Raw genomic sequence first — 57,671 nt, forward strand, 5'->3', positions numbered from 1 at the left:
GGTCAGGAAACACATCTAAAAAGCGGCGGTAAAATGGTGTTGGAAGCAGCGTCGGAAATTACTTTAAAAGTCGGCGGTCATTTTATACGGATAACCCCCGGCGGTATTCTAACTTCCCCGAATTTATCAGTCGGGCAAGGTTCTGCCGGTACTGGCCGTGGTTTGTCTCTACAACTGCCGGAAGGAGTCGCGCCTCTGCCGGGGGTTAAATTCCCTGCCAAACCGTTTTGTGCTGTGCTGGCTCAACAGGAAGCAAATTGGATTATTGATAATCCGGAGGATAAATGAACAAGTCAATAAATTGGCAACAGTGGCTGAGTATCCCTAACAAACCATCGGTTTTCTTTATGCTCAATTCACTCGCGGAACCTAACCCGGCGGCGCTCTTTTATAGCAACGACTGGGTAGAGCAGGCTTTCCCGCTATACAGCAATACACCGTTGGATCACATGCTGGCGCAAAGTCCCTGGCTGGTTCAACCCAAGTCAGGCTGTCTGTCAACGATAGCTCATCTGCTTGATAGTCATACTCTGAGTGATAACAGTTGGGGTTGGGCTTACCGCAGTGATCAATCATGGATACAGCAGCTTAATCATTGGCGTTCGCGCCAGCAGGTGATTTTACAAGAAAAACCGGTGATTTTTCGCAGTATGGACCCGCGTATCCTCAGTCAGTTATTACCGGCAATGATCGTCAGCGATTGGTCAGCATTTTTGACACCGGTGAGTGAGCTGATGATCGATATGCCCGAACCACAGATTTATTATCGGCCTGAAAATTGTGGTCAAGGAGGCAGTGAATTGCCCTTTACCTTGGGCAGTCATTTATTAGATGCCTGGCATCATTCCGATTACGCCCTTCAAGGGATGGCGTCCGCGATCAGTTATAATTGCTGGGAAAACCACGGTAAATTGGCTGAGAAACTGGATAAGCCAGAGGGACAATTAGTGGAACAAATTATCAATTGGTTAAAATACCGTTTAGCAAACGGGGATAATATTAGCAAACTTACCTGTGTCGATTATTTACAAACACTGGCTGACGACGCCCCGTCCCAAAGGTTTATTGAAAGCTGAGAGTTGATATCCTCCCCGCCCTAAAGCTGTCTTTCTTACACAAATCCCTTAGTCTATTCAAGGGATTTTTTTGGACTTTTGCTTGTATTGCTGATCTCAACAAAAAACAGTGATTGAGGTAACTTAAGACGTTTTCAGCCAACACCGAGCAATGGACAAAAGAGCTCTTTAAACATACTGAATTAAGCGATACGCGCCGTTCGAAACATCCGATTCAGATTGCCAATTCGCTGACTAACCACATAGGACTGTCTCTCGTGCAATCTTTGAAATCCCCTACCGATATTGAAGCAACTTCAAAAAACTGACTAAAGAGCAGCAAGCCATCCTATTATCAGCCAGTAAATTACCCGCTGTTATACCGAAGAGATGTGATATTGGCGCGCTGTTTCAACGGTCAGCTTAATGAGCATGCGGGAAAACTGATTAAGATCAGCTTCAGTTTTGAACCCCTTAGCCAATTCGGCGACGAGGGCTTTAAGCTTCTTTTCGTCCATAATTTACCTGTCTGCGTTGTTGTAAGAAATATACCAAGAACAGGCAATTACACAATTTAAATTAAAGCCTCATAATAATTACTGATTCCTATCTTTACTTTTTATACCGTTATTATTTATTTTAGTTTAATTTTGACGCCATTCTCTTTGTTCATTTTTCACTCAAGCCTAGGGTGCCTAATTTATATAATGATGTAATTTATTTTATTATTAATTCTTCATTATATTTATGTACCTATTATTGATTATTTTATTTTTCATCAACCAATTAAATTCCTTTTTAATCATGATGTTATATTTTTTCTAGAGTGGTTTTAATTTTACTCCAAATAAATCAAACACCCCTCATCAAAAAGATATTTAATTTTTATTTAGTTAAATTAATAGCTTATATAACTTATTATTTGCTAAAATTTGGATTTTTTATTGAATTTTATTGATTATTCTTTGATTTAATTCTGCGCCAGTGTAACTGTGAAATTTTATTGACGTTATTAATATGAATAGGTATTATCAATGCATATGATTATTGGTTGATTGCTCTTTTGTTAAGTGTTCTTCTTTCTATAACAAAGAGTACAGGAGTTTATGAACTTCATTGGAATACATAATCTTAAAAATAAAACATTTCTAATGATGGGAATTATATATTTCTTCATGACTTATAGTATTTTTTTATTTTAAAATACCCTAAGGTATCATTTTAACATTAACTACAAATTGGTGAAATATGATGAATAAATCAGAGATTTTTTTATTATTAAAAACATTTTGACGAAAGAATTAAATGTCAGTTCTCTTAATGACATAAGTTAATCAACATCATTACGTGATGAGCTTGGGCTAGATTCAATGACTACACTGACATTTTTAATGTCGCTAGAGGATAATGTTCCAAATTTTATGATTGATGCAAATACATTGGAAGCCAGCCATGTACAAAGTATTGGTTCTGTCTGTGATTATGTTTTAGAACGCCTAAATGGTGTATCATGACATGATTTACGTAAATCAAGTTTTCTGCGAAATAATGAATAAGAGATCTCTCAGAAAAGCTCCAAGAAACCGTTATTCCATATACCAGAAAGACTTGCATCGTATTTCTCAAGATGAATTAACTGATTCAACCTTATTAGAAGGTGATCAATACTCTTATACTGAATTAGGCGATTCTGTTCTTAAGAAAATGGAAAATTCTATTTTTTTAAGTGATGTTGATTTATCTATATTTGCCTATTGGACACCTGAGTTTGATCCGGATCATTCAGCTTTTGGTCCATATTTTATGGACCACTATAACCTTAAAGGATACTCATTCGACATTTGTGACAATGGAAGTTTGGTATCAACCACAGCTTTAGGTATTGCTGGAAATTATTTATCTAGTGGTAGTGCGAATAAAATATTATTGTTAGGAATGGAGCAAAATACTATTCCTCGTAATATTTCTAACGGATTTCCAATACCAGAGCGATCTTGTGCTATTGCAGCCTTACTCACAACGGAAAAAAGCCATGAGAACAAATGGATATTATTAAAAACAGGGCAGGTAAGTGAATGGGAATCAGCTGATGGTTTGGATGCCTTTGGCATGGTAAAAAATATACTGCATCAATTGCGGTTAGATGAAGAAAATACTGTATTATTAACAGAACGTACAGGTTATTTCTTTAAAAAAATACGTTTTCAAATGGAAGCGAAAGATAGGAAAAGCTCAATCAAATTTGCTTTCTTAAAACCTGAAGTTACAGGCATGAATACATTGTTACTTCTAGCGGATAAGACACTAACACCACTAAACAGAAGGAACATATTATTAGTAGAGCATGATATGGAAAGTTTAAGAATAGCATGGTCTGTCTTACAAAAAATTTAGGAATCTAATCATGTTTAATATCAGCTATCCATTCGAATCAAAGAAAGAACAACGTTTTCACTGGTTAATGGAACAATTAGCCCAAACAGTTTTCTCTACATCAAACCAGATTGTTGTGAGAAACGGGTTTGCTGTAGTTTCAGAAGAACAATGGAAAAATTCGGAATTGCGCTTTTTAGACGAAAAACAATATAGTTGGAAAGAAATAAATACTGTCACTATCCTTCCTGTCTGTAATAGTATGAAGCGATAGAGATTATTATTATGCAAATTGGAAGCAAAAGACGGTGATATTGCTTCACAAGAGATCGCGAAAAAATATGTCAACTATCAATGTGAAATGATACGAATGCAGCTTATTTGCATTGAACAATGGACATCAATTTTACTTGATCATACAGCCCAGCGTAAGGTTGGCAGTGTTTCTCTATTATCAATTTCTTCTATTCGTCTCCGTTTAGCGCAAGTTATACAGCGTCAATTATTATTATTTCAGTGTGTAGGAGATATAAAAGAAGAAATACCTTCACAGTTTACTGAACATGCGGCTGAAGAAATTGAAGAAATGGTTAATATCCTGACTAAAACAACGGGAGGAAGGGCCCTTCTACAGCAAGGATTGGTCGAAATGCAGCACATTTTTTCTGTTCTGAATCAAGTTTATCTGAGGGAATTCCATGATTAATTTTGACTATTTCATTGCCTGTACGCATTATGGAAAAAAATGGTTAGATTTAGCTCAACTATTTCGTTCTTTGTCTTTTAAGGTGCTAGATGATAACGATACTGTATTATCACATCTTGACGCACCGCTTTTCGACCAACTTTATATGGATCGCAGTAGTAGCTGTCTGGAAAGGACAAAAATGTATGAGGTGCTTACTTACGGAGACCCAAATGTCCTGCTGTCATGTCCAGGCCCATCTCTTTCCGGTATCATTGTACGAGAATTAGGCTCAACTGAACAACAAGACTATTTTTTTGAATATGTAGCTCAGCATAGAGCTCGTACCTGTATGGCAGTCACAGAGCCCAACAAAGGCTCTGATGCAGGAAATCCGTCTTCATTATTGAGTGATGATTTTGAACTTAACGCTGAAAAATGGCTAGTAGGTAATGGACACGATGCTACGATCGGAACAATGGTTGTCAGAACTGGAACGGGGCCATACAGTATCGGTGTAATTTTGTTGACACCTGAAACCCTCTCTCATCCTAATGTTTTTCGTCAGTTGCTACCTGTTGCTGGATTGCAAGGTGCTGGCTTAAGTCACTTATATTTTGACAAAGTTCCTATCTCTGAAGAGCATATTTTGGGTTTGCACCGTAGACCATTAGAGAGAGGGATGCACGCAGTGATAAAAACTTTTTATCGTATGAGGCCTTGTGTATGTGCTATGGCGTTAGGTAGTGCTCAAGCACTACTTGATTTTGCCATATCGCATATAAGAAATGTAAAAGCTAGAGAGCTCCACTCCTCCTTGCAAATTGAAATTGAAGCCATAAGAAATCTGAATTACCGTGCCGCCTCAAGAATAGATAATGATATATTGGATGGTGCTGCTGTTTCACTAGCCAAAGCTTGTTCTACCGAGTTTGTGGAAAAAGTTGTTCGTATCATGCCAAAGCTTGTGGGAACAGAGCTCTTTCTAACAGATATCTGGTTACAGAAGACAATTACTGACATTCAAGGATATGAATGGATGGAAGGAAGTCTGGATATGCAACGTCTAAATATTTTAGCTGGATCTATATAATTTATTAAACATAATAAATAAATTGGTAATTGATATGACAATGCAATCCATATTTCAGCCGAGACATTTTCAGCAATATCAGTGGTTGAAATTACTCAGTGATCTTTGGAATACCGGCATTACACTTTGGGGCACTATGGCAGTTTCTGCAGTTGCTGTGTTAATCAACATTAGCATCATTAGTCATAATTCACCTAATATGTTATATGTAATTGGATTATTCTTACCACTGAATTATATGATGATGTCCATCCATGAAGGATTGCGTGTACCTGCATTGCGGTATAGTTCACATTTAGGAAATACTAATTTTTCTCTACTAGGACAACGATTGTTATTGTTGTTTTTAGCTATGTTAGCATTGATGGCAATACTCATATTCAATGTATGGTATTTTCGAAGTGGCATTTTTTATTTGTTTCATATTGAATCTTCACAGCAAGATGAAGTAATGAATTTTATCATTCCTATGCTTTTCATTGGGATAATGATTGGTTTTGCCACATTAATTTTATCCACTTTATTTGGTCTTGGATTTAATCGTTGTGGAAGTTTGCTAGGAATATCAAGTACAATACTTAATATAGGTGCAACTTACTTAACTGAGATATATTTTCATCAGGGCTTACAAAGCCTGATTTGGGGAGCAATTTTTGGTAGCAGCTTTCTTATTTTAGCAGGAAGTATTTTACTCTATCGTCAAGGCGTGGTTATATCTTGTTTAGGAATACGTGTTCAAGTTTTTCAAGTAATAAAAGATATATTTACTATGGCTTTACCCGTAATGGGTAGTTTCTCCCTTGTTTTTATTTTTTTATTTTTCTTTAATTATCTGGTGTCTTTTTATAATGTTCATGAAATAGCAGGGTTTAGCATAGCTTTTCGTATACAGTCATTTGTTATTTTGCCTGCTATTGCCTTAGGAACAGCTATGGCAATTCACTATAATAATTCTTTATCTAAACAGAATTTTGTCAGATCTAACCAAGTATTTTTGATTGGTCTTAGTCTCACTGGTGTTATATATATATTTATTAGTGCTGCTGTATTCTTTTTGAAAGTTTGGTTAGTTAAGATTTTTACTTTAGATGAATTAATTACTGAGGCTGCTTTACGATATTTAAATTGTTTATCTCCATCTTATTTTAGCTTAGGCATAGTATTGGGATTAACGACAGCTTTAGAGCAAATTGGTCAAGGATTACGTGTACTACTTATCAATATTACTTTGTATTCTCTGGAGATTGGAATAGCTGCACTACTAGGATTAAAGCAAGAAGATGCTACGCGGTTGTATCTTACCATTGCTATTTTTAATTGGATTTCCGTGCTTTACACTTTTAGCATTTTTAATAAAAAAAGTGATTGCAATATTAAATACTCTTACGGTGATATACACTCTTAATTAATTTAATTGTCAGGATGATTACATGAATTATAATTTGGTTGAGATTATTAGAGACGCTGAAATGGCATATCCCCAAAAAACAGCTTTAATTTTCAACAATCAGAATTATACTTATAAAGATATATGGAGACGAATATGCGCTATTGCAGCAGGTATGAGGCTGGATGGATTACAGCAAGGAGACAAGGTAGTAATTTGTTTAGGAAATCATATAAACTCTATTGCTATATTTTTTGCTGCGCAAAAAATAGGGGCCTGCCCATCTATCATCGCATTTGATACACCAGAAGAAAAAATTAAATTTATTTTAGACAACAGTGGAGCGAGTTTTTTATTCACTTCTTCAAAGATTGCGGCGACATTACTAAAATATGATCATTTTTATTTCTCAAATATTAATTTGATTGTTGATAAAGTTGAGCATATATGTGCTGAAAATAACTTAATTAATCTTGATGATTTTATTTCCGATCCGATTTCTGAAGCTAATATCCCACTTCAGGCAATTAGTGTCGATTTAGCTTCTATTATTTATACTTCAGGTTCTACTGGTGAACCAAAAGGAGTTATGTTAAGTCACCAAAATATGATGGCGGCTACACGGTCTCTAGTAAATTATTTAGAGTACCGCCACAATGATACTATAATGGCAGTATTGCCAATTGCCTTTGATTACGGATTATATCAGATAATTTTAGCATTTTTTGTTGGGGGAACAGTGGTACTTGAGTCAAATAATACGCCGCCACCAGTAGTATTAAGGCATATTCAACAGTACCGTTGCACAATTATGCCTGGGCTATCATCACTGTATAGTTTACTTGATATTTATGCTAGTAAAGGTTCTTTTGATTTGAGTTCCATACGTCTTGTATCCAATACAGGTATGGCTTTGCGTAAGCAGCATGTGTCAATGATTAAAAGACTATTCCCTACAGCCAAAATATTTTCTATGTATGGACTAACAGAATGTAAACGTTGTACATATCTTCCTCCAGATGATCTAGACCGCAAACCAGATAGCGTGGGGATTGCTATCCCAAATACTCAAATTATGGTAGTAAATGATAATAATCAACCCTGTGCAGTAGGCGAAATTGGACAGTTATTAATTCGCGGAGAAACCGTAATGCAAGGATACTGGCGTAACTCTAAAGCAACAGAAAAAAGAATTGGCATACATCCTATCTATGGGGATCGTTGTCTATATTCTGGTGACTACGGTTGGTTAGATGAAGAGGGATATTTCTATTTCGCTGGTCGTATGGACGAAGTTGCAAAAGTCCGTGGTCGCAAGGTGATTTTCAGTGAAATTGAAAAAGTTTTATTTGGTCATGATTCTATTATAGAAGCCGCGGTTATTGTACATTCTGATGAAAAAAGTCCTGAAGATAATATTATTGCTTTTGTGGCAGCTCAGACACAAGAAAAACTATTAGAATCTGATTTGAAAAAATTTTGTTCTAACTTACTAGAATCATACCAAATACCTAATGTTTTTATACAACTGTCTCAATTACCCAAAAATGCAAATGGAAAGTTTGATAAACATCAACTGCGTCAAAGATATCAATCTATAGTTCAGGAGCAGTTCGCATGAAACATCATCATGTGATATTGGTATCTTGTGCTATTGTGGCAGTTATTTTTGCAGGAATTTCTATCAATTTGTTTGCTGTTCAGAGTTTTAATCATACTGAGAAAAAAGATATCAAAACACCTGTTGCACAAAAAGGGCCACAACCCGTTTTGGTTGAAACAGCACAGGTCACTTCAACGAATTGGCAAGATAGAAAGAGTGTTATTGCTACAGTTAAGTCAATACGCTATCTCCCTGTTCGAGCTGAAATATCTGGGACCATTTTGCAAATTGCACCTGCCGGAAAGCAGGTGCCAATCAATGGGGTATTGTATCATTTTGACGACCACGTTGAGCGTTTTCAGCTTAAGGAAAAAGAAGCTCATTTAGATATGGCCAAAAAAAATACCAAGCGTGCCGATTTGCTGGTGAATAAGGCAATTTCACAAGCTGCTCAACAAGCTGAACACGTTAACTTAGCTCATGCTGTCAGTGAAGTAGAAAAATTTAAAAATACATTGCGTAAAATGATGGTTACAGCCCCATTTGCTGGAGTTGTTAGTTTACATGATTTGACACCAGGACAGTTGATTCAAGAAGGCCAAACGTTATTTTCATTTTATGATCCAAATGATTTATATGTTGAATTTAGTGTCCCTGAAACTGATATTGGAACTCTGTCACCTGGTGTCCAGATTAATATAAATGATACTGTCGCTGGTTTTACTGGTATAGCTAACATTACATTGGTCAATACTGAAGTAAACCCTATCAACAGAACTCTAACATTACGGGCTAAATTGGAAAAAGGTAATTTTCGTCATGGCTCTAGCGTTCGGGTGACTTATCCTGCGAGTTCTCCTCAGATGACGCTAGTGATACCCAAAGTTGCTGTGCGTTATAGTGCCTATGGACAATCAGTATTTGTAGTAAAAGACAATCGAGTCCAGATTCGCTCTATTATTACTGGGGACGATAATAAGGGTATTGTTCAAGTAAGGAAAGGGCTAGAAAAAGGTGAATTAGTGGTGACCGCCGGGCAAATGCGTCTATACCCAGACGCTCCTATTCGTCAGGAAATCCACCAATGAAAATTATCGGTCTTTTTTTACGTCGTCCAATCATAGTAACAACATTCAGTGGTTTGTTGTTTATTGCTGGCTTGTTTTCTATAGGGTATCTACCAGTAGGCCTTTATCCAAGTGTAGATGCAGATGCAATTAGTGTCAGTACTTTTTATCCTGGTGCCTCGGCAGATCTAATAGATGGACGTATTACGTCAGAAGTATTATCGGCAATATCTGGAATTGATGATATTAACTACGTCACCAGCACTTCAGAAACTGGGAGTAGCAAGGTAGTATTGCATTTGGCAATTGGTAGCGATACTCAAAAAGTATTAACTAATATCATGGAACGAGTCAATACCATATCTCATTTCCCCGATGATATGGAGCCACCGCAAATCTCCCGCCAAGAAACGGAACGAATTCCTGATTTCGCATTATCATTTACTAGTGAAACAATGCAAGCTGCACAGGTATCGGATTTTTTGCACCGAGTTGTTAAACCACGCTTAGAATCTTTAAAAGGAGTGGGGAATGTAGAAATACTGGGTAGTGAATATGCAATGAGAATTTGGTTAGATCCAGAACGTATGGAACGCCACGGTGTAACCGCAATAGATATCAGTAAAAGTTTAAAATTGGAGAATGCTCAAGCAAATGGAGGCGCTTTACATGATAGTAAATTACGTTTTCAACTTGTGCCAGAAACAGGACTTTCAACAATAAGTGATTTTGCTAATTTATCTATTATGACTGCAACAAATATATCTCCAGTTCGTCTAAAGGATGTAGCTGACATTGAATTAGGAGGCAGTCAGCCGGAAATTAAATCTATTTTTAACGGTAAACCTGCCACAATAGTATTGATCAACTGGCAACAAGGTAGTAATCCCTTATTGGCTGCTGATGATATATATAAAACCATAGGAGAATTGAAATCCAGTTTTCCCTATGATTTACAGTCTAACGTGCTTATCGACAGTAGTGAATATATTGGCGGTGCGGTGCATGAAGTTTTCATCACTATTTTACTTACTTGCTGTGCTGTTACCCTAGTAATATTTTTGGGAGCAGGAACATTACGAGCTGTTGTGATCCCAGTTATTGCCATTCCACTCTCTTTGATTGGTGTGTGCTTAATTATTCATTTGTGTGGTTTTTCAATTAATACACTGACCTTGCTAGCAATGGTTCTAGCGACAGGGCTGGTAGTTGACGATGCTATAATTGTGTTAGACATAGCTCTGCATCGAATACGCATGGGAGACACTCCTTATCAAGCTGCATTAAAAGGAGGGAATGAAATTGCTATATCTCTAATAACCATGACCTTAACTCTAGCAATCGTATATTTGCCATTAGCATTTATTGGTGGAATTGTAGGCAAGTTATTTTCTGAATTTGCAGTGACTCTTGCTGGAGCTGTAATCATCTCTGGGATACTAGCACTTAGCCTAACTCCTGTCATGTGCGCACGTATGCTATCGACAAATCATCAACATTCACTGATGGTGAGACGAGTGGAAAAGATGTTTGCTAGCTTCCGCCGTAGTTATGAACGCGTTTTAATTCGAATAATGAAAACTGGAAATTTCCCACTATGGCTATGGGGAACTACGTTAGCTGGTGTAACCATTCTGTTCATTATATTACCTCACGCGCTAGCTCCCAAAGAAGATCAAGGTAGCCTAATGGTAATTGCAGAAGGCCCAAGTGTCATTGGAACAGACTATATTGAGCAACACACACCTACATTAGAGAATATTTATAGTACCTTGCCAGAAATAGCTAATTTTAACTATGTCATAGGCGTACCAAAAGACAATCAGCTGCTTTCATTTGTTCGATTAATTAATTGGTCCGAACGTCAACGTTCAACAATACAATTACAACCTGAACTGCAAAATATTTTAACTAAAATCCCAGCGCTACAGTCGGTAGTAATCTTGCCTTCTTCCTTGCCAGGTGTCGGAGGATTACCTTTCCAATTTGTGCTCAAACATGAAGATAAAGATTACGCTAATCTGGATGCGCTTAGTGATTTAATGCTACGTGAAATGCGTGCTAGTGGTATGTTTCTATTTTTGAAAAAAGATTTGAAATATGATACTCCGCAGATTCACATACGACTAGATCGTGAACAACTGGCGAAAGTAGGAATTTCCGCTTCAGATGTTGGTTATAGTATGAATTTGGCATACGCCAATACTAAACTACAACCTTTCATTTATGAAGGACGGACCTATAACGTCATCATGGCCTTGAAAAAAACTGAACGGGCTGCGATACAATCACTATTAGATCTACAAGTGCGAAGTTTAGATGGCAATCTTATCAGACTAGGAAGTCTGGTGACTCAGAATCCTGAAGTAGGTCCTGAATCTCTAAATACGTTCCAAAAACAGGCTGCTGTGACACTACAAGGTGTGTTAGCTCCGGGAGTAGGGCAATCAGAAGCAACAGAGTTTGCTCTTCAGCTACTCCACAATCTCAAGTCACAAGGAGTGTCATACGACCTATCAGGAGAAACACGACAAAGCAAAGAAGAAGGACAACGTTTACTAGTAACTTTTGCTATAGCATTAGTAGGTATTTATTGTCTATTAGCATTACAACTTACTAATTATCTGGGGCCACTCATTGTTTTACTGGGTAGCATTCCTTTTTCAGTACTAGGCGCATTACTAGCGTTATCTTGGTTTGATGTGCCACTTGATATGTTTACACAAGTTGGCATGCTGACTTTAGTTGGGTTGATCAGTAAGCAAGGAATTTTAATGGTGCAAGCCACTGATAACTTGCACAAAAAAGGTAGTATTAGTATTTACTACGCAACAGTGCGAGCTTCTGCGTCTCGCTTACGCGCAATTGTTCTAACTACACTGACTATGATATTGGGAGCCTTACCTCTTTTATTTGCCAGCGGGCCAGCAGCAGAATCCCGTTTTGAACTGGGTCTAGTGATTATCATGGGAATGTTAGTAGGTTCATGCCTCACCCTTTTCCTGCTGCCTTCGCTTTATATCTTTGTACATAAAAAAACGACTGGAGCTACATCGTGAGTCTAATAATCAATGACATTGGTGTTTATTTGCCAGAACAGAAAATTGGCTTGGAACAAGTTCCTATTGAACCCCAATTATCTGAAGATGCAATCAAGATATATCAGCGTTTTTATGGATTAAATCACATAGCTATCAGTAAGATATCTCTGGAAGAGATGATGTATCGTGCAGCTCAAGATACGCTGACACGTAATGGTATAACAATAGAATCTATTACTTTACTTATTCATGCGCATACTGCTTCAGAAACCTGGACTTATCCAAATAATTTGTTGTCGAGGTTGAACCGACGATTGGGACTGCGTAATGCGACTTGCTTTTCCATTCATTCGAATAACTGTGCTTCTAATCTTAATGGATTACAGGTAATTCAAAATCATCTAATTGGAAATAATAGTCAAGGTTATGCATTATTGCTGACCGCTGACCTAACTTTTAGCGGTATTCTACAACAAATTCCCAATACTACGTTGTGTGGCGACGCCGCTACAGCTTGCATAATTAGTCTGGGAGGTGACGGGGCCAAAATGAAAGCCTTAGAGCTTGATTACTATGGACAACATTCTAAAGGCTCCTGGCAAACTACCGAAGAACAAGCGCAATTTGAAACCAGCTATGCTGAACGCTTGGCTAATGTAATGGAACGTTGTTTAAAACAATCTAATTTGTCTTGGGAACATATCCGTTGGGTTTTCCCCCACAATGTTAACTTGATTTCATGGCGTGATGTAACCCAAAAAATTGCGTTACCTCTGAACAAAGTTTATTTGGATAAATTACCTGAATTGGGTCACTGTTTTGGGGCGGATATCTTTATCAATTGGAATTTTGCTAAAGATACACTGCGATTAGGAGATTATGTAATGGTTGCTACTGTAGGGTTAGGAGCAGTTTTTGGTGCTGCTATTTTTCAGTTGATTGAAGGGGATATTGAATCATGAAAGTTTTTCAACACTTAGGTGAATGGCTGTATGATTGCGCACTGAAATATGCAGATTACGAAGCGTTATCTATTGAGAATGATGTATACAGCTACCGTGAGCTACATGAGTTAGCATCCCTTCTGGCCCGGGGTTTCTCTCTTTCACAGGGAAAATATTGTGCTTTGCTTGGAAGAAGAAATATAGGAATCTTAGCAGGTGTTGTAGCCTCATTATGTTACGGTAAGACTTATTTACCATTAAACGAAAACGAGACTCCTGAGGGGCTGAGTTTATTATCTAAAATTACCGACTTTGATTTATTAGTGACTTGCGCTGAGGAACAAAACTTATTGCACGATTTGTTGAAACATATAGACAAACCGTTAGTAATAATTTTGTCAGATAGTAAACAGCGCCCGAATTGGTGTAATGATTATCCAAAACACTATTTTCTCTCACATGCTGATTTAGCCAGGATGCCTACCGCACAAATGAAAACGGATAATCCTGATGCATATTTGATGTTTACATCAGGTAGTACAGGTAATCCTAAAGGAGTTGAGGTTGCACATACTAATGTTACACGCTATGTATCCAATACCATAGCGCTGTATCAACCAACTTGCGCTGATCGTTTTTCTCAAATTTGTCCTCTGAGCTTTGATGTTTCCATCCATGATCTATTTGTTCCTTGGACTATTGGAGCATCGACTCATGTTTTTGATGCCAAAAACAGTTTAATGCTTGGAGGGTTTGTTCGAGATAAACATCTGACATTTTGGGCATCGGTGCCTTCTGTTATTCTATACTTTCAGCGCTTACGACAATTGGAACCTGGTTCTTTTCCTAATTTACGCCAATCGTTGTTTTGTGGAGAACCTTTGTTACAGAACATGGCTAAAAGCTGGCATATGGCTGCACCTGCATCACATATTGATAACATTTATGGGCCAACAGAAGCGACAGTTGCAGTTTGTGGTTATCGCTGGAGCCCTGAGTCGGCAATAACTAATGAATTGGTTGTTCCAATCGGGACTCCTTATCCTGGTACAAAGTTAAAGATTGGGCGTCAGCGTCAAAACGAAGGAGATGTAGAAGAAGGTGAATTATGGATTGGCGGTGAGCAGGTGGTTAGTGGTTACTTATCAAATAACGCTATGCAGGCTGATAACTTCGAATATGATGGTAATTGTTATTGGTATCGTACTGGAGACTGGGTTAAACGTGACAATGATGGGATATTTCATTTTTTAGGGCGCTGTGATGATCAACTGAAAGTCAATGGTCAGCGTTTGGAGCGTTTGGAAATTGAGTCAATGCTGAGTAAAGCAGTAGGAGTTGACGATATTGCGGTTATTGGCTGGCCTGTCATCTCAGGGAACTGTGTTGAAGGATTAGTGTTTTTTATTTCCTGGCATGAAAAATCCAATCCAGAGCTGCGTAAAATATGTCAGCAGTTTATGCCCCGAAGTATGTGGCCAACAAGATTAGTGATAGGGGCTATTCCTAAAAATCGTAATGGAAAAACAGACTATAAGCAATTAAAGGCAAAGCTTGCTGAAGGTAGAGTATCTTCTTAACGGTCTGGTACTTAACTTATGGAATAAAAATTTAATAAAAAAGTCAGTATCCATTAATTATATACTTTAAGATGCAGGTTTGATATGTAAGTTATTTATTTTAAATAATATAATTATGAGATTAGAAACCTGCATCTTCACTCTGAAAAGGTATAGAAAAAAGTAAAAATATTTCTTAATGGAATTAAATTTCCTCTATAGCGTAGAAAATATAAATAAAATGAATGAAGTCTATGATTTAATAAGAAAGTAATTGTATAAAATTGGTAAAAAAACATTAATGGAAAATTATTTTATTGAATGGAATTTGGTCACTTTACTAAGCAATGGTAATAAATTGGAGGTTTATTTAAATGCCAAACGGAATCAATGATATACTGCACATCATTGGTAGTGGAGTAATACATTACAATTGGCCATCTTCATTAGGGACTATTTCCGCTACTCTTTGGTATCCTGCATATGCTGAGAGTGGTATCATAAAGCGATACCGAAATATATTACATGCAAAATCGGAAGAAAATGCGATCCCTATGGGTACAAACTGGCCATTAATAATAATTTCTCATGGCTCAGGTGGTTCACGTTTTGATCAATCATACCTTGCCGAGTTTTTATCAACACAAGGTTTTGCTGTGTTAGCAGTGGATCATCAAGATATTCAGGATGCTAGGTATCGTTGGATGAATTTGACAACTAGACCTCGACGTTTAGTATACGCATATGATGCACTACTCTTAGAAACTTTAAGTGAGAGAATAAATTTTTCGCATCCATTAGTGATGGGCCATTCCGCTGGAGCGTATGATGCATTAGTGATGTGCGGTTGTCAGCCCTGTTTTGAACTGGAGCCAGAGTTTTCACCAGTACTAAATGAACTATCGTATTTTGAGGTTGAGCAATGTTTAGTTAAGGGTATTGGTGCTGTAATCTTACTGGCTCCAGCTTTGTCAAATTTGTTTCTTGCTAGTACCCTAAATGAAATGCTTTTACCTACTTTAATTTTATCCGGTGAAAGAGATACTATGAAGTTGATGGGGTCACCGGCTGATTACGCAATGCACTTGCCTTATGCTGAACATCATATCCTATTTGGAGCTGGTCACTACGCTTTTATTTATGAATTTTCTCCTTTATTAAAAGCATTAAATTCAGTCGTTAGCGGTGGTGATTACGTACCAAGAAAAGAGTTGCATTATAAAATAATGAACTATGTTTCAGCTTTTATAACACCATTTAACACAGAGGAAATTATATCTTTGCCAAGGGAGCCTATTCATGTTTGATCCTATTCATCACTACCGGCAGCATACTGAGGTAACATTATCGGCATCATATTCATCTCAGCTTGATGATTTACCTAATGATGTGGAGGAGTTAATTTCTATTGTGCAGAATTTATTGATTCACTATCAGACAGAAAAAGATAAACTTAATCCAGATATCATTTCTATGCGTAATACAGAAATAGATAGCCGCTGTGTTTCACTGATGCTAAAAAAACTTTTGTTACTTGATGACTCAGGTTTTTTAAATCCTCGGCCCCCAGAAAAACGTCTATTATCTACTTGTAGGGACTTTTCTGTTTTATTATGTTCCTTTATGCGACATAAAAATATTCCAGCAAGAGTCCGTTATGGATTTGCTCATTATCAGTATAGCGATGAATGTCCGATGCATGATCATACTTTAGTAGAATATTGGAACGGTACTAGATGGTTATATGCCGAAAGTCGATTAAATGTTTTTCCTAAGCCATTACTAAGTGTTAATCCATCAGATTTTCCTCAGCATTTATTCTTTAGTGGAGCAGAGATATGGAGACATATCCGACAGGGAACAATGAATGAACGTATTTTCAGTGGATATCGATTTGATGACGGATATGGGCAGTGGATAGTACGTAATTTATTCTTTTTAGACTTAGCTTCACTGGCTGGATACGAACCATTGATATGGGATAGTTGGGGAATATTGTTGGAAGAAGAGCCTGGAATGAGAGTGACGGATGTGCAACAACTAGACTTTTTGGATCGTATGGCATTGTTGGACCCTTGCTTACCAGATGAGTGTAATGAATTGATTACGTCTTTTAATAATTACAATGGATTGAGTTATCAAGGAAAAGTTCATAGTTTTAGCCCGGTATCCGGTGCTTATTGTGTCGATTTATATGCCAAATGGAGTAAATAATTCATATGATGACATTAGAGACACTTACTAGCTATGTACCTCAAAAGAAGCTTAAAGTTGAAAGGGAATACCAACGCTTAGGTTTAACCCAAAATGAAGCGCGGGTATTTAGCCGTATGTATGAATTAACTCATTGTCCGGTAGAAGAAGGCAGCGAAGAAGAAATGCTGCTAAAACCCTGCAAGGAATTGTTTCAACAAGTTCCCCACATTAAGCAAGAAGTTGTACTGCTGGTTTATGCTCATACGGGGACTATAAGTAGTGTGTGGGGTCAAAATATGGCTTCATCACTTGTTCGGCGTCTACAACTACCTAATGCTGTCGCTATAGGAACTAGCAGCAATAATTGTGTATCCATATTTTCCGCACTATCTTTAGCAAAACATTATTTACAGAATGCGCTTCCTAATAGTAAAGCTCTGATAGTAGTTGGGGAAATTGCTGACAGTTTTGAACTTAGAGTAGTTCCTAATGTAGCGGTAATCGGTGATGCCGCCGCCGCTGCTTTACTCTCTCTGAACGGTCAAGGTCCAAGCATCCTTGCATATTCTATACATACTTATCCAAGATATTCTCAAGGTATTTGGTTACCAACTAATTCTGATGCTTATCGAGATTTCACAGCGAATTATCAACTCAGATTACAATCTGTAATTCAAGATGTATTACAACAGGCTGATATTACGATAGATGAAATATCGTATATTATTCCACATAATGTGAATATTTTGATATGGCGTCAAGCAGCAAAGTTTATGAATATTCCTATAGAGAAGATATTTCTTAAAAATATTAGTGAAATAGCACATTGTTTTGGTGCCGATATGATCATTAATTTACATGCGCTAAAAAATAGTGGAGCATTACATTCAGGGGATAAAATTTTACTTATTTCTGCCGGAGTAGGTGGTCTATTTGGTGCATCTTTATTGCTTTATTCGTGATTAACTACTTCTGGATGTAAAAGCTGTAGGCTATAGTTAACTATATATGGATATATCCTTTGTTTTTTAATCAAATAAATGTATTTTTATTTCTATGTAAATAAATGGTAGGGTATGATTTTAAAAATACCAGAAATTAACTCTACTGGCGGATTAGACTTATAAGAATTTTATAATTCTGTTGATGGATTATATATACTAATGCTATCTTTTTCTAATGTAAGGTAAATTATGAATATAGAAAATAGAATGACACAGAAAAGTTTATCGATGAAAATCACAGAAACATTTTCCATTAAAGACGATTGTCTGGAAATAGGAGGAATACCATTAACCCGACTGGAAAATCAAATAGGACAGACTCCTTTTTTTGCCTATTCTAGAAAACATATTGACCGGCAAGTGCGTCTATTACGTAAACATTTGCCTGAAAAAATTAGTATTCATTATGCAATTAAAGCAAACCCTTTTGTACCACTTATTCACCACTTATCCCAAAAAATTGAAGGGTTTGATGTTGCATCTGCGAATGAAATGGCATTGGCGCTAAATACAGGGATTTCTCCTGAAGATATTAGTTTTGCAGGGCCGGGTAAAACAGATGCAGAATTAAAAAGAGCAATTTCCGCACAGGTATTGTTAAATGTCGAGTCGTTAAATGAGTTACGGCGAATTCAAATATTGTCTGAAAAACTTGGTTTGTGTGCACGTGTTTCTTTACGTATAAACCCTGATTATAATCTTAACTCCTCTGGCATGAAGATGGGAGGTGGACCACGCCAATTTGGTATGGATGTAGTTTATGTAGCTGATGCACTGATGTTTATACGTGATTGTCCAAATTCCCTAGTTTTTGAAGGATTTCAAATTTACCCTGGCTCACAAAATTTACGTGCAGAGCATTTGATTGAAGCTCAAAATAAGGCTCTTGATTTAGTAATTGAATTATCATGTCTTGCTCCATCTCCAATACGTCGTTTTAATCTAGGAGGTGGCTTTGGAGTCCCTTACTTTCAGGGAGATACAGAGCTAAATATTGCTGAGGTGGGCAATGCGATGCACAAACTGGTAGAACGTGCAAAAAAATTCCTACCTGAAACGGAAATTATTTTGGAGCTAGGTCGTTATTTAGTTGCTTCATCTGGAATTTATGTGACTAAAATTGTTGAACGTAAGATCTCCCACGATATGGTTTTTTTAGTTACAGATGGTGGAATGAATCACCACCTATCTGCATCAGGAAATCTGGGGCAACTAATAAGAAGAAACTATCCTGTAATCATTGGTAACAAAATTAAAGGAGAGAAACGTGAAATAGTGAATATAGTTGGTCCACTCTGTACTCCACTAGATATTCTTGTTCATCAAGGAGATATGCCAGTAGCAATTCCGGGGGATTTAGTGGTAATTTTTCAATCTGGTGCTTATGGTTTAAGCGCAAGTCCGAATAATTTTCTAAGCCAAATAAATGCAGTAGAAGTATTAGTTTAATGGTACCAATACATTTTATTGGTTATTTTACGAACGTTGTTTTTAGATTTATTATGTGATTTTTGGGGGGAAACCCCCAAATTATATATTGGATATATTCCGTGATACTTTTCAATATATACCGAATGAACTTCAAAATGCTTGAACCGTTAGACATAAAAACATTTAAATTCAACAACATAATCGTTTTTCAAACATGCACTTTGAAGTATATTGAGTATATGCACCAATGAGTTTTCCATGTATTTCTATTGAGCGTGAATAACAGATTGTCCTTCTTGCCAATCTCTTGATATGTATTCGTAGATTGAAATTATACCGCTCTATGCATAGGTGAAAATTAGTCCCACAAAATGCGCTTTTCTGGAACTAATTTCTTTGGCATAACTCCCCGTCCCAAAGGTTTATTGAAAGCTGAGAGAGAAACAGCAATATAATCAATAACGTAATCAACAATACCAGCATCATGTCCCCGTAAAAACGGGGAACAAATTGTAACAAATGGTGATAATTCTGTTATTTAGCGGTTTATCCCCGTCAGTACAGGGAACACCAATCGCATCGCGTAATTAAGCGATCAGCCCTACCTGTAAGTCCCCCTCCGGATCAAAATCAAGCCAGATTAAATACCGCAATCAGGAATAAAACGAGAAACCATCAGAGTAATTCCTTACCAACTGGTGAGCCAAAATTTACCTTTTCATGAACGTTTTCTGGTGTGATACCGGCTAACAGTGCATCAAGAGAGTATTCTTTCGCTTTTACCGGAATAATGACAATGCGACCATCTTCGACTGCAATATTAACTGTATCATCAACGTTCAAGAACGCCGCTTTCATGATAGCTACAGGAAGTCGTACAGACGGACTATTACCCCATTTTTTTATTATTGAATAAGTCATTAATGCATCTCGATAATAATGATGATGTATATCCATTTGTATATACGCAAATGAGAAAACAGTTGCGTGTCAACTTTGTTGATACAATTATTTTTGTGTTCAAATTTTTTTATGAAATCTTAACCAAATGCCATTGTTCAGTTTAGAACCTCTTGATGATGCTCACTATCTACATAGACTTATGCGCATGTTTTATGGCATAGATGAGGTGTCTGATGAAAATACAAAGGGATTTAACTTTAATCTGTTTTTTTAGGCATTAACCCAAATAAAGGGTTATCAATAACAGGGATAACAGCAATATCGAATTTGTCTGGCTCCGGCAAAGAATCAATATCCATTAATGCGACAAATCGTGACATTGCTAAATAAGCTTCTTCAATATCATCGGCGTAAGCCACCCTCCCCAATTCATATTCATCCAGTATCACAAATCGGCGATTACGTGTGTTAAACAGTACATAACCAACCACATCTGGATCACTTTCAATTAACCCCAACGTCTCAAGTTTTTTCTGAAATTTTTTTAGTCGCTTTTTCTTCATTACAAATTTCCGTTAGTTATCCTGAGCCATTCTCTTACGTGCAAAAATTCAATAAGCCGTTGACCTTAATACCGAAAAAAGCACTGTCAAATCACCGAGCGAATACTGCCATCGATATGCCCGAACCGCAGATTTATCGTCGGCCTGAAAATTGCGGCCAAAGTGGCAGTGAATTGTTCTTTCCCCCGTAAAAACGGGGAGCATTTTTACTTCAACTATCATCATAAAACCTGAATCCGGTTTATCCCCATAAGTTCAGGGAACTCTGACTTTCTATGTCAATTACCTTTCCAGATGACGGTTGATCCCCGTAGATTACGGGGATCAAATTGTAACAAATAGCGATAGTTCTGTATTTAGCGGTTTATCCCCGTAGAAACGGGGAACAAATCTATCTCTGCCAGCTAAATACGCTAGCTGTTCGGTTTATCCCCGTCAATCACAGGGAACACGCTTCCAAACCTCAAAAATAACAGTATCAAGTCGGTTCACCCCCGTAGATACAAGGAACACCGCTTACTACCGACCGTATCACTGTTACTGTCCGGTTTATCCCCCCATAGAGGCAGGGAGCATCAGGAAAGCCAGTTATCAGCGTCATTTTCACACGGTTAATCCCCGTTAGACAATACAGGGAACACATTTTTAGATCTATAGTTATTTGGGGCGCTGCTAGGTCCATCCCCGTTAGTACAGGGAACATTTAGCGAAAATAGTAAAGCACCACTCATGCCGCGGTTTATCCCTACAAATGCAGGGAACACTTATATTCTCTCTTTGACGAGATATATCGAGTTTGGTTCACCCCGGTAACGGTCAGGAACATCCACTACACGATATCCTATCATTGATTATAACTGCTTATCCCATTAAACACAGGGAACATATTCTGCCTGGTTCAAATGTATACCAAAATTCAGGTTCATCCCCACAGATGTGAGGAACACGGTAATTATTTTATCCATATTTCCAAGAGTAGCGACTACCCCCTACTCTACAGAATGATATTAATTAGCAATATCACTTTTTACCATGCTTTTGAAATGTAACACAAACACTTAATAACCGCGAATGCGTCACCTTTAACATCAATATCCCGATACAACAAAGAATATTGCATTACGCGCTCCGACAAAAATAAATTTCCATTACACTGATCTGATTAACATCAATCCGCATCCCATCGCTTTAGCGCGACCAAAGCCTTTTGCATACTGTTCCAAATATAGCTCACCGTTAGTCACCGTCAGAAGTCCTTGGAAATCAACACTGGAAAATTGTATTTTCTGCCCATGCTTTTTTACACTTCGATGCTGGGTATAACCTTCAACATCCAGTAAATCGTCAAACTGAATACCCCATTGCTGCATACGACGGCTATTCAACAACCAATTACGGGCGGCATCATCCATCATGGCTTTTATTTTCCCCTGCCTTGTCTCACCTTTCTGCCTTGCCATAAACTTAGCATGCATCAAGACATCATGACGCCGACGTTTTCCAAAAGAGTCGGTAATACAGATTGTTGGATTAACGCGTAATTTGAAAGCTAAACGTTGCCCCGACTGCAATTGAGGATAAAACGCTTTCGTTTCCACCTCAAACAATGGTGACTGAGTTTGAGGTGATGTTTTAGATAAAACATAGAATACGGGGAGTCCCATTATTCCACTCTCTTCCCGAAATAGAAATTGACGTTTTTCGTCTGTTGAAAACAATTTCCATAACAATTGATGAGAAGTATAAACGCCATTCGCACCCAGTTTTGCTAATATATTTGCTGTTTGACTCGATTGCCGAAGCACAATTTTAGACAAATACATCAACACCCTCCTCGATAGAAAGTTGATACATAGTACGTTGCCGGAATTGCCAACGCGCCCGGTTAATCGGCTCATCCCAAGGATGGCTGATTAAGATATTTGAAGAGCTCATTTCATCTTTATTCCCCTCCCAAAAATAAGTCACAATCCCATTTGCCCCTAGCCATAACCTATCCTCTCTATCAGAATGAATCAGCGGTGGAAAAGGGATATCCAGCGCTGTTTTTAATGCTGATGACGTAATGAGTTTAGGGCAGAGAGGTAAAGCAAGCGGGCAAGATTTACGTCCAAGATGCAAGATAAATACGGGTTTAAGTAAAGCATCCCGTAATTGTTCAAGCGTAAAACCAGTGTGTTCAGTTAATGTAATCGCAACAATCCAAATACCATCACAACGATAATCGCGATTAGACAGAATGGTATTCAGTCTATCTGATCTTAATTCGCTTTTACGGTTCTGATGAACCACATTACTATTGTGAGTCGGCACCTGCGTCGTATGATAATCACGCATTAAAGAGCCAGGAACGGTCTGCTTAATTGCAATTAACACACTTTTTTGTAATTTTGCTAATTCAGACTCATCATCTCGTCGAATACCTAATGCTGCTCCTAATAACCCCAAAATCGCGGAGCGACCCGGATACAATTCCGTTGGCCTCTCCCCCCCAACCGCAGGTTGGCCCCAACTTGCCATCGGGCCATATAATCGGAAGACTAAATATGCTTTCATTCTGCCCCCATTACCGCACAACAAATTCAAGCAGCTCGGTTAAAGATCCTTCCCCTGTGAATGTGTTGAATTTATAGCGGGCATCGGCACAAGTACCGTAAACTTGATCAATATTGTGCATCTGGCTTTCTAAGGCATTAATTGCCGATGGCCCCTGGTCGCTGTCATTAATAGGTTTTAAAAATGCAACGGATAAAGAACGAGGTTGTTGTTCGCCTTTCTCAGCGAGAGCAAAACTGGCATAAGCACGAGAAGCAAAACTATTTTGTTTACCCGTAGGCGACACTTTCACAGCGGCTTCTGTTAATGCTTTAATCGCTTTATTAGCCAGGGTTTCATCGCCATCCAAATTTTTTATTAATTGCGTTTTATTAATGCAGATATAACTGTAAAACAGCGCGGCGGCAAAACCCAATTCGCCGATATGGGCTGACCCGGTATCTTCCTTACCATCATTTAAATCATCCACCGCCGTAAAATAATCATCTTCAATCACCACACTATGCACACTAATAGCATGAGCGACCTGACAAGATGCCTCGACGTTAAATGCCGGACTTGAAGCTAACATCCGACCAAACAAAGCAATATCCACCGCAGTTTGCTTAGTTTTTAATAAATGAAGTTCTTCGGCTGTCGGCGCCCGATTTTCTTTCGCCAACACCTCAATCAACGACATGACAGATCGTTGCTCTGCCGGGCTGATATGTGCCAATTGTTCAATTTCTAAAGCATCTTTTTTCGTTTTTCCAAAAACACCGGCAATCGTTGCAGCCAATGCCTTAGCGGATCTTTCTTTCACGCCAGCACTGACCAAAGCGTCAAATACCTTAATGCCAAATCGCTTAGTGCGAATACCAATATTCTCTGATAGCACCTGTTCAAATAATTCAGAAGTACGCCAGTGGCGTTTTAAGCTTTGAGAACTCACGCGTAAACGTTCAAAACCGCCCATTCTCGCTGTTTTAGGCCGGCCTAAATCATCACGATTCAGATTAGATGGCGCATAGGAAGTTAATAAGTGTAATTGAATAAACTGACTCATAATAATCATCCTAAACTCAATTAATGAAAATCCGATAAATCAACCGATTTACCACTAGCTGCACGGTAATAATCCATAACCCACTTCACCTTAATACGCTTATCCGCCTTACATGGCTGTAATTGTCCATATTCAGCGAACCACTCCTCAATATCCCGTGCTAGAGCCAAAACAGAAATATTGCCTTTGACTTTCTGTAAAATTTGACGTAATCGACGTAGTAATTCATTCGGTGTTTTAGCATTTTGTAATTGTGAGAATCTTAATTCACTGACAACCGGTTTATTTCCTCCTCCTTTCTTACCCGCCGCTACCGCCAATGTAATACCACTGTTGCTTTTAACATAAACTAATGCCGCCGCCATTGTGGCCCAATATTCTAATTTTGCCGGACTCTCTGATAAGCTAATTTCATCAGGCAAACTGAACCACAAATCCCGAAAACCTTCAGTCAACATGGCCATCTCAACGTTTTCACAGCGCTTTAACTGGGCTTTATAAGTAGAAGGCGCTGGAATAATACCTTTCTCTTTTAACTGCTTCGGTGACATAAACATACTTTGCCACCAACGCAATAATATGATTTCGGTCTTGCTGTCCATTACATTTCCTCTTTACCAGAGTGAATATGGTGATTAGTAATAAATGTGTTGATCTCTTTTAAAGCTCTCTGTCCATATAGCCCGATAATTAACTGTTGACGCGCTCTCATACGTTTTACCATTGAACGTTCATTACCCAATTCAGATAAAACAACATATTCATCGAATAAATTTCTACAGAGATGACGCAAGGTATTAAGCCAATGTTTAGCCTGCTCTGGTGTCAAAAAAGGTGAATCCGAACGTCTATTATTGATAAGTTGATACACCACAGAAAAAAACAGCGATTCACTTTGTTGCCAAAAATTCAGGTCAATAAAGGAAATGTCTCCTCTCACATCCGCGGGCTTTTCAAACCAAGCCGCTTTTATTTGATTCCGACATAGCCAAATCATATTGGTCGCCAATTTTTGCAGCTCTTTGACTTGATATAGAATCTTTTCCTGTTGTTCAGGTAAGACAAAAAACAACGGCACAGTGACAGAATACCAACAACGTGCTTTCATATTATCCATATCGTAGCCAAAGACCCACAGACGAGGCATGACTCTTCGCAGTTCAGCAAAATGACAACATAAAGAGTAAAAATGGCTGACGACCGGCGCGCAACGCTGCCCTCTCTCATGACTGGTAAAGACTAAAGCATCCCAAATTTTATACGTCACTCCTCCAGGTTGGCCTTTAATCGATAAATGTTGGGTTGGTTCTTTAAGATCCCATTTATAGGGCGTTAACGGATGGGTCCAATTACCGGAATAATTACCGCCATAGTTTTGTGTCCGATATTCAGAGACGGTGAATGCAGAATATTGACCTGAAATTTTGCAAATATTTTCACCCTTCTCCACCACCAGACGTATCCGTCTCGGCATCGCCCAATACATATGTAAGGGATGCACATCCTTAGCATAAATTTCTGTCCCTTCATTAACACTCACTTTTGTTGGCGCTAGCCAGGGAAAAACCTGAGCACTGGTTAAATCAGGTTCTGAATAATGCCATTCACTCCGACTAATGACGTTTAACCACAGTTTTTGCCATAATGTTGTATCCGTTTGTTGCGGCGTCATTAACGTGGTTAATGGCCCTCCGCCTCGTAATCCTACTCGATGCCCCACTCCTCCCGACGGCGCATTAATTTGTAAGGTAAACAGCGCCAAAGCCGCCATTTCAAGAGACATCACATCTCCGACGCCACGTTTAACAAAATGATCCGTATTAAGTTTTAAACCATTCGCTCCCGGCGCTTCAATTAATAATCCAGCTACAGTCGTTGATTTTGCTGTTTGCAGCGGATCAAAATCTTGCATAAAAAGTGGCCCTATACCGGTAACATTGAAAGCATGTGTCACTTTATTAAAAGCGTGTTGTAATACCTTTTTATCAGGTGGTGTTTCATATAAAGCATGCCATTGATATTTATCTTCCGGCGCAAAAACGGTTTGTAATAAACCAATAGCAAATTGGCAAGCCGCTCCTTGAAAATCAGCTCGTGGTAAAGCAAAGTCCATAACATCATGATCACATATCGCATTAATGGGCAGTACTTTTTCACTACCATCACGTAATCGAAAGGGCAACCACGGGTCCTGAACTAAGTTCATAACACCTCCTGCTTTTATCTTTCACAAAAGCCTATTGTTGAAGAATAAGTAAAATTTGGATCTCGCTCTGGCAACCAAGGCCGCAAATATCTAATTTGGTAATATCTCTGTTGCAAGGCATTGAGAGCGGGTATTAACTCTGTTGGAATTGGCGCTAATTTATTTGCATACTTATTTCTGGATAATTTAATCGTACTCAGCGACACTGAAAATTCGCCGGAATTTATCCAAGGCACCAGTTGTCCTGAATCGTTTTTTTTCAGTAATAACACCTCAACAGTTTCAATATCACTGTAGCGAGCATTAATATCGGAATCATCTTCATACCAACGATCAGCACTGCGATCACAATAACCATATAATTGCCACTGTAACCAAAAAGATTTAGCTTTAGCTGTCTGACTTCGCTCCTCGTCAATAAATTCATTCCCTTGGTGTTTTAACACTTCCGGCGCTTGCTCATAGGCATGACCATAAACCGCTTCAATTAATTGGCGAGTTTCCGTAGGCATACGTATAGCACCTAATTTTCTCAACACGCGCATGCTTAACCACAGACGGACAGGCGAGCGATAAACACATTGCGTGTTACGAAAATTATAGCTTAACCAATCTGATCCAGGTTGCTCCCGCCATTCAGGCGCGTGAACAAACAATATTGGCGCAGAGCGTGAATCTTTAATACCCCATCGATAGATACCATCGCTATCGCGGGTGTGGCGATGCAAACGCCCGGCTCGCTGAATAAGATCATCAATAGGACAGATATCTGAAATCATGACATCGGCATCAGTATCTAAACTCTCCTGAAATATTTGTGTGGCGATTAATGCTTTGCCCCGCCGCATTTCACCCTGACTATTTTTACCAAAAATAGTCATAACATGATTTTCAATCTCTTTCCGATGCTGCAAGATAAACTGGCTATGAAATAATAGACAGCGCTCAGGTTCAGTAAGCAAACTTTGCAGTGCCTGATAAGCTTCAATAGCATCATCAACGGTATTTCTTATCCAAACGACACATTGCCCTTGTACAATGGCGGCTAATACTTTTTCAACACAACTACTAAAGCTATTTAAGAAATCAACTTTCACTTCCCGGCTAACATCTTTTCGGCTTGATAACGGTTGTTCAATAACAGGCGATACAGCATTTAAACTTATTTTTGTTGCTAAAGGAAAATCCGTTTTTTGTAATAATTGAGAACTTAGTCCACCGGCATTCAGCCAAATATCCGTTAAACGTTGACGCTGTTTAAAGGTCAATGTTGCTGTCAATAAAATGGCTGAACCGCCCTGATAAAGATGCAGCGCTAATAAATTTTCCAGCAAATTAAACATAAATTCATCAGCAGCATGGACTTCATCAACGATGAGTACTTTACGATTAAGCCCAAATAATCTCAGTGATTGATAACGCCTTGGCAATACAGCCAATAAAGCCTGATCAATTGCTCCGATTCCAACAGGCGCCAACAGCGCCTGCTTACGTGGGTCCGCTAACCATTGATTACACTGCGCTGAAGAGGGAATATCTGTTTTACCATAGTTTCTATCTGGATGACCTAATGCCAAAACGGGTTCACGAAATTGATTATTCATCTCCCGCATACCGTGAGCTAAAACGATATTTGGTTTACTGTCATCTTCTATCGACAGCATTTGCTGATAATGTTTAGCAATTCGGCTAAATATTGCATTAGAAGATGCCATTGTAGGCAAACCAAAATAAAAACCATCAGCGGCTTTTGCCTGCATCAAACGATGTGTAAGCGCAAGCGCCGCTTCTGTTTTCCCTGCCCCGGTAACATCTTCCAAAATAAACAGTTGAGGAGAATGATCTACAGATATTGACTCGGCCCACTGTTGCAATGGTGTTGCGGCAAAACCATAACATTCCTGGATGGAAATAAACGGCTTAACTACCGGCTCCTTACCTAAATTGGCCGCCATAACCGCCTTTTTTGCCATTGCTTGAGCATGTTTCCAATAATCAGCTAATGGCATAGGCTCAGATTGATACGTAAAATAATGATTATCAGAACCAATCCAATCCGCCAATATTGCAATACCCGCAAACTGCCAACTCACTTGTTCCAGTCGCCGTCGCCACTCTTTGGATTGTAATTTTTCAATGGGAAACTCAGGTTGAAATAATTCAACCAAATGATGTGCAAAAAGTGTGGCAGCATTAAGGTTATGAGGTTCAGTAAAACGTTTAATCGCTTTATAGTTTGTTTTATCAATTGGCCGACCGTGATGCCCTAATACACAATCCATCAATACCATTAGGGTATCAAACATCTCTCGCTGTTCTCTTCGCTCGACACTTTCAATATTAACCAGTCTATTAAGTAATTCCGTTTTGATATTTTCCCAGAAATATAACCCCATACGATCATGGCAAAAATAACGGCCACCAGACTCTTTAGGGCAATCTGGTCGATGCAGACCCACTGCCAGACCGGGAAGTAATTTTTGAAAAGCAGATGCAAATTTACCAATATCGTGCAAAGCCAATATAAAAGAGAGCATGCTTTGTAGCTGCTGCGTAGATAACGCTAAAAAATTAGCGAGATCTCTAGTTAACGATCTTTCTAAAGAGAGTAACTGCATTCCCACCGCAGCAACATCCAAGCAATGGTAAGGAAGCAGATGATAATCTGCACTATCAACCTCTAAGACTCGCTTCGCCTTACCCCAGTATTGAAAATAAATCGGCATTTCCATCTAAAATCCTTACTTAAACATCTGTTTTACCTATTTTTAGAACATAATGCGAAAATTTAGATCAGAAAAATACTAGTTTCTGTTTTTTTAGGATAATTCTGTATAAAACCTCATTACCTAAAAAGACGAATTTTTGGCCCACTTCTAAGTAAAAAGCGACATCTTAGTGCAACGAACAGCTTAACCGGGTAGCCAACCTATATTTATCTGTTTGATAAATAAAGATAATTACATGTAAGCTGTACCTATTTTACCAAAGGTTCATTTACACTGATAACCCTGCGTATAGGATGTCAGGCCAAGGTGGAATGAAAATACTGACGGGTGTTTAGCGATGTCAATTACTATTATTTCGCAAATCGATTTTTAGTCCTAACCGCATAAATTTAAATCCCAATGCGGTAACGTAACGAAAGAGCTAATTAATAGCTTATCTAAGATAACCTCGTAATTAACCCGGAAATTTTTTATGGTTATGTAGCTATTCAATAGCATGAATACAAAGACTATCGGTGTTTTCCTTTCCATTTTTCAAATTGCGAAGGCCGGAGGCCATATCTTGCCAACACACCTTCATGCAATCGCCGTAGCTCTTCAATAACCAATGCCTTTAATGTGTCATGCTCAGATTGACTTAATTCATCGGAAATTAATTTATCTATAACGTCAATTGAATCCATCTCTGGCGCGGCAACTACCCGATAAACAATCTGCTTAATCACATTTCGATATTGTAATCTTAGCGGATCTGGTGCGGTGATTCCCTGCGTGACAGCCAAATATTCTTGGGCAGAACGCTCATAAGCCCACAAATAAAGATCCCTTAGTAATTCAACTCGGGTCATTTCATAAATACCAAGCATTGCGCGGCTATATGCCTCTTCCGGTACATCGACAAAAGTTAACGGACATAGATTTGCACGAATCAACGGCAAATTAGCTGCCAGGCGGGAAGTTCGCTTATTTACATCAGCAAAAGGCTGTAAATATGGCAAATGGACCATCATAAAAAAGGATTGCTCAAACGGATCTGATATAGCTCGTGCTTTCCCAAGCAACGAATCCAAAATTTCACTGATATGGGCTTCACCCGCTAACGGTCTGAAAACACTTTTTCCTATTTCAACTTGATGTTGACGGATACGTCCTTCATAGACAGGATTAGATAATAAATTTTCAGATAATGTACTGTGTAAATTGAGAACGGTATACCGATTAAAATCAAGTTCCTCAATACCATCGACAAGTAATTCAATAGCGGCTTTATGGTTTAGGATCATTTGGGTTTCAATAGCATTTTTTCCTACCGCAACTTTTCCATATTCAATCAACTTCACCGTATCCAATCGACTGTAAGTATTTCCTTCCAAATAACTTGAAGCCCACGATAAATCAATGAGCAAACGATCCAAGATAGCTCTACCATAGGTTCCTGCTGGCTGTGAGATTTGTTTCGTATCTCCAATTCGCCAAAGCTGATTACGAATTGGAACCGACAAATAATAAGTGACATTCGGCTCATATGATTCCAGAAACTCTCGCTGATAACCGACAGGCGTCTTCGCTTTGAGAGGTTGATCAATATAACGAAGAATATCCTTACTATCCTCAGACAGTGGAATATAGCTCGGGAAATTATCCGATCTATCCGCTACCGAATATGATGTTTCCCCGGTAGCGATAGCATAGCGGCGACTTCGACCTTCACCCAATATCTGTACTTTCTTATCTTCAACAAGTCGCCCCAACCAACGTTGAACAGTTCTTCTAGGAACGGAGGGATACTCCGCCAATAAATCCGAAACGGACATAGGTTGTGATGCAACACACAAAGTTTCATAAATATCGGTCATTGAACTCATAGCGAACAACAGCTCCCAGTAAGAATACTGGCGCGATTATGGCGCAATTCAGATAATCGCGCCACTTTCGTGCCAACAATATGGCGCGATTAATGTGGGCAATATATCTGACTGTAGCGTTGAGCCTGTTTAGCTGAAAACAAGATAGATGAACATGACAGCAACAATCTTATTTACGGGGTAGGATTACATCAACATCCAGCAAGCTTTCAATAGCGCCGCTACGTAAAAAACGTTGAGTCTTAGACGTGACATGTACTTTTTCACTCACAGGAAGAACCTCAACGCCCGCGCCTAAAAATACCGGAATCGTGGTTAAGAATATTTGCTGTAATTCACCGGCCTCAGCAAAATACGCAGCGGTTTTACCTCCCCCGACTAACCAGACATCTTTATCATTAGCCACTTCCTTCGCCCTGGCAGCAATAGCTCTTACTGTTTCATTGGTTATAGTGATATTCAACCCTTCAGGCGTTGACAGCGCCCTATGAGAAAGAACAAAGGCGGGAACATTTTTGTATGGCCAATCACCCGGTGAGTTTGCCATTATCCATTCGTATGTTTTTGCTCCCATAATCACTGCGCCAATACCTCGATAAAAATCATCATAAGGTGTTGCATCATCCCCAAGCACAAACTCATATAACCAATCCAGGCCATTGTTTTTATCAGCAATATAACCATCCATTGTCGCAGCGACGTAATAAATTAATTTCGGCATTATTACCTTCCTATTAAACACGATGTTAAAACGCTATACGCCCGGATTGATGATAGTTGAAATATTTTCAAATTTCCGGCAAAAGATAACGCAGATTTACTCACATTACTTCATATTTTCGCCAATACAATACATGAAAAAGTAAAACACTAAAACATTGCTTCCATAATGCTAAAACGTAAATTATATCATTCAATGTCACTTGGTCACAGATATGCAAAACCCAATAAATTAAAAATAAAAAGTAAAATAAACAACTTAGCCAATAAAATAAGACCAGATACAAAAATATAATATCCATTGTCACTTTAACATTTGATGATGAAATATAGCTCATCCACAAAAACTAACTTTCATCATCTATAATATTGTTATAGAAGCGATATTCAGGAACTTTAGCCTCATTAATCATGCCAATTCTTACTGGCAAATGACCATACGAATGACATAATAATTTTATATAATTCCAATATTCCCGTTCTGTTTCTATATGCTCTATCAGTGGATCAAAAGCACCATCATAAAATTCAACATTTAATTCCCTATCATCATTACCTCCATTAATATTTCTACTATTACTTTCTTGTTGATTAATATGCTCTTTATTATCCTTTTCGTCATTCATATTTCCGCGATCTATAATTTCTAACATCTCTTTTATCATCTCTAAACTATGGCAAGCTGTCTGCGGTGAATTATAAAACAAGCCATCATTAAAAATAGCTTCCATTAATTCATGAAACGCGAATGAGGTTGTTCCCTGTATATATTTGATATTTCTATTATCATATATACCAAAACATTTATCATTCAAAATATCCGTATTATTATCATCATAACCAATTAATATTTGCCTGTCACTGGCAATGACTGGAATATTTTTAATCTCATGGATATATTCACTGATACTGTAATGCTCTTTATCTCCTTTTCTATAACCCGATGCCATACAAACTGATTCAATATTAAAATATTTTGTCGGCGTATGTTCACGATTAAAATATTCAGACAGTTTTTCATTATCTTTCATATCTTTTCGCTGATATACCCGATGAACCGATGTGATTCTCTGAATACTGATCCAATCAAATATCAGCTCTTCTTGTGAGGGTTTTCTAATCTCTGCAATATAAGCGGCAATATCAATTTCCAACCAAGCGCTCAACATAGCCTGCCACGGTTCTATCGCGAGAAATATATTTGATATTGTCACTCCTTTTTCTATGATGACTTTATTTCTGAAATATTTCAGGAAAAAGAACGGATCATTTTTCCCTAGCTGTTCCTGAACTGATAACATCGGTACAGCTATTGCCATATCGTAATCTGAGCGAAATCTCAGAATCGAATCAACACAAATAATTAAAGTACCTTCCATCTTATCCCTCGTTCATTTAAGCTTTTCATATATTAACTACTGTAATTCTTATATATACAACCCTCTATTATAGTCATATATCTGGATTTTGCTATTTTTGAACGTCAGATTTATTATTCCAACCACCTACATTACATCAATATTAAAAGATAGTTACATGATATATTAGGCACACATCAATAAACACGACACCATATTAATTTACCCTAAACATAAAATTATTAAAACTTTCCCTTGGTGAAAATATTTTTAATATTAAATTCAACCAGAAATTATTTAAATTCTCGATCCCTGTTTAAGGCTCTTATAATTTCCCCCTGTCAATAACGAACAAAACTACAAATTAATTCATTAACTTGCTTTATAGTAAATAAAAATGTATTTGATCAGCCACTTCGCACCCATTATTCATTGGTAACGGAAAGCAATTACCTGTAACATACCAGAATGATAATGATTTGCATTTACATTGATAGCTTGACATGAAAATGACCGTTAATGTTTCAGACACTCAACAGATCCAGTGCATGTACATCCACAATCATGATTGGCTATTTCGTTGGCTTAAGCATCGTCTTAACTGTGATGAAACTGCCGCAGACCTGACCCAAGATACTTTTGTTAAATTACTTCGTGCACCTTTACCACAGCAACTTAATGAACCCCGTGCCTACATCGTCACCATTGCCAAAGGGTTGATGGTTAACTGGTACCGCCGCCGCTCACTTGAACAATCTTATCTGGATTTACTCGTCAGTCTGCCTGAACCGCTTATTCCCGCACCAGAGCAAAAACTTATCATCCTCGAAACGCTTCAGGAAATTGATATCATGCTGAATCAACTCCCCACGCCAGTGCAAACTGTCTTTTTACTTTCCCAGATAGAAGGAATGAAGTATGAAGATATTGCAAATCAGATGAATATTTCGCTGTCCACAGTAAAACGTTATATGAAACAAGGCTTTTATCAATGCCTGATAGCAATGGCATAAGAGGGATTGGTTTGACTTTCACTGATAAATCTTCTTCATCAAGTACACCTTCTGAAACGATACTTGCCGAAGCCGCAGAATGGCTGACCATTTTGCATGATAGCCACGCCAGCGAAGCTGATCGAAATGCCTGTGCTGCCTGGTGCGCACAAAGTCCAGAACATGCTCAAGCCTGGGAACGGGCGCAATGTCTGTTAGCACGGCTACACCATCTACCACCACATATCGCCTCACCGCTGTTAAACAACAAACAGACCTTCTCCCGTCGGGAAGCCATCAGAAAGCTTACACTCATGTTGTTAATACCGGCTGGCGCATCATCACTCTTCTGGCAATCTGATCAATTTCAGCTTCTCACTGGCGATTATCACACTGCAACCGGGCAAATTCAGCGCTGGTTATTACCGGATAACAGTCAACTCACTTTAAATACTCAAAGCTCGACAGATGTTCATTATGACGATACCCAACGGCTTATTGGTTTAAAGCTAGGGGAAATCTATATTGAAACTCATAAAGATAGCCGCTATCCGGCTCGCCCATTTCAGGTACAAACTCAACAAGGCGTTATTGTGGCATTGGGCACAAAATTCAGCGTTCGCCAACAAGCCTCACATACTCAGGTGGAAATAATAGAAGGAGCGGTTCGCATTACGCCAGATAACGGTTTGCCGCACATACTGCATGCTGGAGAGGCAACCCATTTCACTCAATTCGCCGTTGCCCCACAACATCCCCGTTCAACCGCATCTCTAAGCTGGCTACAGGGCATGATGGTAGCTGATAACTTGCCGCTGGCAACGGTGGTTACTGAACTGAATCGCTATCGTTCCGGTGTCATCCGTTGTGATGATAAAGTGGCGAATTTGCGGGTTTCTGGTGCTTTTCCCATACGGGATACGGATCTGGCGCTGCATATGCTATTACAAACTTATCCGCTCTCAATGTACAGCCTGACCCGCTATTGGATTACCCTCTATTCATCCAGTTAATAAAAATAATCATTTTTACTGACACTTTTTTCAATCTCATACGGCATAGAAATAAAAGAAGTTTAAAAAGTTATGGAGAACTTACTATGCCATATCAAAAAATTACTATGCCATATCATATTGACTGCCGAGATTCACAACCACATTGGCAGAAAAAGTCTTTAGTCGCACTGTTATTATCATTAATACTGCTGCCGGCACGTTCCCTTTACGCTACCACACCAGCAGATACTCTCTATTCCGTTCATATTCCACCAGGTTCATTAGGCAATTCGTTGTCCCACTTTGCGGCGCAAACCGGTACCGCGCTCTCTTTCGATCCGAATTTAACCAACGGGCTAACTGCACCTTCATTAAACGGCAGTTTTACTGCTCATCAAGGTTTAGTACAACTGCTCACAGGCAGTCATTTACAACTGTCCCAACGTACCGATGGCAGTTATACGTTGGTAAAAACGACAAAGAAGATGACCAACAAAGGTGTAATCGTACTAAGTCCTCTTACGGTAGCAGGAAATCGTGGATATTCAGGTAATGAACCATTGCGGTTCGGCAGTACCACCATCAAAGGCAAAGATATCGAAAAATTCGGCGTGATCCACCCCGTTGATATTTTTAAAACCACACCGGGGGTATTATCCGGCGAAGCACGCAGTTCAGGCAGCCTGGATGTGAATATCCGGGGCTTGCAAGGACAAGGCCGAGTCTTAACTATCGTTGACGGCGCGTCTAACCAAACCGCGCTATACCGAGGTTATCAAGGTGTCTCCAACCGTTCCTTTATTGATCCCGATTTCATTGGCCGGGTAGATATTAGTAAAGGCCCGACAGGAAAAGGCGGCATGGGAGCTATTGGGGGAACGGTGGAGATAAAAACCATTGAAGCCAGTGATATCCTCCTTGACGGACAAAAGGTAGGACTGCGCCTGAAAGGAAGTCTGTTGAACAACCATTCCAATCCTGACGATTATCAACGCAATGACTGGCCTTCCCCATCAAAAACCTCTCTTTTCGACGCTAAGAATCGCACCGGGAGTATTGTTTTCGCGATGGCCGAACCCTCCTATGAATTGCTGTTTGGTGTTTCTCAGCGCAAGCGGGGCAATTATCACTCTGGCAAACACGGACCGGGCGCTAAGGAACGTGGGATGCCAGGCTATTTATGTGAAAGTGATCCACAAGATTGCCACATTCCACAATTCAGTGAACAAATGGCCGGTTATTCGCTGTACGCAATGGGAGATGCCGTGCCTAACACCTCCGAAGATAGCCAGTCATTACTGGGTAAAGGAAAAGTTCGTTTTGGCGATGGTCATGAAATCTCCGCTATTATTAGCCATTACCAAAATCTCTACGGAGAATCCTATGTCGCGGATATGGCAAACCTGAGCCAAACATTTATGATCTTGGAACAGGGGCCACTGACACGGCTCAACATGAACAGGCACAGCCTCAACTATAAATGGGAGCCTGCATCAAATCCCTGGATTAATTTGGATATCGGAATATGGCAAACACGGGTTAATGATCGCCCTCGAACCGCAAATAATACCCTCGGTGATAAAAAATTCATGCGCACAGTAGGGGTGAATTTGAGTAACACCTCATTATTTGAACTCTCAATGCAAGATATTGAGTTGAACTACGGCGCCAGCTTTATTCGTGAACGTACTGGCCCCAGCGCAGGTAAATGGGAATATGCCGTTAATCGGGAAGGAGAGCGTAAAGAAGGCCGTTTTTTCCTGAGCGGGAATTATATGCTTGCCGACCGTCTGACCCTAATGGGCGGGTGGGATTTTAAGTCCTATCAGATCGAAGATTACAGTCCAGCTCGTCCGGGTAGCTCTTGGTTACCACAGCTCACCTCTGGGAACGTAAACAATAAGCGAGACCATGCTCACGGCTATTGGGTAGGCACTAAGCTTGAACTTAATCATGAAACAGCACTGCATGCTAAATATGCCTATGCCCCACGTTTTCCATCAATGGTTGAAGGTATTCGCGGCTATATGATGAGTGTTGACGATCATATAAAACCTGAAATTTCAAAAAATATCGAAGTCGGACTAACATCACGCTTCCAGAATATCATTGCTCAAAATGATAGCTTCGATATCAAAATGTCCTACTTTGATAACCGGGTAAAAGACTATATTAGCCGAGCATGGATGGATGATTACTGGAGTATGTACATCAGTAATATTAAAGAAGCAAAATTTGCCGGATTGGAATTGGCGAGTGTTTACCATAGTGATCACTTTGATGCCCGTTTATCGATGAATTACTATACAAAAGTCAAATTCTGTACGGAAAATGACGGGTGTGCTGCACGTAGTCTCCCTTCGGATTATGCAACTAATCACATTCCGCCTAAATATGCGGTATCACTCGATCTGACACAGCGATTCTTAAATGACAAGGTATCTGCCAACGCCAGAATTTCCCATTATGGACAACGATCTGTGCCAGCAGGAAAACCAGGACGCGGTTCTGCTCCTCTGTTGGCGCCCATTATTTGGCGGCCTGCAACTGTAGCCGATATCTCTCTGACTGCCCGTATAAATAAGCATGTCGAATTTGAGTTTGGTGTGGATAATGTATTCGACAAATATTATATCCAGCCTCTTAGCCTCGGTTATATCCCTTCACCGGGAAGAACGTTTCGTGCCGGGATCACAACTTATTTTTAAATTCATTCGTTAAACTGGTGGCATATCCATGATATGCCACTTTCTGGCAAAAGAATGTCATTAAGAGTGAAAACAGTATATCAATATAAAATCTCAGCACTGGTTTAAATTTTTATATAAATATAATGTACCACCAGATATTTCCAACAAAATCAAAACGACCGAAAAGCACATTTAAAATATAAGCAAAATGAAACTTTAAAATAATGAAATAGTTTACATGTAATTAATTGTTTTTAAATGATTGTACGTAAAAATATATATCAGTCTATAGAGATTTATAATATACAATCATATCTTATCGATAACTTAATTGTCATAAGTTAATTTCAAATAAAACATTAGTCATTATTTTTTAAGAAAAATAAGAACACAAATGAAAAGATTAATTTTAAAGAGTTAAGACATTAATTATTAAATGACTATTTGGTGAATCTAAAAATTTATTTTTAACGAGGATATACATATGAAAAAAGAGCCGATTACAACATTAAATCCAGATAATACTGGATTATCTGTTACAGACGAGGCTGAAACTGAAAACCCTACCATCGCGGCGTCTGGTATTGTCTCAGCGGTGAATACCTCTGATGGCCGGATCGAGATTTTTTGTGTTGGTGGTGACAATGTAGTATGGCGCAATGGACAAACAACACATACAGGCACTTACTGGACCGGCTGGACCTCACTCGGCTTAAAAGCGACCAGCAAACCCGCCGCTTACCTCAATTCAGACGGTCGATTAGAAGTATTCGTACGTGGCACGGATAATGCGCTGTGGCATAACTGGCAAACCACACCCAACGCTAGCTGGTCAGGCTGGCAATCTTTAGGCGGAACACTCACCAGTAACCCTGCGGTACATATCAACGCCGATGGTCGGCTAGAGGTCTTCGCACGCGGCCCTGATAACACACTCTGGCACACTTGGCAAACCGCTCCCCACTCCAATCCTTGGTCGAGCTGGTATTCTCTGGGCCAAGTGATCACCAGTAACCCAGCAGTCCATATCAATTCCGATGGTCGGCTTGAGGTCTTTGCCCGCGGTGCCGATAATGCACTCTGGCACATCTGGCAAACCGCTCCCCATACCGGTTATTGGTCAAGTTGGCAGTCTTTAGGCGGCGTCATCAATAGTGACCCTGTGGTCATCCGCACCGTCGATGGCCGGCTTGAGGTTTTTGTACGCGGCAGCGATAACGCACTCTGGCACATCTGGCAACTCGCCCCTTACTCCAATCAGTGGTCTAACTGGGCTTCATTGGGTGGTATTATCACCAGCGCCCCTGCGGTAGCAAAGAACTGCGACGGCCGGCTTGAGGTTTTTGTACGCGGCACTGATAACGCTCTCTACCACATCTGGCAAAATGATACCCATTCCGGTTCATGGCACACTAACTGGGAGCGATTGGGTGGTGGACTCTCCAGCGGCCCAGAAGTCGTGAAAAATTCTGATGGTCAACTTGAAGTCTTTGTACTTGACAATGGTAACGGACTCCACCACATCTGGCGTACCCCATCATCGTGGTCAGCTTGGACCTCCCTTGGCGGCATCTTAATCGACGCTTCCGTGATCAAATAATTTAAAAGGAGCCAGATTCGCACAATATACGCGTAATTTTCTGGCCCGATGCATGAAGGAAAATATTCATTACTCCGCATCAGGCCAGCAATACTTCAATTTGCTGGTGTCATCCCAATATTCGACATGCAAACCGGGCATTCGCTCAAACTTTCGTATTTTATTAACGAAAAACATATAGTTTTATCCATCCAAAATAGACTTTTAGTTGAATTATCTAGAAATAAACCTCTAACAAAGTAACCGCTTGGTTATCAGACATTTCTAATAAAGTCAAAACAGTCATGATAAAAACACATTTTCAAATATAAGAAAAATGAAATTTTAAAATAGGAGAACATTTCATTTATAATTTATTGTTCTTTTAATAACCGCACGTGAATATATAAACACAGGTAGTTTTATAATGTAATATCATAATTATTTGACACTTTGCGGTTCATAACCCAGTATCAAATAGAACATTCATTATTTCTCTAAAAATAAAAGTGAGAATATTAATTCAAAGAATTAAACATCTTGTTTATTAAATAACTATTTAGTGAATCTGAAAGATTATTACTAAAGGGGATATATATATGCAAGAACAATCTATTAATACATTAAATCCAAGTAATACCGGGCTATCTGTTATAGATAAGGTATCAATCGAAAACGCAGCTATCGCAGCGTCTGGTATTGTCTCAGTGACTAACACCGCCAATGGTCGACTTAAGGTTTTCGGTGTGGGTACTGACAATGTAGTGTTGTACAATGAGCAAACATCACATACAGGCTCTTCCTGGACCGGCTGGTCCTCACTTGGCTTACAAGTGACTAGCAAACCCGCCGTTCACATCAATTCAGACGGTCGATTAGAAATATTTGCACGTGGTGCCGATAATGCGCTATGGCATAACTGTCAAATTGCGCCCAACGCCGGTCTGTCAGGCTGGCAATCTTTAGGTGGCATGATTACTAGTAACCCTGCCGTATATGTCAACGCCAATAGTCGACTTGAGGTTTTTGTGCGCGGCGCCGATAACACACTCTGGCACATCTGGCAAACCGCTCCCCATTCCGGTCCGTGGTCAAACTGGTGTTCTCTAGGTCACGTAATCACCAGTAACCCAGCAGTCCATATCAACGCCGATGGCCGACTGGAAGTCTTTGCTCGGGGTGCCGATAACGCACTCTGGCACATCTGGCAAACTACTCCCCATGCTGGATGGTCTAGCTGGCAATCATTAGGCGGCACCATCACTAGTGATCCAGTAGTCACCTGCACCGTCGATGGTCGGCTGGAGGTCTTTGTGCGTAGTGTCGATAATGCACTTTGGCACATCTGGCAAACCTTCCCCTATTCCAGTCAGTGGTCTAACTGGGATTCGTTGGGTGGCATTATCACCAGCGCCCCTGTGGTAGCAAAGAATTGTGACGGCCGACTTGAAATCTTTGTTCGTGGCGCCAGCAAAGGACTCCCACTCTTCCACATCTGGCAAAATGATACCCATTCAGGTTCATGGTCCAACTGGGCTTCATTAGGTGGCGGACTCTCCAGCGGCCCAGAAGTTGTGAAAAATTCTGATGGCCAATTTGATGTCTTTGTGCGCAATACCGGTAACGGACTTCACCACATCTGGCAAACTGCTCCCTATTCCAATCAGTGGTCTGATTGGACCTACCTCGGTGGTGTTTTTATCGACGCTTCCGCGATCAAATAATCTGAAAGGAGCCAGATTGGCACAATATATGTGTAATTTTCTAACCCGATGCATTTAAGGAAAATATTCACTGCTCTGTATCGGGCCAGTGGTATCTTATTTGCTGGTATTATCCCAATATTTGATATGCAAACCTAGTTTTCTCTCAAACTCTCGTATTTTATTGACGAAAAACATATAGTTTTATCCATCTAAAATAGACTTTTAATTGAATTATCCAGAAAACAACCTATAACAAATTAACCGCTTGTTTATCATGCACTTATGATAAATTCAAAATAGTCATGATAAAAAACATTTTCAAATACAATAAAGATAAAATATTTAAAAAAGGAAAATAATTCATTCATAATTTATTATTTTTGAATAACTGCATGTAAAAATAAATATAAACACACGAGATTTTATAATGTAGCATCACGATTACCTGAAATTTTCACGGATCATAAACCAGCATCAAATAGAATATTAATTATTTCTTTAAATAATAAAATATAAAAGTGAGAATATTAATTCAAATAATTAAACATCTTGTTTATTAAATAACTACTTAGTGAGTCTGAAAAATTATTTCTAACGAGGATATATATGCAAGAAGAATCTATTAATATATCAAAGCCAGATAATGCTGAGTTTTCTGTTACAAATGAGCTAATCGAAAACTCATCTATCGCGACGTCCAGAATTGTCTCAGTGACTAACAAACCCGCGGTTCATCGTAATTCGGACGGTCGATTAGAAGTATTCGTGCGCGGTACTGATAACTCGCTCTGGCACATCTGGCAAACCGCTCCCAATTCCGGTTGGTCAGACTGGCAATCTCTAGGGAACACAATTACCAGTAACCCTGCCGTATATGCTAACACCGATGGCCGCCTTGAAGTCTTTGCCCGCGGGACTGACAACGCGCTCTGGCACATCTGGCAAACCGCTCCCAATTCCGGCTGGTCAGACTGGCAATCTCTAGGAAGCACGATTACCAGTAACCCTGCCGTATATGCTAACGCCGATGGCCGCCTTGAAGTCTTTGCCCGCGGGACTGACAACGCGCTCTGGCACATCTGGCAGACGGTAGCATCCGGTTCATGGTCTAGCTGGGAATCCCTCCGCGGCTCCTTAAGCAACGCTTGAGCAACCAAATAATCTAGCTTCGCACAAGGCGAGCATAACCTTCTGGTCCGATGTATTTCAAGGAAGATATTTACTACGCTGCATCGGACCAGCGACACCTAATTTGCTGGAATTAACCCAATAGCCAGATGACGAATTGTGTACTTTAATAATGATCATCAGATATTTTGAATAAAAAAACAAATATAACTGTAAAAAAACAGACTTTAAATAGAAAACAAAGAAAACTTTAAAATAAGAAAATAGTTTATATATAATTAATGTTTTTTAGATATTCGTATTTAAAAATACATATCAACACATAGACCTCCATAATATAAAATCACATCCAAAAAATTAACAATTAAAATTTAATATCAAATAAAATATTACTTATTAACTTTATAAATAAAAATATACCAGAATGCAATCGAAAGTATTAATGTGAAATTAAACACATTACTTATTAAATAACTATTTATTGAATCTAAAAAATTATGCCTAAAGAGGATATATATATGAAAAAAGAATCTATTAATACATCAGTTCCAGATAATACCGGGTCATCTGTTGCAAACGATATAGAAGTATCCAATGAAATCTCTTGGACTGCGTTACCCGGAGTTATTTCGGCGGCAAACAACGCCGATGGTCGGCTAGAGGTTTTTGGTGTGAGCACCAACAATGCTCTGTGGCACAACTGGCAAACGGTACCCAATACCGAATCTTCCTGGTCTGGCTGGCACTCACTGAATGAAGGAGCGACCAGCAAACCCGCCGTTCACATTAACTCAGACGGCAGATTGGAAATATTCGTGCGTGGCACAGATAATGCGTTATGGCATAACTGGCAGACCGCTCCCGGCGCCGGTTGGTCAGGCTGGCAATCTTTAGGTGGTCAGATCACCAGCAATCCAGTGGTGTATATCAACTCCGATGGCCGACTTGAGGTCTTTGCTCGCAGTTCCAATAACGCACTCTGGCACATCTGGCAAACCGCTCCTCATGCCGGTCCGTGGTCTAATTGGCAATCACTAAATGGCGTGCTTACCAGTGATCCAACGGTATATGTCAACGCCAATGGTCAGTTTGAGATCTTTGCGCGCAGCAACGATTACTCTCTCTGGTACATCAAGCAAACGACTTCTCATACCTATCCCTGGACAAATTGGCAGTCACTGAGTGGTGTGATAACGAGCAATCCAGTGGTAATCAGCAACTCTGATGGCCGACTTGAGGTCTTTGCGCGCGGTTCCGATAACGCTCTCTGGCACATTTGGCAAGTTGCTCCTAATGCAGGTTGGACAAACTGGCAGTCACTTTCTGGCGTCATCACCAGTGATCCTGCGGTACATATCAACGCCGATGGTCGGCTTGAGGTCTTTGTACGTGGGCCTGATAACGCTCTCTGGCATATCTGGCAGACGGCAGCATCGGGTTTATGGTCTGATTGGGCCTCATTGTCTGGCGTGATTACCAGCGCTCCTACGGTAGCGAAGAATTCTGACGGTCGGCTTGAAGTTTTTGCCCGCGGTGCGGATAACGCACTCTTGCACATTTGGCAAACTACATCATCGTCGTGGTCCGCTTGGGCATCCCTCGGTGGCGCCTTAATCGACGCTTCAGCAATTAAATAACCTGCTTCGCACAAGGACGTGCATAACTTTCTGGCTTGATTGATGCATTGAAGGAAAACATTCACTATGCTGCATCGGGCCAGTAATACCTTACTTATTGTAATCAATCCAATTCTCAACACGTAAACCAAGCATTCGCTCAAACTCGCGCATAAAGATATAGTTTTGTCTATCTAATGTAGTCTCTTGGTCGAATAGACCCAAAAAGCAATGTCAAACAAAACCCCCGTTTTATAGAACATTCATGCACTAGAATCTGTGTTTTTAATGCCAGTCGGCAAATTGTTCGCTTCCGTAAAAATTATCAGATGTTTTTAATACAATTAAAACAATTATGATAAAAATATATTTTCAAATATAATAAAGATGAAACCTTAAAACAGCAAAACAGTTTATTCATAATTTATTATTTTTGAATGACTGTATGTAAAAATATATATAAACAGAAGAAGCTTTATAATGTAGCATCCCACCCACTTAATACTTCACGGACAATCAATCAGCATCAAATAAAGCATTAATTATTTCTTCAAAGAATAAAGAGTAAAAGTGAGAATATTAATTCACAGAATTAAACACCTTGCTTATTAAGTAACTATTTAGTCAATCTGAAAAATTATTTCTAACGAGGATATATATGCAACAAGAACCTATTAATATACCAAAGCCAGATAATGCCGAACTACTTGCTATAAATGAGGTAACAATCGAAAACACGTCAATCGCGTTGTCTGAAATTGTCACAGTAGTAAACACCTCCGATGGACGGATCGAAGTTTTCGGTGTGGGCACTGACAATGCCTTGTGGCACAACAGACAAACAGCACCACACTCAGGCTCTTCCTGGACCGGCTGGGTCTCTCTTAACGGAAAGGTAACCAGCAAACCTGTCGTTTATATCAATACAGACGGTCGTCTAGAGGTATTCGCACGCGGCACCGATAATGCGCTCTACCATATCTGGCAAACCGCCGCCAATGCCGGTTGGTCAAACTGGCAATCTTTAGGGGGGACAATTACTAGTGACCCAGCGGTATGTGTCAACACCGATGGCCGACTCGAAGTCTTTGCGCGTGGCACCAATAACGCTCTCTACCACATCTCACAAACTGTCGCTCATTCCGGTCCGTGGTCAAATTGGCAATCTTTGAATGGCGCGATCACCAGCAACCCCGCGGTTCATATCAACTCAGACGGTCGGCTGGAAGTCTTTGCGCGTGGTACCAATAACGCTCTCTACCACATCTGGCAAACCGCTCCTGATTCCAACCAGTGGTCAAATTGGGAATCACTCGGTGGGGCAATCACTAGCGATCCTGTCGTCATCGGTACCGCTGATGGTCGGCTTGAAGTCTTTGCGCGCGGCACTAATAACGCTCTCTACCACATCTGGCAAACCGCTCCCCATGCCGGTCCGTGGTCCAACTGGGCCTCGTTGAATGGCGTGATTACTAGCGCCCCTGCGGTGGCGAAAAATGCCGATGGCCGGCTGGAAGTTTTTGCACGCGGCACCAATAACGCTCTCTACCACATCTGGCAAACGGTATCCCATTCCGGTCCGTGGTCCAACTGGGCCACGCTGAATGGCACGATCACCAGTGCGCCAACAGCGGTGGAAGACGCCGATGGTCGGCTTGAAGTTTTTGCGCGTGGCACCGATAACGCTCTCTGGAACATCTGGCAAGCCACACCATCGTGGTCCGCTTGGGTATCCCTCAATGGCAACTTAATCGACGCTTCAGCAATCAAATAATCTGGAATAAATCCAGCTTTGCACAAAACGAACGTCACCTTCTGGCCCGATACGCTAAAGAAAATATTCACTGCGCTTTATCGGGCCAGTGGTACTGAATTTGCCGGCAAAAATCTAATATTCGATACACAGACCTGGCATATTATCGTTGATAACAAGGACATATTTTTGTCTATTTGAAACAGACTATTAGTCGAATATTCCCGGAAAACAACTGTAAACAGAATAACCTCTTTTAGGTACATGATTAAATCAGGTTCTGCGTTTCTCAATAGCCAGATTATGAATTGTGTGCTTTAATAATTATTCAATCAAATATTTTAAACGAAATTTAAAAATCCATGAAACAAATATAGTTAAAATAGAAAACAACGGCGACCTTAAAATAAAAAAACAGTTTATTTAAAAATTATTTCACTGAAATAATTTTGTATAAAAAACATATATATCCTATGGATTTCAAAGTGCATCGCGACGGTAAGGGAACGAATCCCCGGGAGCATAGATAACTATGTTACCGGGGTGAGTGAGTGCAGCCAACAAAGAGGCAACTTGAAAGATAACGGGTATAAACATGTAACCAAATAATTCGAGATAATATTTACTTAACACTTACAGATCAATAATTAACAAAAAAAACCGTTCTTTATTTTATTAAAAACAACATAGGAGGCTAGTAAAGATATCAATATATAAAGCCGAATATCTCTCTCATTAAATAATTATTTTTTGAACCAGAAAAACTATTTTTAAAGAGAATATACATATGAAAAAGGAACCCATTAAAATGCCAAATCCAGATAATACAGAAGCATATGTTGCCAGTGAGATAGCAATCGAGAACTCTGCAATAGCATTATCTGGAATTGTCTCAGTAGCAAACAATGCCGATAATCGACTTGAGGTTTTCGGTGTAAGCTCTGACAGCGCAGTGTGGCACAATTGGCAAACTACGCCGCTGCCAACCTCCTCCTGGGCCGGTTGGAGCAAAGTTAACGGAGTCGTGACTAGCAAACCCGCTGTCTGTCGTAATTCGGACGGTCGATTGGAAGTATTCGTACGTGGCACGGATAATGCTCTCTGGCACATCTGGCAGACCGCCGCCGATACCAATACTTGGTCAAGCTGGCAGCCGCTGTATGGTGGGATCACCAGCAACCCAGAGGTATGTATCAACTCTGACGGCCGACTTGAAGTCTTTGCACGCGGCACCGATAACGCTCTCTGGCATATCTGGCAAACCGCTGCCCATACCAATTCGTGGTCAAGCTGGAAATCTCTGGGTGGCACACTCACCTGTAACCCTGCCGCACATATCAACGCCGATGGCCGACTTGAAGTCTTTGCACGCAGCACCGATAACGCTCTCTGGCACATTTGGCAAACCGCTGCCCACACCGATCAGTGGTCAAGTTGGAAATCGTTGAATGGCGTGATCACTAGCGATCCAGTGGTCATCGACAACTGCGATGGTCGGCTTGAAGTCTTTGCACGTGGTGCCGATAGCACACTCCGGCATATCTCACAGATCAGCTCTGATTCCGTTTCGTGGTCAAACTGGCAATGTTTGGATGGTGTGATCACTAGCGCTCCTGCGGTGGTGAGGAATATCTCTGGTCGGCTTGAGGTCTTTGCACGCGGCGCTGACAACACGCTCTGGCGCACCTGGCAGGTTTATCATAACGGCCCGTGGTCTAACTGGAGCTCATTTACAGGCATTATCGCCAGCGCCCCAACGGTAGCGAAGAATTCAGACGGCCGGATTGAGGTCTTTGTGCTTGGCCTTGATAATGCACTCTGGCACCTCTGGCAAACTACTTCATCAACGACATCATCGTGGACCACCTGGGCTCTCATCGGCGGTATCACCTTGACTGACGCTTCTGTGATCAAATAATCTGGAAGGAACCATTCGCATAAGACAAGCGTAATCTTCTGGCCCGATGCATTAAAGAAAATATTCACTGCGCTGCATTGGGCCAGTGGTGCTTAATTTGCTGGAGTTAAATAAGATTCTAAAATAGTGCTACATCTTATATCACTCATAATCCCATATATAACAATGGGTTGAAGAGAGTCATGTGTAGCAGAATTATGAAAAGCTATTTAACCCAATATTCGACATGTAAGCTCAATACGGGTTCAAACTCATATATTATTGTTTATGACAAAGATATACTTTTGATTGAATATACCACCTGAAATGGTAAAAAATCGGCTTGTTGTTATTATAAACGGTAAAATAGATGGCAATGCCTGTATAGTTGTTCCTCTATCAAGCAAATGTGATCAAAATAAATTACAACGTGAAATGCACGTTGTAATTGATAAAAGCGTTGTTGAAAATATGAAATATTTTGAACAAATAACACGTTGGGCAAAAGCGGATCTTGTACAACAAGTCAGCCGACAACGGCTACAAAGACCAAGAACTGATAGAGGTTATTTAAATCAAATTTTACCCAAAGAAATCGTCACTAAAATTCAATTGGCAATAATTAAATCCATAAACGCAAGTCAATTGTTATCAACATCATGACACTTGATTTCTCCAGTAAGAGCGCTCACAATATAGCCGTTGCCCATAAAGGCCCAAAATATTTATTCCCTTTGAGGGACCTGCGAAGCCTAGCAATTCAATTAGCTAGGCTTCTGCCATTCTAGCATCCCATAATTTCAACAAAGAATTTCCATAAAAAAGCTCTTAGTACACAAAGGCTCAGGCTGCTGGCAAAAACTAATAAGACATTTGTTCAGATTTTAGATTGGTCATACTGGCGGCAACATCAATAACGAGCTCAACAATCTCGCTATCATCATCAAGGAAATTCTTTACCAACAAGGCAATTACGGCTGTAGTATTAGACAGCAAAAACCAGTCAACATTGGGAAATTCTCTCAACCACTTCGGCAACTCAGCTTTGCTTTCCACACAGAGCCAAATTAACCAGACCAAAATTACAACTAAATTTGCGAATTGCTTCCAGATTTTACTTGTGTAAGTTTAAAGCTTGGTGCGATACCATAACGAAAGAATTGATTCACAAATTTAACTAAGACCACTGCATGATTAATACAGAAACTTTTGACACCCACACGCCCATGATGCAGCAATATCTCCGTCTTAAAGCACAGCATCCTGATATCCTGCTGTTTTACAGAATGGGGGATTTCTATGAGCTATTTTATGACGATGCCAAAAAGGCGGCAAAATTGCTGGATATTTCCCTGACCAAACGAGGTCAATCAGCCGGCAATCCTATCCCTATGGCAGGCGTGCCACATCATGCAGTAGAAAACTACTTAGCTAAGCTGGTTCAATTAGGTGAATCAGTCGCTATCTGTGAGCAAATTGGCGATCCTGCCACCAGCAAAGGCCCGGTTGAACGTAAAGTTGTTCGCATCGTTACTCCCGGCACCGTGACAGATGAAGCTTTATTACAGGAACGGCAAGATAATCTGCTGGCGGCTATTTGGCATGATAATCAAGGATTTGGTTATGCCACACTAGACGTGACATCTGGCCGCTTCCAAATATCTGAAATGGCAGAGCTGGAAACGATAGCCGCTGAATTGCAACGTAGCCGTCCTGTCGAATTGCTCTATCCTGAAAGTTTTGAACATATGGCGCTGATTGAAAATTTTCATGGCCTGCGCCGCCGTCCTTTATGGGAATTTGAGCTGGATACCGCAAAACAGCAATTGAACCTGCAATTTGGTACCCGTGATCTCGTCGGTTTTGGTGTGGAAAAAGCAGCGCTTGCTCTGCGTGCCGCTGGTTGCCTGTTGCAATATGTCAAAGATACTCAACGCACGGCGCTGCCACATATTCGCGGCATTACGATGGAACGTCAGCAAGATACGGTTATTATGGATGCCGCCACCCGTCGTAATCTGGAACTGACACAAAACCTGTCCGGCAGCACAGATAATACTCTCGCTTCTGTTCTTGATCTGTGTGTTACCCCGATGGGTAGCCGAATGTTAAAACGCTGGTTGCATGCCCCTGTCAGGGAGCGCCAGATATTAGAAAATCGTCAACAAGCTATCGCTACTTTGCAGGAAATTGGCTTGGAGTTGCAGCCATTTTTGCTACAGGTAGGTGATCTCGAACGTGTGTTAGCACGCCTGGCTCTACGCTCTGCTCGTCCAAGGGATCTGGCAAGAATGCGCCATGCATTCCAGCAATTACCAGATATCCATCAAGTTATGGACTCCTCAGATTCCCCTTATATCAAGCAATTGCAGAAGAATATCGGCAGGTTTGATGAATTACAGGAATTACTTGAAAGAGCGATTGTAGAAACCCCTCCGGTGTTGGTTCGCGATGGTGGCGTAATCGCACCGGGTTATAACAGTGAACTGGATGAGTGGCGCACACTGGCTGATGGCGCTAGTAATTATCTGGAACAACTGGAAATCCGCGAACGGGAAAAGCTGGGTATTGATACTCTGAAAGTCGGCTTTAACGGTGTTCATGGCTACTATATTCAAGTCAGCCGAGGACAGAGCCATCTGGTGCCAATCCATTATGTCCGCCGCCAAACACTGAAAAATGCTGAGCGTTATATCATCCCTGAGCTAAAAGAGTATGAAGATAAGGTTCTGACCTCTAAAGGGAAATCTCTGGCAATAGAGAAAGCGCTTTACGAAGAATTATTCGATCTGCTATTGCCTCATTTGGCCAAATTACAAACCAGCGCCGAAGCACTGGCTGAACTTGATGTATTGGCAAATCTGGCAGAACGCGCTGAAACCCTGAATTATGTTTGCCCAACATTGAGCGATAAACCGGGAATTCAAATCACCGGTGGTCGTCATCCGGTTGTTGAGCAAGTTCTGCGTGAACCATTTATCTCAAACCCACTCTCTTTATCTTCACAGCGGCGTCTGCTAATTATTACCGGTCCAAACATGGGCGGTAAAAGTACCTATATGCGTCAGGCGGCACTTATTACACTTCTGGCCTATATCGGTAGCTTTGTACCGGCTGAAAAAGCAGTCATCGGCCCAGTTGATCGTATATTTACCCGTGTAGGTGCCTCCGATGATCTGGCATCCGGCCGTTCAACCTTCATGGTCGAAATGACCGAAACCGCCAATATCTTGCACAATGCGACAGAACAAAGTTTGGTATTGATGGATGAGATTGGCAGAGGGACATCAACCTACGATGGCCTTTCTCTGGCATGGGCGTGCGCAGAAAATCTGGCAAACCGCATTAAAGCAATGACGTTGTTCGCCACTCACTATTTTGAGCTGACCACATTGCCGGAAAAACTTGAAGGCGTGGTTAATATTCATCTGGATGCGGTAGAGCATGGCGATACCATCGCATTTATGCACAGCGTACAAGAAGGCGCAGCCAGTAAGAGTTACGGGTTGGCAGTTGCTTCCCTCGCCGGCGTTCCACGTGAAGTGATTAAACGGGCGCGCCAGAAACTTAAAGAGCTGGAATCGCTATCCAACCATGCAACGGCAAGTCATGTCGATACACCGCAGCTTGCGCTATTAACAGAGGAAACATCACCGGCGGTTGAAGCATTAGAAAATCTTAATCCAGATTCACTGACTCCGCGTCAAGCATTAGAATGGATTTATCGACTAAAAGATATGGTGTAAGAACGTGTTTGACAAAAACCTTTTACAACCGATATACCATTTTTTGCAATGTGAAACCCCGGATTTGTGGGTAGATAAAGCAAAGCAGCCTGAAAATTTACCTGTGCTTCTACGCGATCATCTATTATGCGAACTGAAAGCAGCACAGAGCGCTATGTTTTTGATCCGAAAGTATGCAGTAGATCAGCGAAGTGAGGATACACTTCTGGCATGGTTTAAACCTTATGAAGATTTTGCTTACAAGAAAATTGGCGATCTCAATTCACTAAGAGGTCAAAACCAAGCGACCAAACAGATCACTGCTAAAGCTAATTCACCCTATAGCCAGGATCTGATTGATAAAATGGTGCTGCTGATTAAAGAAGAGTTACATCACTTCTATCAAGTGCTAGAAATCATGGACGCACGCAATATCAGCTATGAAAGCATCACTGCCAGCCGTTATGCTAAAGGCATGCTCAGCCATATCACCAACCATGAACCTTATACATTGGTGGATAAGCTAATTATCGGCGCTTATATTGAGGCGCGTTCTTGTGAACGCTTCGCCAAATTGGCCCCTCATTTGGATGAAGATCTGAGTAAATTTTATATCTCGCTGCTGCGCTCTGAAGCACGTCACTACCAGGACTATCTTTCACTAGCGCAATCTATTGCTAATGAAGATATTACCGAACGGGTAAACTATTTTGGCCGTGTTGAAGCTGAATTGATTCAAAATCCAGATAGCGATTTTAAATTTCACAGTGGCATTCCTGTAATTTAAACTGAATGTATATTGATTAATAAAAGAAAGGTGAGCTTATACTCACCTTTCAGACCAACGACAAAACAATTGAGATGGTTCAGAATCAGGGACATTGAAATATGTCAATCAAGCTATTTGCAATCGATGAAGATGAGACACATCGATATGCTGTTTTGCCTGCCATAAATCATAGTCCACCTGCATTCCCATCCAAACTTGAGGTGAACTGCCAATAACAACAGACAATTTCAGTGCCATTTCTGGCGAAACATCAGACTTGCCAACAACCAAGCGTTGCACAGTTGATGGTGCTACACCCAGTGCCTTAGCCAAGCCTCTGGCGCTCAAATTCAGAGCCTCCATAGCCTCTTTAACTAATATTCCGGGATGCGGGGGGTTATACATCATAACCATTAGTGGTAATCCTCATAGTTCACAATGTAGACATCACCATCATACAACTCAAAGGTGATTCGCCAATTCCCTGTCACAGTAATAGACCACACACCATTCCTGTTTCCTGTAAGTGGGTGTAAAAAAAAGCCCGGGATATCTACATCTTCAATTTTTACAGCTCTATTCAACACCTCAAGACGGGTAGCAATTTTTGGAGCTTGCATAGCATTAATACCGGCTGTAGAACCTGTTTCAAAAAACTTTTTCAACCCTTTATGTTTAAAACTCTTAATCATATCCGTCCGCTGAACAGTGCTGCTCGGTACAATTATCATACTCAGCCGCCGCACTATACGCAACACCTTTACAAGTCACAGTGAGACTTTAAAAGCCATCCGTGGCTTAGATGGAATTATGCTGGCAATAAACAGACGAAATGAATTTAATCCCGAGAGGCCGGATATAATGTGGTGTATTAATATCAATTATATTCAAACGAAAATAAGAGTAGAACTATCCGGCGATAACGATGAACTTGTCCCCTTGAAAAGGAAAACTATTTGGAAGAGGATAATGAAGTGCCCTAAATTAGTCGACCACCGTAATTTAAATATCAGAAATCTTTGATTGAAATTTACTATCATCATCTAAGACAAAATTAGGGAAATCCTACCGGGTACTGAAGAACCTGATAATACCAAGCATCAACAATGCAAAAACAGGAACAACAGCTCTTCAGAACCCAAGTAGTTAAACTACTCAACAATTAAGTACGGAATAACGCTTCAATATTCAAACCTTGAGTTTGCATAATATCTTTCAGACGTCGCAAACCTTCGACCTGGATCTGACGCACTCTTTCCCTTGTCAAACCAATCTCTTTGCCCACATCTTCCAGCGTTTCAGCCTCATATCCCAAAAGACCAAAACGACGCGCTAATACTTCACGTTGCTTCGAATTCAACTCAAACAGCCATTTGACGATACTCTTTTTCATATCGTCTTCCTGTGTTGTTCCCTCCGGCCCACTTTCATTCTCATCCGATAAAACATCCAATAGCGCTTTATCAGAATCACTGCTAATAGGGGTATCAACCGAAATGATGCGCTCATTCAATCGCAACATACGGCTTACATCATCAACCGGTCTATCCAGTTGTTCTGCTATCTCTTCCGGGCTAGGTTCATGATCCAATTTATGGGCAAGTTCTCTTGCTGTACGCAAGTAGACGTTGAGTTCTTTAACAATGTGGATTGGCAACCGAATAGTACGGGTTTGATTCATAATCGCCCGCTCAATAGTTTGTCGAATCCACCATGTTGCATAGGTAGAAAACCTGAACCCGCGCTCCGGGTCAAATTTTTCAACAGCACGGATAAGGCCAAGATTACCTTCTTCAATCAAATCAAGAAGGGCTAAACCTCTATTACTGTAACGACGAGAAATTTTAACAACCAATCGCAAGTTACTTTCGATCATTCTCTGGCGGGCCAGAACATCACCACGTAATGCCCGCCTTGCGAAAAAAACCTCTTCTTCCGCCGTCAGCAAAGGAGAAAAACCAATCTCGCCAAGATAAAGTTGTGTTGCATCAAGAACCCGCTGGTTCATGCCCTGCAATACATCTAAATCATTCTCAAAATCAGTTATATCATCCTCATCGTTCTTCAATAATTTCTCATCGAAGTCGTCAGCTTCAATACCACTTTCATCTAAATCCGCATCATCATACAACTCGTTAACTTTCAGCGTATTTTGGCTCATAAGCTGCCCCTACCCATGATAATGCAGGCAGAATTCAGCATTCTGCCCAGTTTATCGCTGCGGAAGATAACGCAGCGGGTTTACGGATTTTCCCTTGTAACGAATTTCAAAGTGTAATCTTACAGAACTGGTACCCGTGCTACCCATAGTGGCAATTTTTTGCCCCGCCTTGATGTCCTGCTGCTCACGAACCAACATCGTATCGTTATGAGCATAGGCACTCAGGTAGTCATCGTTATGTTTTATAATTATCAGATTTCCATATCCACGTAAGGCGTTTCCGGCGTAGACAACTCGACCACCCGCTGTTGCAAATACTGACTGACCCCTGCTGCCTGCGATATCAATCCCTTTGTTACCCCCTTGGGTATCAGAGAAACTTTCAATCATTTTACCTTCAGCCGGCCACATCCAACTGCTAACAACACTGTTTCCACTGCTCGCGGTTGTCGTCGGTGATTCTAGATACGTATTGTTTACTGTTGACGTAGTTGCCCTTGGCAACATTTTTACACTCTTTTGTATCCCGGAATTTGCAGGATACGCATTAGTTGATTGAGAATCAACCAGGGCTGTTTGCATTTGATTATGGTTATGAGCGGTTAACATCCCGCTACTACTGGTCCTCAAAGTCTGCCCCACCGTCAGACTGTAAGGTTCTGAAATATTATTTTTGCTCGCAAGATCACGAAAATCATTACCGGTGATCCAAGCGATATAAAACAGAGTATCACCATGTTTGACTGTATAAGTGCTGCCGTTATAGCTGCCCTTAGGAATACTGTCATAATCACGGTTATAAACAATTCTCTCCTGCGAATTGTTATCAGCCCCCCCCATTGATGAAGGTGAAGATGGCATCGGCGTAGATATAGCAGAATTGCCAGAATATATTACCGGATGATGACTCCCTCTGCTTTGTTTTTGATCAATACTGGTGATAGGCGCAGGACGAGTTGGCGTATTTGTACAACCGACTAACCAGACTCCCATCAATAAACACGTTACAATCCGCTGTATTTTTTTCATTGGGCTTCCCGAATTCATATTTCCTTCCCCCATAACGGCAAAGATAAGCGTAAAAATTAATAATTTCTAAAGGTTATACATAACCGCAAAAATCCCAAAACGAAAGTAATTTCGCTTATTAAAGCAAATATAACCATTAATTGAAAAATAGTTGCAACAGACTATGAACTTAAGCCAGTTCCCCTTGCACAAGGGGCACAAAGCGTACAGCTTCGATCACTTCACTATGAAAACCATTGCCATGACGTTTCACGGATTTAAGAATTTGTGTACGCTCACCTACCGGTAAAACCATAACTCCCCCATCCGTAAGCTGAAGCATCAATTCTTGTGGGATATACGGAGGCGCTGCGGTCACAATAATAGCATCAAATAACCCACGCGACGGCCATCCTTGCCAACCATCCCCATGACGGGTTGAAACATTATGCAAATCAAGTTGTTTCAACCGCCGTTTAGCCTGCCACTGTAAACCCTTGATTCGTTCTACCGAGAAAACATGTTTGACCAAATGCGCTAATATTGCCGTCTGATAACCAGAGCCGGTACCAATTTCCAAAACCTTAGCATCAGGTGTTAATTGAAGCAGTTCAGTCATACGGGCGACAATATAAGGCTGAGAAATCGTTTGCCCATGACCAATAGGCAAAGCTGTATTTTCATACGCTTTATGTGCCAGTGCTTCATCGACAAAACGCTCCCTCGGCACGGCGGAAATAGCGGCCAGTAAACGTTCATCTTTTATTCCCTGCTGGCGTAATTGTGTCAGCAAATTTTTCATTGCCCGACTCAGCATTCTCCATCAACCTCAGCTTTAGCTAACCAATCTCTTACTAACGCCTGCGCTTTATACGCAGTCAGATCTACCTGTAATGGCGTAATAGAGACATATCCTTGTTCCACCGCCGCAAAATCTGTTTCAGGGCCAGCATCATGTTTATCTCCCGGCGGCCCCAACCAGTAAAGCATGTTGCCTTTCGGATCTTGCATAGAATAAACTTCTTCCGCGGCATGGCGGCTACCACAACGAGTTACCCGAAAACCTTTAATTTGCTCAAGTGGCAGATCAGGTACATTCACATTCAGAATATTACCCGCTCTCAAAGGCGTTGTTTGTAACATTTGTAGCAAACGACAGGTGACTTCTGCCGCTGTTTGGTAATGCAATTCACCATTCAGTGAAATAGCCAATGCCGGCAACCCTAGATGGCGGCCTTCCATTGCAGCCGCAACCGTTCCCGAATAAATCACATCATCTCCAAGGTTAGGACCGCGATTAATACCAGAAACAACGATCTCAGGACGAGGAAGAACGAGACGATTAACACCGAGATAGACACAATCTGTTGGTGTGCCACCCAATACCGAGATATCACCATTCTCCAGCGTATTAACACTTAATGAGCGATCAAGAGTCAATGCGTTAGATGCGCCACTCCGATTACGATCAGGCGCAACAACCTGCACATGATAATTTTCTCGCAATGCTGCCGCTAAAACCTGAATCCCTGGCGCAGTTACACCGTCATCATTACTCAACAATATTCGTAACATTATTTTGATCCTGATTGATAATTTCCCTGACCACACTGGTAGCAAAACTGCCAGCGGGTAACCAGAAACTGATTTTCACCGTGTCATTATCTTGCCATTGCCAACTCAGATTCTGAGGTTGCACCAGAATCGCCCTACGGGAACCATCCACTCTTTCACGCCTGATAAGTTCCCACAATGATTCATAGGGCTGTAAATATTGCCGTTCAAAATCCGCAGCTTGGTGCTGTGTTCCCAATTCACCGTCACCGGGGAGCGGTGCCGTTATTTGTAACTCTCCATCGATCACCCGCTGTTGCAATAAAGGCAATTCAGTTTCGTCAGCAACAAACCAACTACCACGCCCTGTTAATTGTAAGGCGTCACCCTTCATTACCTGCTGCTGTTGTTTCAGAATAATCCGCGCACTGGCTACCGCATTAAACATAGCACTACGACTGGCTGACAGATAGAAACTGCGTTTATTTCTCTCTTTTACTCGGATTTCATTATTTGCCCAACGCTGCGCTTGAATCAGATTCTGTCCATCCCGGCCAAAACGCTGTTCACCAAAATAGTTAGGCACGCCACCTTGCTGAATTAGCCGTAGTCTGTTTTCAACAAATTGGTGATGACTGATTTTCCGCAAAATCAGCGTAAATGAATTTCCTTTCAATGCGCCAATGCGCAGTTTACGTTTCTGACGGGCTGTCGT

General features: G+C 40.3%; 49 protein-coding genes and 3 pseudogenes (1 of these 52 running past the window's edge). 30 read left to right on the forward strand and 22 right to left on the reverse strand.

Annotated features, from left to right (window positions below):
* From BA1DRAFT_RS08515 to BA1DRAFT_RS24625, 3 genes and pseudogenes are all read left to right on the forward strand, one after another.
* A pseudogene (locus tag BA1DRAFT_RS08515) lies at positions 1-288 on the forward strand (type VI secretion system tip protein VgrG); the annotation flags it as partial.
* Positions 285-1,076 carry a DUF4123 domain-containing protein gene (locus BA1DRAFT_RS08520; protein WP_036777953.1) on the forward strand — a complete coding sequence of 264 codons (792 nt, stop codon included), beginning with the start codon at positions 285-287 and terminating at the stop codon, positions 1,074-1,076. The pseudogene BA1DRAFT_RS08515 and the gene BA1DRAFT_RS08520, both read left to right, overlap by 4 nt.
* Positions 1,077-1,234: 158 nt before the next feature.
* A pseudogene (locus tag BA1DRAFT_RS24625) lies at positions 1,235-1,384 on the forward strand (transposase DNA-binding-containing protein); the annotation flags it as partial.
* 48 nt (positions 1,385-1,432) lie between these two features.
* Here the strand turns inward: BA1DRAFT_RS24625 and BA1DRAFT_RS23515 are convergent.
* Positions 1,433-1,573 (reverse strand): hypothetical protein, encoded by a 141-nt coding sequence (locus BA1DRAFT_RS23515; RefSeq protein WP_036777954.1) that lies wholly within the window; start codon positions 1,571-1,573, stop codon positions 1,433-1,435.
* 852 nt (positions 1,574-2,425) lie between these two features.
* Between BA1DRAFT_RS23515 and BA1DRAFT_RS24015 the strand changes: the two genes are divergently transcribed.
* The 15 genes from BA1DRAFT_RS24015 to BA1DRAFT_RS08595 all read left to right on the forward strand — a co-directional run bounded on the left by BA1DRAFT_RS24015 (position 2,426) and on the right by BA1DRAFT_RS08595 (position 19,456).
* The gene (locus tag BA1DRAFT_RS24015; RefSeq protein WP_235201000.1) at positions 2,426-2,569 is read left to right on the forward strand and encodes a hypothetical protein; all 144 of its coding nucleotides are present in this window, start codon (positions 2,426-2,428) and stop codon (positions 2,567-2,569) included.
* A gap of 1 nt (position 2,570) precedes the next feature.
* Positions 2,571-3,449, forward strand: coding sequence for a hypothetical protein (locus tag BA1DRAFT_RS08530; RefSeq protein WP_036777956.1), 879 nt, complete (start codon positions 2,571-2,573; stop codon positions 3,447-3,449).
* A 10-nt stretch (positions 3,450-3,459) separates the two neighbouring features.
* A complete protein-coding gene (locus tag BA1DRAFT_RS08535) occupies positions 3,460-3,702 on the forward strand; it encodes a hypothetical protein (RefSeq protein WP_036777958.1) in 243 nt (80 codons plus the stop codon).
* 18 nt (positions 3,703-3,720) lie between these two features.
* Positions 3,721-4,134: a hypothetical protein gene (locus BA1DRAFT_RS08540; RefSeq protein ID WP_036777960.1), complete on the forward strand. Its 414-nt coding sequence runs from the start codon at positions 3,721-3,723 to the stop codon at positions 4,132-4,134.
* Positions 4,127-5,206: an acyl-CoA dehydrogenase family protein gene (locus tag BA1DRAFT_RS08545; protein ID WP_036777962.1), complete on the forward strand. Its 1,080-nt coding sequence runs from the start codon at positions 4,127-4,129 to the stop codon at positions 5,204-5,206. The genes BA1DRAFT_RS08540 and BA1DRAFT_RS08545 overlap by 8 nt, the downstream gene beginning before the upstream one ends.
* 34 nt (positions 5,207-5,240) lie before the next feature.
* Complete coding sequence (locus BA1DRAFT_RS08550; RefSeq protein ID WP_036777963.1) at positions 5,241-6,611, forward strand: MATE family efflux transporter; 1,371 nt, start codon at positions 5,241-5,243, stop codon at positions 6,609-6,611.
* 25 nt (positions 6,612-6,636) lie between these two features.
* Entirely contained in the window at positions 6,637-8,214 is a 1,578-nt protein-coding gene (locus BA1DRAFT_RS08555; protein WP_036777966.1) for a class I adenylate-forming enzyme family protein, read from the forward strand.
* Entirely contained in the window at positions 8,211-9,284 is a 1,074-nt protein-coding gene (locus BA1DRAFT_RS08560) for an efflux RND transporter periplasmic adaptor subunit (protein WP_036777968.1), read from the forward strand. Before BA1DRAFT_RS08555 ends, BA1DRAFT_RS08560 begins: the two co-directional genes overlap by 4 nt.
* Positions 9,281-12,322 carry an efflux RND transporter permease subunit gene (locus BA1DRAFT_RS08565; RefSeq protein WP_036777970.1) on the forward strand — a complete coding sequence of 1,014 codons (3,042 nt, stop codon included), beginning with the start codon at positions 9,281-9,283 and terminating at the stop codon, positions 12,320-12,322. Before BA1DRAFT_RS08560 ends, BA1DRAFT_RS08565 begins: the two co-directional genes overlap by 4 nt.
* Complete coding sequence (locus tag BA1DRAFT_RS08570) at positions 12,319-13,266, forward strand: ketoacyl-ACP synthase III family protein (protein WP_036777972.1); 948 nt, start codon at positions 12,319-12,321, stop codon at positions 13,264-13,266. The genes BA1DRAFT_RS08565 and BA1DRAFT_RS08570 overlap by 4 nt, the downstream gene beginning before the upstream one ends.
* A complete protein-coding gene (locus tag BA1DRAFT_RS08575; protein ID WP_036777974.1) occupies positions 13,263-14,828 on the forward strand; it encodes an AMP-binding protein in 1,566 nt (521 codons plus the stop codon). The genes BA1DRAFT_RS08570 and BA1DRAFT_RS08575 overlap by 4 nt, the downstream gene beginning before the upstream one ends.
* A 353-nt stretch (positions 14,829-15,181) precedes the next feature.
* Positions 15,182-16,114 (forward strand): alpha/beta hydrolase family protein, encoded by a 933-nt coding sequence (locus tag BA1DRAFT_RS08580; RefSeq protein ID WP_051560718.1) that lies wholly within the window; start codon positions 15,182-15,184, stop codon positions 16,112-16,114.
* On the forward strand, positions 16,107-17,021 hold the full coding sequence (locus tag BA1DRAFT_RS08585; RefSeq protein ID WP_036777976.1) for a transglutaminase domain-containing protein: 915 nt from the start codon (positions 16,107-16,109) through the stop codon (positions 17,019-17,021). Before BA1DRAFT_RS08580 ends, BA1DRAFT_RS08585 begins: the two co-directional genes overlap by 8 nt.
* A gap of 5 nt (positions 17,022-17,026) precedes the next feature.
* On the forward strand, positions 17,027-17,965 hold the full coding sequence (locus BA1DRAFT_RS08590; RefSeq protein WP_036777978.1) for a ketoacyl-ACP synthase III family protein: 939 nt from the start codon (positions 17,027-17,029) through the stop codon (positions 17,963-17,965).
* 231 nt (positions 17,966-18,196) lie between these two features.
* Entirely contained in the window at positions 18,197-19,456 is a 1,260-nt protein-coding gene (locus BA1DRAFT_RS08595) for a pyridoxal-dependent decarboxylase, exosortase A system-associated (protein WP_051560719.1), read from the forward strand.
* Between the two features lie 171 nt (positions 19,457-19,627).
* On the opposite strand, the pseudogene BA1DRAFT_RS21890 reads toward BA1DRAFT_RS08595, so the two are convergent.
* From BA1DRAFT_RS21890 to BA1DRAFT_RS08650, 13 genes and pseudogenes are all read right to left on the reverse strand, one after another.
* Positions 19,628-19,783: pseudogene (locus tag BA1DRAFT_RS21890) on the reverse strand (IS1 family transposase); the annotation flags it as partial.
* Between the two features lie 330 nt (positions 19,784-20,113).
* Positions 20,114-20,359 (reverse strand): AbrB/MazE/SpoVT family DNA-binding domain-containing protein, encoded by a 246-nt coding sequence (locus BA1DRAFT_RS08600; RefSeq protein WP_036777980.1) that lies wholly within the window; start codon positions 20,357-20,359, stop codon positions 20,114-20,116.
* A 239-nt stretch (positions 20,360-20,598) separates the two neighbouring features.
* Complete coding sequence (locus BA1DRAFT_RS08605; protein WP_036777983.1) at positions 20,599-20,904, reverse strand: hypothetical protein; 306 nt, start codon at positions 20,902-20,904, stop codon at positions 20,599-20,601.
* Positions 20,905-20,952: 48 nt separating this feature from the next.
* Positions 20,953-21,129: a hypothetical protein gene (locus BA1DRAFT_RS23520; protein ID WP_160169997.1), complete on the reverse strand. Its 177-nt coding sequence runs from the start codon at positions 21,127-21,129 to the stop codon at positions 20,953-20,955.
* Between the two features lie 923 nt (positions 21,130-22,052).
* Complete coding sequence (cas6e, locus tag BA1DRAFT_RS08610) at positions 22,053-22,727, reverse strand: type I-E CRISPR-associated protein Cas6/Cse3/CasE (RefSeq protein WP_036777985.1); 675 nt, start codon at positions 22,725-22,727, stop codon at positions 22,053-22,055.
* Entirely contained in the window at positions 22,714-23,460 is a 747-nt protein-coding gene (gene cas5e / locus BA1DRAFT_RS08615) for a type I-E CRISPR-associated protein Cas5/CasD (RefSeq protein WP_036777987.1), read from the reverse strand. The genes cas6e and cas5e overlap by 14 nt, the downstream gene beginning before the upstream one ends.
* Positions 23,461-23,470: 10 nt before the next feature.
* Positions 23,471-24,505, reverse strand: a complete 1,035-nt coding sequence (gene cas7e, locus BA1DRAFT_RS08620; protein ID WP_036777989.1) for a type I-E CRISPR-associated protein Cas7/Cse4/CasC — start codon at positions 24,503-24,505, stop codon at positions 23,471-23,473.
* 20 nt (positions 24,506-24,525) lie between these two features.
* Positions 24,526-25,107 (reverse strand): type I-E CRISPR-associated protein Cse2/CasB, encoded by a 582-nt coding sequence (gene casB, locus BA1DRAFT_RS08625; protein WP_036777992.1) that lies wholly within the window; start codon positions 25,105-25,107, stop codon positions 24,526-24,528.
* Positions 25,107-26,711, reverse strand: a complete 1,605-nt coding sequence (casA, locus tag BA1DRAFT_RS08630) for a type I-E CRISPR-associated protein Cse1/CasA (RefSeq protein ID WP_036777994.1) — start codon at positions 26,709-26,711, stop codon at positions 25,107-25,109. Before casA ends, casB begins: the two co-directional genes overlap by 1 nt.
* 14 nt (positions 26,712-26,725) lie before the next feature.
* The gene (locus BA1DRAFT_RS08635; protein ID WP_036777996.1) at positions 26,726-29,443 is read right to left on the reverse strand and encodes a CRISPR-associated helicase/endonuclease Cas3; all 2,718 of its coding nucleotides are present in this window, start codon (positions 29,441-29,443) and stop codon (positions 26,726-26,728) included.
* Positions 29,444-29,949: 506 nt separating this feature from the next.
* The gene (locus BA1DRAFT_RS08640; RefSeq protein WP_036777998.1) at positions 29,950-31,305 is read right to left on the reverse strand and encodes a Fic family protein; all 1,356 of its coding nucleotides are present in this window, start codon (positions 31,303-31,305) and stop codon (positions 29,950-29,952) included.
* Positions 31,306-31,474: 169 nt separating this feature from the next.
* Positions 31,475-32,026, reverse strand: coding sequence for a dihydrofolate reductase family protein (locus BA1DRAFT_RS08645; RefSeq protein ID WP_036777999.1), 552 nt, complete (start codon positions 32,024-32,026; stop codon positions 31,475-31,477).
* A gap of 346 nt (positions 32,027-32,372) precedes the next feature.
* Complete coding sequence (locus tag BA1DRAFT_RS08650; protein WP_036778001.1) at positions 32,373-33,404, reverse strand: hypothetical protein; 1,032 nt, start codon at positions 33,402-33,404, stop codon at positions 32,373-32,375.
* A gap of 482 nt (positions 33,405-33,886) precedes the next feature.
* Between BA1DRAFT_RS08650 and BA1DRAFT_RS08655 the strand changes: the two genes are divergently transcribed.
* The 10 genes from BA1DRAFT_RS08655 (at position 33,887) to BA1DRAFT_RS08700 (ending at position 48,402) form a co-directional block, all read left to right on the forward strand.
* On the forward strand, positions 33,887-34,396 hold the full coding sequence (locus BA1DRAFT_RS08655) for a sigma-70 family RNA polymerase sigma factor (RefSeq protein WP_036778003.1): 510 nt from the start codon (positions 33,887-33,889) through the stop codon (positions 34,394-34,396).
* Entirely contained in the window at positions 34,375-35,388 is a 1,014-nt protein-coding gene (locus BA1DRAFT_RS08660; RefSeq protein WP_051560720.1) for a FecR domain-containing protein, read from the forward strand. Before BA1DRAFT_RS08655 ends, BA1DRAFT_RS08660 begins: the two co-directional genes overlap by 22 nt.
* Positions 35,389-35,474: 86 nt before the next feature.
* Positions 35,475-38,078, forward strand: a complete 2,604-nt coding sequence (locus BA1DRAFT_RS08665) for a TonB-dependent receptor (protein ID WP_036778006.1) — start codon at positions 35,475-35,477, stop codon at positions 38,076-38,078.
* A 466-nt stretch (positions 38,079-38,544) separates the two neighbouring features.
* Entirely contained in the window at positions 38,545-39,660 is a 1,116-nt protein-coding gene (locus BA1DRAFT_RS08670) for a PLL family lectin (RefSeq protein WP_036778007.1), read from the forward strand.
* 578 nt (positions 39,661-40,238) lie between these two features.
* Positions 40,239-41,363 carry a PLL family lectin gene (locus BA1DRAFT_RS08675; RefSeq protein ID WP_036778010.1) on the forward strand — a complete coding sequence of 375 codons (1,125 nt, stop codon included), beginning with the start codon at positions 40,239-40,241 and terminating at the stop codon, positions 41,361-41,363.
* A gap of 588 nt (positions 41,364-41,951) precedes the next feature.
* The gene (locus BA1DRAFT_RS08680) at positions 41,952-42,494 is read left to right on the forward strand and encodes a PLL family lectin (RefSeq protein ID WP_338049277.1); all 543 of its coding nucleotides are present in this window, start codon (positions 41,952-41,954) and stop codon (positions 42,492-42,494) included.
* Between the two features lie 497 nt (positions 42,495-42,991).
* Positions 42,992-44,110 (forward strand): PLL family lectin, encoded by a 1,119-nt coding sequence (locus BA1DRAFT_RS08685; RefSeq protein ID WP_036778011.1) that lies wholly within the window; start codon positions 42,992-42,994, stop codon positions 44,108-44,110.
* Between the two features lie 637 nt (positions 44,111-44,747).
* Positions 44,748-45,863, forward strand: a complete 1,116-nt coding sequence (locus BA1DRAFT_RS08690; RefSeq protein WP_036778014.1) for a PLL family lectin — start codon at positions 44,748-44,750, stop codon at positions 45,861-45,863.
* 766 nt (positions 45,864-46,629) lie between these two features.
* Complete coding sequence (locus BA1DRAFT_RS08695) at positions 46,630-47,760, forward strand: PLL family lectin (protein ID WP_036778016.1); 1,131 nt, start codon at positions 46,630-46,632, stop codon at positions 47,758-47,760.
* 306 nt (positions 47,761-48,066) lie between these two features.
* Positions 48,067-48,402, forward strand: coding sequence for a type II toxin-antitoxin system PemK/MazF family toxin (locus tag BA1DRAFT_RS08700; protein ID WP_051560721.1), 336 nt, complete (start codon positions 48,067-48,069; stop codon positions 48,400-48,402).
* Positions 48,403-48,600: 198 nt separating this feature from the next.
* Here BA1DRAFT_RS08700 and BA1DRAFT_RS08705 read toward each other — a convergent pair whose 3' ends face one another.
* Positions 48,601-48,795, reverse strand: coding sequence for a hypothetical protein (locus tag BA1DRAFT_RS08705; RefSeq protein ID WP_200868779.1), 195 nt, complete (start codon positions 48,793-48,795; stop codon positions 48,601-48,603).
* A gap of 134 nt (positions 48,796-48,929) precedes the next feature.
* Here BA1DRAFT_RS08705 and mutS point away from each other — a divergent pair, with 134 nt between their 5' ends.
* Both mutS and miaE read left to right on the forward strand, forming a co-directional pair.
* Positions 48,930-51,485 (forward strand): DNA mismatch repair protein MutS, encoded by a 2,556-nt coding sequence (mutS, locus tag BA1DRAFT_RS08710; RefSeq protein ID WP_036778018.1) that lies wholly within the window; start codon positions 48,930-48,932, stop codon positions 51,483-51,485.
* 4 nt (positions 51,486-51,489) lie between these two features.
* Entirely contained in the window at positions 51,490-52,251 is a 762-nt protein-coding gene (miaE, locus tag BA1DRAFT_RS08715) for a tRNA isopentenyl-2-thiomethyl-A-37 hydroxylase MiaE (RefSeq protein ID WP_036778021.1), read from the forward strand.
* A gap of 108 nt (positions 52,252-52,359) precedes the next feature.
* Here miaE and BA1DRAFT_RS08720 read toward each other — a convergent pair whose 3' ends face one another.
* From BA1DRAFT_RS08720 to truD, 7 genes are all read right to left on the reverse strand, one after another.
* Positions 52,360-52,647 carry a HigA family addiction module antitoxin gene (locus BA1DRAFT_RS08720; RefSeq protein ID WP_036778023.1) on the reverse strand — a complete coding sequence of 96 codons (288 nt, stop codon included), beginning with the start codon at positions 52,645-52,647 and terminating at the stop codon, positions 52,360-52,362.
* Positions 52,647-52,925 carry a type II toxin-antitoxin system RelE/ParE family toxin gene (locus tag BA1DRAFT_RS08725; RefSeq protein WP_036778064.1) on the reverse strand — a complete coding sequence of 93 codons (279 nt, stop codon included), beginning with the start codon at positions 52,923-52,925 and terminating at the stop codon, positions 52,647-52,649. The genes BA1DRAFT_RS08720 and BA1DRAFT_RS08725 overlap by 1 nt, the downstream gene beginning before the upstream one ends.
* 470 nt (positions 52,926-53,395) lie before the next feature.
* Positions 53,396-54,394: an RNA polymerase sigma factor RpoS gene (rpoS, locus tag BA1DRAFT_RS08735; protein ID WP_036778027.1), complete on the reverse strand. Its 999-nt coding sequence runs from the start codon at positions 54,392-54,394 to the stop codon at positions 53,396-53,398.
* Positions 54,395-54,445: 51 nt separating this feature from the next.
* Entirely contained in the window at positions 54,446-55,423 is a 978-nt protein-coding gene (gene nlpD / locus BA1DRAFT_RS08740; protein ID WP_036778030.1) for a murein hydrolase activator NlpD, read from the reverse strand.
* A gap of 169 nt (positions 55,424-55,592) precedes the next feature.
* The gene (locus BA1DRAFT_RS08745; protein WP_036778033.1) at positions 55,593-56,219 is read right to left on the reverse strand and encodes a protein-L-isoaspartate(D-aspartate) O-methyltransferase; all 627 of its coding nucleotides are present in this window, start codon (positions 56,217-56,219) and stop codon (positions 55,593-55,595) included.
* Positions 56,213-56,977: a 5'/3'-nucleotidase SurE gene (gene surE / locus BA1DRAFT_RS08750; protein ID WP_036778035.1), complete on the reverse strand. Its 765-nt coding sequence runs from the start codon at positions 56,975-56,977 to the stop codon at positions 56,213-56,215. The genes BA1DRAFT_RS08745 and surE overlap by 7 nt, the downstream gene beginning before the upstream one ends.
* On the reverse strand, positions 56,955-57,671 hold the 3' portion of the coding sequence (truD, locus tag BA1DRAFT_RS08755) for a tRNA pseudouridine(13) synthase TruD (protein ID WP_036778037.1). The gene runs 333 nt beyond the window's last position; 717 of the gene's 1,050 nt are visible here — the last part of the coding sequence; its start codon lies beyond the right edge, outside the window — the gene reads right to left on this strand; it ends in the stop codon at positions 56,955-56,957. Before truD ends, surE begins: the two co-directional genes overlap by 23 nt.

Origin of the sequence: Photorhabdus aegyptia, assembly GCF_000612035.1 — a bacterium.
Lineage (GTDB): Bacteria > Pseudomonadota > Gammaproteobacteria > Enterobacterales > Enterobacteriaceae > Photorhabdus > Photorhabdus akhurstii.

Excerpts from the sequence above, each read along its gene's own strand:
- BA1DRAFT_RS08520 (WP_036777953.1), top strand. The coding sequence starts at position 285 with ATGAACAAGTCAATAAATTGGCAACAGTGGCTGAGTATCCCTAACAAA.
- BA1DRAFT_RS23515 (WP_036777954.1), bottom strand. The coding sequence starts at position 1,573 with ATGGACGAAAAGAAGCTTAAAGCCCTCGTCGCCGAATTGGCTAAGGGG.
- BA1DRAFT_RS24015 (WP_235201000.1), top strand. The coding sequence starts at position 2,426 with ATGACTACACTGACATTTTTAATGTCGCTAGAGGATAATGTTCCAAAT.
- BA1DRAFT_RS08530 (WP_036777956.1), top strand. The coding sequence starts at position 2,571 with ATGATTTACGTAAATCAAGTTTTCTGCGAAATAATGAATAAGAGATCT.
- BA1DRAFT_RS08535 (WP_036777958.1), top strand. The coding sequence starts at position 3,460 with ATGTTTAATATCAGCTATCCATTCGAATCAAAGAAAGAACAACGTTTT.
- BA1DRAFT_RS08545 (WP_036777962.1), top strand. The coding sequence starts at position 4,127 with ATGATTAATTTTGACTATTTCATTGCCTGTACGCATTATGGAAAAAAA.
- BA1DRAFT_RS08550 (WP_036777963.1), top strand. The coding sequence starts at position 5,241 with ATGACAATGCAATCCATATTTCAGCCGAGACATTTTCAGCAATATCAG.
- BA1DRAFT_RS08555 (WP_036777966.1), top strand. The coding sequence starts at position 6,637 with ATGAATTATAATTTGGTTGAGATTATTAGAGACGCTGAAATGGCATAT.
- BA1DRAFT_RS08560 (WP_036777968.1), top strand. The coding sequence starts at position 8,211 with ATGAAACATCATCATGTGATATTGGTATCTTGTGCTATTGTGGCAGTT.
- BA1DRAFT_RS08565 (WP_036777970.1), top strand. The coding sequence starts at position 9,281 with ATGAAAATTATCGGTCTTTTTTTACGTCGTCCAATCATAGTAACAACA.
- BA1DRAFT_RS08575 (WP_036777974.1), top strand. The coding sequence starts at position 13,263 with ATGAAAGTTTTTCAACACTTAGGTGAATGGCTGTATGATTGCGCACTG.
- BA1DRAFT_RS08580 (WP_051560718.1), top strand. The coding sequence starts at position 15,182 with ATGCCAAACGGAATCAATGATATACTGCACATCATTGGTAGTGGAGTA.
- BA1DRAFT_RS08585 (WP_036777976.1), top strand. The coding sequence starts at position 16,107 with ATGTTTGATCCTATTCATCACTACCGGCAGCATACTGAGGTAACATTA.
- BA1DRAFT_RS08590 (WP_036777978.1), top strand. The coding sequence starts at position 17,027 with ATGATGACATTAGAGACACTTACTAGCTATGTACCTCAAAAGAAGCTT.
- BA1DRAFT_RS08595 (WP_051560719.1), top strand. The coding sequence starts at position 18,197 with ATGAATATAGAAAATAGAATGACACAGAAAAGTTTATCGATGAAAATC.
- BA1DRAFT_RS08600 (WP_036777980.1), bottom strand. The coding sequence starts at position 20,359 with ATGACTTATTCAATAATAAAAAAATGGGGTAATAGTCCGTCTGTACGA.
- BA1DRAFT_RS08605 (WP_036777983.1), bottom strand. The coding sequence starts at position 20,904 with ATGAAGAAAAAGCGACTAAAAAAATTTCAGAAAAAACTTGAGACGTTG.
- BA1DRAFT_RS23520 (WP_160169997.1), bottom strand. The coding sequence starts at position 21,129 with ATGATGATAGTTGAAGTAAAAATGCTCCCCGTTTTTACGGGGGAAAGA.
- cas6e (WP_036777985.1), bottom strand. The coding sequence starts at position 22,727 with ATGTATTTGTCTAAAATTGTGCTTCGGCAATCGAGTCAAACAGCAAAT.
- cas5e (WP_036777987.1), bottom strand. The coding sequence starts at position 23,460 with ATGAAAGCATATTTAGTCTTCCGATTATATGGCCCGATGGCAAGTTGG.
- cas7e (WP_036777989.1), bottom strand. The coding sequence starts at position 24,505 with ATGAGTCAGTTTATTCAATTACACTTATTAACTTCCTATGCGCCATCT.
- casB (WP_036777992.1), bottom strand. The coding sequence starts at position 25,107 with ATGGACAGCAAGACCGAAATCATATTATTGCGTTGGTGGCAAAGTATG.
- casA (WP_036777994.1), bottom strand. The coding sequence starts at position 26,711 with ATGAACTTAGTTCAGGACCCGTGGTTGCCCTTTCGATTACGTGATGGT.
- BA1DRAFT_RS08635 (WP_036777996.1), bottom strand. The coding sequence starts at position 29,443 with ATGGAAATGCCGATTTATTTTCAATACTGGGGTAAGGCGAAGCGAGTC.
- BA1DRAFT_RS08640 (WP_036777998.1), bottom strand. The coding sequence starts at position 31,305 with ATGAGTTCAATGACCGATATTTATGAAACTTTGTGTGTTGCATCACAA.
- BA1DRAFT_RS08645 (WP_036777999.1), bottom strand. The coding sequence starts at position 32,026 with ATGCCGAAATTAATTTATTACGTCGCTGCGACAATGGATGGTTATATT.
- BA1DRAFT_RS08650 (WP_036778001.1), bottom strand. The coding sequence starts at position 33,404 with ATGGAAGGTACTTTAATTATTTGTGTTGATTCGATTCTGAGATTTCGC.
- BA1DRAFT_RS08655 (WP_036778003.1), top strand. The coding sequence starts at position 33,887 with ATGAAAATGACCGTTAATGTTTCAGACACTCAACAGATCCAGTGCATG.
- BA1DRAFT_RS08660 (WP_051560720.1), top strand. The coding sequence starts at position 34,375 with ATGCCTGATAGCAATGGCATAAGAGGGATTGGTTTGACTTTCACTGAT.
- BA1DRAFT_RS08665 (WP_036778006.1), top strand. The coding sequence starts at position 35,475 with ATGCCATATCAAAAAATTACTATGCCATATCATATTGACTGCCGAGAT.
- BA1DRAFT_RS08670 (WP_036778007.1), top strand. The coding sequence starts at position 38,545 with ATGAAAAAAGAGCCGATTACAACATTAAATCCAGATAATACTGGATTA.
- BA1DRAFT_RS08675 (WP_036778010.1), top strand. The coding sequence starts at position 40,239 with ATGCAAGAACAATCTATTAATACATTAAATCCAAGTAATACCGGGCTA.
- BA1DRAFT_RS08680 (WP_338049277.1), top strand. The coding sequence starts at position 41,952 with ATGCAAGAAGAATCTATTAATATATCAAAGCCAGATAATGCTGAGTTT.
- BA1DRAFT_RS08685 (WP_036778011.1), top strand. The coding sequence starts at position 42,992 with ATGAAAAAAGAATCTATTAATACATCAGTTCCAGATAATACCGGGTCA.
- BA1DRAFT_RS08690 (WP_036778014.1), top strand. The coding sequence starts at position 44,748 with ATGCAACAAGAACCTATTAATATACCAAAGCCAGATAATGCCGAACTA.
- BA1DRAFT_RS08695 (WP_036778016.1), top strand. The coding sequence starts at position 46,630 with ATGAAAAAGGAACCCATTAAAATGCCAAATCCAGATAATACAGAAGCA.
- BA1DRAFT_RS08700 (WP_051560721.1), top strand. The coding sequence starts at position 48,067 with ATGGTAAAAAATCGGCTTGTTGTTATTATAAACGGTAAAATAGATGGC.
- mutS (WP_036778018.1), top strand. The coding sequence starts at position 48,930 with ATGATTAATACAGAAACTTTTGACACCCACACGCCCATGATGCAGCAA.
- BA1DRAFT_RS08720 (WP_036778023.1), bottom strand. The coding sequence starts at position 52,647 with ATGGTTATGATGTATAACCCCCCGCATCCCGGAATATTAGTTAAAGAG.
- BA1DRAFT_RS08725 (WP_036778064.1), bottom strand. The coding sequence starts at position 52,925 with ATGATTAAGAGTTTTAAACATAAAGGGTTGAAAAAGTTTTTTGAAACA.
- rpoS (WP_036778027.1), bottom strand. The coding sequence starts at position 54,394 with ATGAGCCAAAATACGCTGAAAGTTAACGAGTTGTATGATGATGCGGAT.
- nlpD (WP_036778030.1), bottom strand. The coding sequence starts at position 55,423 with ATGAAAAAAATACAGCGGATTGTAACGTGTTTATTGATGGGAGTCTGG.
- BA1DRAFT_RS08745 (WP_036778033.1), bottom strand. The coding sequence starts at position 56,219 with ATGCTGAGTCGGGCAATGAAAAATTTGCTGACACAATTACGCCAGCAG.
- surE (WP_036778035.1), bottom strand. The coding sequence starts at position 56,977 with ATGTTACGAATATTGTTGAGTAATGATGACGGTGTAACTGCGCCAGGG.